The sequence below is a fragment of the Synechococcus sp. W70.1 genome (assembly GCF_047461515.1).
GTDB lineage: Bacteria > Cyanobacteriota > Cyanobacteriia > Thermostichales > Thermostichaceae > Thermostichus.
On sequence record NZ_JANSHH010000007.1, the window covers coordinates 1 to 56,338 of the forward strand.

Below are 56,338 nucleotides of genomic sequence, written 5' to 3' on the forward strand. Positions count from 1 at the left end.
ACGGCGTGGATGCGGGAGGGGGGGTTTGCCTGAGTGTGGTTGTGGGTGTTGGTGTCGGGGTGGGCGTGGGTGTCGGAGTAGGGGTAGGCGTCGGAGTCGGGGTAGGCTGGGGCTGTACGATAGCCAGGGCCTCTTCCGCTTTCAGCTCTCCTCGGATCAGCTTGGAGAGGGTATCTTGGCCCCCGGGGGTGTAGGTGATCTCGCGGGCGGCGCTGTTCAACACATTGCGGATGGGATCCCCTTTGCTGTCAACCAGCTCCACTACCATCACGTTGCGGCCAGGCTTCCAGCCCTTCAGGTAAAAAGACTCCCAGCGATCCAGCAGGCCAGACTGACCGTTGAGAGTGTAGCGGATGCGCCAGTCACGGGGTAGGTCAGCCAGCAAGCTCTCCCGCACGGGGGCATTGGCGAGCCAAAAATCGACCAGGATTGGCTCAGCTCCGTAGCTGCCGCTGGGAGAGCTGTAGGTGAGAAGAGGCAACTGCGGCTGCGGCACGTATTCTGGCGTGGGAGCTAGCACATGGAAGCTGACTTGAGCGTAGGCTTCGGAGTTTTTAAAGCTCTCGTGCCAGGGCTTGACAGCAAACACCCGCAGCGTATGGGATCCCGGTTCCAAATCCTCAAAAACAAGAGGGGCATCAGCGTCGTAGTGAGAAATGTAAGGCTGGTTGTCCAGAACCACATGCAAATGGGGACCAAGACCCAGTTGCGGATCCTTAAAAATCGGGTACCCTCGTACTGCAAAGCGAACCGTGACCTGGCGCTCTGGCAAGATCTCGCCAGGTTGTGGGCTGAGGATCTGCACCTGCGGGCGATAGTGCTGCAAGTAGGCATCCAGCTTGGCAATTTCTGTTGGCGTTGGCACCCGCTCGAGCTGAGGTGGCTGGTGCTCCTGGGGTTGCTTGGGCACAGATCCCGCACAGCCAACCAGCACCAAAGCTGCCAACAGCACCATCCACCATCTCAATCCCCATGCCTTCAAGCTGGCACTTCCCGCGTGTTCTTGCATGAGCCTCCCATTCCAACACTTGCCAAGCCGCAGACAAGCCATCCTCACATTACCAGGATGTGTCCTTTGGGGAGGATCCCTTCCCCGCCCTAGAATGGGATCGGCAGGCTTGGTCCTGTCCGGAAAAGCTTTGGGGTCATCTATGAGTTGCTTGGCAGCGACGATAGCGCTCGCGGGCTTGGATCTCACTCAGTGGCAAGCTCTCCTCAACACCCTGGCCTTTGCCATTTGTCTGGGGGCTATGCTCTTTTACTGGGGTGGGGCAGCTTTTCCCCAAGTGCCCCTTTTGGCCGAACTGGGCTTGGCAGGAATGGTGGGGGCCAACTTGACAATAGCTGCTCTGTTGACGGCCCGCTGGATCGATGCCGGCTACTTCCCTTTGAGCAATTTGTACGAGTCTTTGTTTTTCTTGGCCTGGGGGATCACCGCCTTGCACCTAGTGGCTCTCCAGTGGACTCGCCGCCGTTGGGTGGGAGTGATGACTGCCCCATTAGCGACAGGCATTGTTGCCTTTGCCGCCTTGGCCTTGCCGGAGGATATGCAGGCAGCCCAGCCGCTGGTGCCAGCTCTGCAGTCCAACTGGCTGATGATGCATGTCAGCGTCATGCTGTTGGCCTACGCAGCCCTCTTGGTGGGCTCCCTGTTGGCCATGGCCTTTCTCATCCTCACCCGTGGCCAGGAGGTACAGCTCAAGGGCAACTCCCTTGGCCTGCAATTTCGCCCGTCCCAAGCTGCAGTCCAGCCGGAGCTGATAGCCCGTGCCAGGACTGAACTTCCTCCCCAGCCGACTCCAGAAGGGATCCCTCGGCAACAACTGAGCCTGGCCGAGATCTTAGACAACACCAGCTACCGCTTCATCGGGCTGGGCTTTCCGCTGCTTACCATTGGCATTATTGCCGGGGCCGTCTGGGCCAACGAGGCCTGGGGTACCTACTGGAGCTGGGATCCCAAGGAAACCTGGGCCTTGATTACCTGGTTGGTTTTTGCTGCCTATCTACACGCCCGCATCACCAAGGGCTGGCAGGGCAGGCGTCCTGCGCTTCTAGCCAGCTTGGGTTTTGGGGTGGTTTGGGTTTGTTACCTGGGAGTGAACTTTTTGGGCAAAGGCTTACACAGCTACGGCTGGTTCTTTTAGGTCCGTCGCCCCATTGACTCTGGTGCTGGCAAGTCGTCGTGGATACCTTTGATTTGAGGAAAACGGCATGCGTCTGTTTAACTACCTAATCTTTTTCTCGGCCCTCCTGGGTGTGGCCCTCTTTGCCATGCAAAACGCCAACCCGGTAACGATTACCTTTGCCCCTGGCGTCAGCATCGAGAGCCCGCTAGTGATTGAGCTTTTGGCTTCTGCTGGGATTGGCGCTGCCTTGGCCTGGATCTATGGCCTCTGGATGCGGCTGCAATTTAGCCTCGAAGCCCGCGAGAAAAATCGGCAACTGCAAGAGAAGGAAGTGGCCATCAGCGAGCTGAAGGAAATGGTGGTGGAGCTGGAGGCCAAAGTTAAGCAACTGCCCCCCAGCAAACGAGCTGAGCCTCAGGAAGACCTCCAAGAGGTTAAGGAAGTGACCACCGAGGGATCCCCTGCCTAGACCGCCCATTAGCATAATCCCTGGATCTTTGCGGTACAATTGAGCCTCCATTTGCCTTTGCACTAGCACCTATGCAGGTTACTCAAGAAAAGCGCCCTGGTAGCCGGCTTGGCTTCAAGATCGTGGTGGAAGCTGACCGGGTTAAGCGCTCTTACGAAAAAACCCTGCGCCAACTGGAGCGGAACATCCAGATCCCGGGGTTTCGCAAGGGCAAGGCCCCTCGCAACCTGGTAGTGCGCCAGGTGGGCCGCGAGAGGGTTATTGCCAGTGCTATCGACGACCTAATCCAGGAGGCTATCCAGGAGGTTCTCCAGGAGGCTCAAGTCACCCCCATCGGCCAGTTTGAGCTGGATGAAGAGGTGAAGCAGCTTCTGGAGCGCTTTAACCCAGAAGCCGAGTTCAGCTTCTCAGGGTATGTGGAAGTGTACCCTGAGGCTCGCGTTGGCCAGTACAAAGGGCTGACGGTTACGGCAACCCGGGTTGACGTCAAGCCTGAGGAAGTCGACCGCCTCATCGAAAAGCTGCGAGATCAGCGGGCTACCCTCTTGCCTGTGGAGGATCGGCCTGCCCAGTTGGGGGACGTGGTGGTGCTGGATTTCCAAGCCCGCGACGCCGAGGGCAATCCCCTCAAGGAGCTTGCCGCCCAAGACTTGCAACTGGAGCTGAAAGAGGAAAACTTCATTCCCGGCTTTGTAGCAGGCGTTGTGGGCATGCAGCTCGACGAGACTAAGGAGATCACTGCCACCCTGCCCGAGGATTACTTTAGAAAAGAGCTGGCTGGGAAAACGGTTACCTTTACCGTCTGCCTCAAGGAGATCAAAACCAAAGAGCTGCCGGAGCTAGACGATGCCTTTGTCCAGGAAGTCAGCAACTTCCAGACGGTGGCGGAGCTGCGGGAACACCTGCAAAAGCGCCTTGAGCAAGATGCCCTAAGACAATCCGAAGAAAACCTTGAAACGGCCATCCTCAACGCCATTTTGGCAACCACCGAGGTGGATCTGCCTGATAGCCTTGTTGAGCAAGAGATAACGCAGCTGCTAGCTCAAGACCTGCAGTCGCTGCAGCAGCAAGCAAGGGTTGCCCCGGGAGAAATCCGCAAGCTCCTGGCTCAACTGCCACCTGAGACTCTCAACCAATTGAGGGAGCGCCACCGAGCTGAGGCCATCGACCGGCTGCGCCGCGCCTTTGCTCTCAGCGCCATCGTCCGGCAGGAGCAAATTGCCGTCGGCCCCACTGAATTGGAAGTGGAAATGGAAGCGGTGATGAAAGCCTACGCTCAGCAGGGCCACAAGCTGGATCGGGAGCGGACACGCCAGGTCATTTACGAAAATTTGCTTACTCGTAAGGTGATGGCCTGGTTGAAGTCTCAAACCACGGTCAACTGGGTCGATAGCGAGGGCAATCCCACCGAGGCACCCCCCCTTCCCGTCGGGGCTAAAGGCGAAGACTTCGAAGAAAAGGCTGGGTCGGTACTGGCAGCAGCCAGCCTTGAGGCTTCTACAGCCCCAGCTGAGGCTGTGGCAGAACCCCCTTCAGGAGTAGCCACAGAAACCGCCACAGTTGCCGCTCCAGAGTCGGAACCAGCCTCTGCCTCTGGGGAGAGCTTAGATCGAGAAGCCGAATCGGCCGTCCAGGACAAGCCCAAGTCGGGTAGAAAGAGCAAAAAGGTCAAGTAAAAGCGGTCAAGCTACAGGAGGCCGCGCCGCATCTGATCCCAGAGGCGGAGGTAGGACTCGGCTTCGGCCAGGCTCAAGGGCCGCCAGATCTCGGCCCGTTCCCAGGTGGAGGGGTGGAAGTCGGGCCGGCGGCGCAGCCGCAGGGAAAGTTGGTTCAAGTCCAGCGGTAACACTGAAGGGATCCCGCTTAAATTGACGAGGCGAGGGGCAAACTCGGGATTTAAGACAAAGTCAATCCAGTTGACCAGCAGGGATGGCAGCTCCGCCTGCAGCTCTTCAGGGAGAGGCTGGGCAGCCCGAGGCCGCACCCAGACATCCCACCAGACAGCAGATCCCGAGGCCGGGATCACCACCTCCAACTCGGGGTAGTTGGCCTGGGTGGCGTAGAGATCTTGCGACCAGCCCACAGCTACCCAGCTATCGGCCAGGCGCAACATGGGCAAATAGTCAGCGGAGGTATAGGCCAAAACTTGACGGTGCAGGGATCCCAGCTCCCGTCGCAACTCGGTTTCTTCCGGATCGAGGGGATCGTTGTAGGAGCGGCCCATCTTTTTTAGGGTCAGCCCAATCACCTCGCGTGGGTGATCCGGCAGCGTGATCTTGCCAGCCAACTCAGGCCGCCACAGGTCGGCCCAGTCCTGGAGGGGTTTGCTGACCCGGTCCCGGCGGTAGGCAATGGCCGTCACCCCCCAGCGCCAGGGCACACCCCAGATCTGCCCCTCCCGCAGGGCTGCTGCTTGCCAACGGGGATGCAACTGCTGCCAGCGTTCTCCCAAGAGACTGCGCGGCAAGGGATCCAGCCAGCCGGCAGCCAGAGCCCAATCCAAAGCGTCGGCCCCCAGCAGGCTGAGAGCTGGCACCGGCAGTCGTTGGCCAAAAGGCCCCCAGGAGGGCTGGGGTGGCTGAAGGCTTTGGCGCAGGTAAGCCAACAACTGGCTTCGCTCATCCACCAGCTGCAACCGAAAGCGGGCCCGAGTGCGACGGCGAAACTCGCTGACTAAGCTCTGAGGGATCCCCGGCTTGAGGGCGAGGATGAGGGGCAAATGGGCACTGGGCCCGCCACAGCCGGCCACCGCTAGCCCGGCTAGGAGGAGGAATTCACGTCGGCTTAGCTGTCTTTTGCCCACGCCAGTACCGCTCCACCAGAATCAAGGCCACCAGATCATCGTAGGCCCTGTCCGGCAGTCGCAGCCCTTTGGGCAGTAGGTGCTGCCACCACCGCGGCCGGTAAACCTCCCAGTAGCGCCGCCGGGCTTCTTCCGAGCTGTGGCGTTCGTCCACCAGGACAATCTGGTGCGGCGGAAGAAGCAGCTCCAGTTGAGACTTCCACTGCCGCGCCGTCGTCTGATCCCCCAGGATGAGCCGCTCTGCTCCAAACTGCTGCCAGAGAGCCCCCAACCTGGGCAGGGCCTCTTGGGCAGGAACCACCTCCCGGTGCAAAACTTGCCAGGCTGGCTGGGTTTGCACAACCGCAAGGCCGCACTTGTCCCGCCCTGGATCAAAACCCACTAATACCCGCTCCATCTTCTTGACCCTCACCCCTCCCTGCGCCCTCTTAGCTGAGCGGGAGCAGGGCCGTGTTGGCTGGAGGCTTGCGCCATGAGAAAACTCACCCGCAGCGGCCCTGCCGTGTAGATGTCGGCATCAGCCACCAGCTTCACATCCAGAGGGGTGGTGCTTTGGCGCAGCTGCTGCACCACTTCCAAAAACTTGACCTGGGAGAACTCTCCAACAGTGCCAGTGATGGGATCTGCAAGGAGACCTTTTTCTTGGGAGCGCTGGTTGGCCTCGTTTAGCAGCTCCAGCAGCCGCTGCTGGATTTCACTTTCGCTGAGGCCCGGCTGGATCACTCCTTGGGCCAGCACCGACCCCTTGGCGAAGAGGCGCTGGTTGGGGTAAATCTGAACCACCACAGGCACAGGCTCACCCTTGAGCCGGTTGGTGAGAGAGAGGATGCGCACCGCCCAGCTGCCGGCTTCTTGTAGCTTTTTCAAAGCTCGATCCGCATCCTCGCGGCGGATGAGGATGGCGTTTTCTAGAGGAGGTATAGGCTGGGATCCCAGCGCCAGCGCCCGCTGTTCTGCCTGCGCCAACAGTTGCTCAAACTGCTGCCGGACTGTCTCTGGCTTTGCCCCGGCAGGGGTCTGAACTACCCCTGTAGCTAAGACTTCGCCTGCCAAGATGGCAAGCTCGCCCCGCCGCAGCCGCACTGCCAACTGGCTGAGCTGGGCAATTTCCCCCTCGAGCTGGTTTTTCTGGGTCTCCAGTTGGTTTAGGGCTGCCTGCGCCGCCTCCAGGGAGCGCTCCAGTTGATCCCGATCCAACTGCAAGGTCTGCTTTTGGGACTTTAGGGTGGCGATGGTTTGCTGCGCCGATTCCACCTCCTTCTTAACCGCCGCCAGCTCTACTTGGGCCTGCTCCAGCTTAGGCTGCACCTGGGCCAGCTGCTCTTGGGTTGCCGCCAGCTTGGCTTCGGCCTCCTGCCGGGCCTGCAGGGCTGCGGCCAGTTGATCCTGAACTTCACTCAGGCGGGTTTGGGCTGCCGACTGCTGGCTGCGAAATCGATCCAGATCTAGCCGCAGGCGATCCCGCTCGGCCCTGAGGGCAGCATTCTCGGTCTCCAGCCAAGCTTTTTGGCGATTGAGGGCCTGCAGCTCTTGCCTAGCCCGAGCAATTTGGTTGGTGTAGCTAAAAAGGGCTTCTGACAGCGAGCGGTTTAGAAGCAGCAGCGTGCCCAGGGTCAGGGCTGAGATGCTCACCCCCGTAATCACGGCTACCAAAATGGCTGTGTGGCGAGGGCGGAGGTTAAACCAGGTTAGGCGCTTTTTGCCAATGCGATACCCCACCCGATCCCCAACCACGGCAATCAGGCCACTGACAAACAGCATGTAGAGGATCAGCAGTACGCCCTGCATATCCCGGGATCCCTGCCACGGAAATCTTAGCAAGGCCACCCAGAGGACTTGAGAAATTTTTGGCGCTATTTAGCAAGCGTTTTAAGCGTAGAGGAGCCGCTCCACAGCTGCCACAATATCTTCTGGCTGCACAATGGTGGCTGCTTCCAAGGTGCCGTTGTAAGGAGTGGGAATGTCTTGGGAAGCCAGGCGCACCACTGGCGCATCCAGCTCGTCGAAGAGTTCTTCCATGATACGCGCAGTCAGCTCTGCCCCAATGCCGCCAGTTTTTACATCTTCCTCCACAATGATCACTCGGTGCGTTTTGCGCACCGAAGCTGCAATGGTCTCCATATCCAGCGGCTTGAGGGAGATCAAATCAATCACCTCAGGATCAATCTCCTGCGCTACCAGGGTATCCACAGCCTTGAGCACGTGGTAGCGCATACGGGAGTAGGTGAGGAGGGTAACGTCGGATCCAGAGCGGACAACTTCCGCCTTATTCAAGGGCAAAAGGTACTCCTCCTCTGGCACCTCTCCCTTCACGTTGTAGAGAAGAACATGTTCGAAGAAGAGGACGGGGTTGTCGTCGCGGATGGCCGACTTGAGCAGACCTTTGGCGTTGTAGGGAGTGGAACAGGCAACGATCTTCAGCCCCGGCACTGCTTGAAAGTAGGCCTCCAGCCGCTGCGAGTGCTCGGCCCCCAACTGCCGGCCCACGCCGCCAGGTCCGCGGATGACAATCGGGACCTTGAAGTTGCCGCCAGACATGTAGCGCAGCATGCCGGCATTGTTGGCAATCTGGTTAAAAGCCAGCAGTAGAAAACCCATGTTCATCCCTTCCACCACCGGGCGCAAGCCGGTTATCGCTGCCCCAATGGCAAGGCCGGTGAAGCTGTTTTCGCAAATGGGGGTGTCCAGGAGGCGCATCTCCCCGTACTTGCGGTATAGGTCTTTGGTCACTTTGTAGGAGCCGCCGTAGTGGCCTACATCTTCTCCCAAAACAAACACGTTGGGATCCCGGGCCATTTCTTCGTCAAGAGCGGCACGCAAGGCGCTGTAGAGGAAAGTCTCCGGCATAGGGGCAACTGCTGCTCACTAGTCTCTACATTAAACCACCCCTTTGCCGCTGGGAGAGAACTCCGTCTATGCACCCAAACGGCAGCAACCCTTTTGCAAGCGCCCCTTGCGACTAGCTGGGGGCAAAGTGGCCTTGCCTTCCTTGTCCTGCTGGGCTTTGCGGAGGGATCCTTGGAAATTTACTTCATAAGCCAGTCCTCCAAAATCTGCTGGTAAAGTTCGGGATCCAGGCGGGGTGCGTCGTAAAGCCCTGCTTCGAGCCTTTGTCTTTGAGCCTCAAAGAGAATCACGGCTGCTGCCACCGAGACATTTAGGCTCTGCACCATGCCCAGCATGGGGATGTGGATGAGCGCGTCAGCTAGGGCCAAGGCCTGCTCAGAAACCCCCCACTTCTCCGCTCCCAAGACGATGGCGGTGGGCTTGGTGTAGTCCACCTGTCGGTAGCTGCGGGCCCCCTCCTTCAAGGCAGTGGCATAGATTTGGAAGCCTTTTTCCCGAAGGTGCTGGAAGGCCTCTTCCGTGGTGGGGTGAACCTTGAGGTAGACCCACTTGTGGCTGCCGCTGCTGGTCTCGTTGAAAGTGGGCACACCCTCCGTGGGGTTCACGGCGTGAACTCTGAGCACCCCCACAGCATCGCAGGTGCGCAGGATGGCGGAAAGATTGTGGGGTTTGTGGACGTTCTCTAGAAGCACCGTGAGATCCGGCTGCCTCCGCCTTAAAACCTCCTCCAAGCGCCTTCGCCTCTCTGGAGTGCGCTCCTTCATGGGTGCCTCCCGGAGAAACCTTCGCTTTAGCCGCTAAATCGGACTAGCACCTACCCCAGCTCTGCCGCCTGTAAGATGGCTCTTGGTCAGGGTTCCCAGGGATCGGAAAATTGCTGGCCCGCCTTGAAGTTTGCTGCTATCAGCAACCTTTCCGGCAGCCCCTGCGCACCCGCTACGGTCTCTGGTCTACCCGCGAAGGGATCCTAATCCGCCTGACAGACCTGGAGACAGGGCAGCAGGGCTACGGGGAGGTAGCCCCCATTCCTTGGCTGGGCAGTGAGACCCTCGAGGAGGCCCTGGCCTTTTGTCGGCAGTTGCCGGCTGAGCTCTCGGAGGCGCAGATCAAGGAGATCCCGGCAGCGCTGCCTGCTACCCGCTTTGGGCTGGAATGCGCCTGGCTGGCCTGTCGGGATCCTGGCTGGCTAGATAGGGATCTCTCCGGTCTTTCCTTTTGTGGGCTTTTGGGGAAAGACACCCCCTCCGGCTCCTACCCAGTTTACAAGGGCAAGGTGGGAATGGATCCCTTCGCAGCGGAGTGGAAGAAGCTAGAAAGCTGGCTGGAGCAGTTGCCTGCGGGATCCCGGCTGCGGCTAGATGCCAACGGCGGCTTGACTTTAGCAGAGGCGCGGCAGTGGCTGGATCTCTGCGACCGGATCAATCGAGAGTGGCCGGGCAAGATCGAGTTCTTCGAGCAGCCTTTGCCGCCAGAGCAGTACGCTGACTTAATCCAACTTAGCCGCGAGTTTCAAACCCCCATTGCCCTGGATGAGTCGGTGGTCGGCCTGGAGCAGTTGCAAGCTGTCCATCGCTCGGGCTGGCAAGGGATCCTGGTGGTCAAACCCTCTTTGATGGGATCGGGTCTCGCCCTTAGAGACTACCTCAGCCAACACCCGGGCTTGGATCTGGTGTTCTCCTCAGCCCTAGAAACCCCTATCGGCGCTTGGCATGGGCTAGCTTGGGCGGGATCCCTGCAAGTAAAAACCGCCTGCCCCAGGGCCGTGGGATGGGGGGTGGGGGAGCTTTTCCAGGAGGGGGATCCCCTGGACCTGCTCAAGCTCTCGCCCCACGAGCGGGCCGCTTGGATGCAAGCGGTGTGGGAGCGCCACAGCCAGCCCTAGACTGCGGCGGCTTGCTTGGCGTGTTCCTGCCGTAGGTAGGCCTGGATGAAGTGCATCAGCTCCTCCGGCTCGCCGTTCATAAACGCCTCGACGTTGGTGGTTTCGGCGTTGGTGCGGTGGTCTTTGATTAACTTGTAGGGATCGAAGGTGTAGGTGCGAATCCGACCCCCAAAGCCCTGGGTCACGATCTCGCCGCGGATCTCGGCCAACTTTTGCCGGCGCTTTTCCTCCTCGATTTCGAGGAGCTTTGCCTTGAGGATCTGGATGGCCCGCTCCTTGTTTTGCAGTTGGGAACGCTCCTCGCTGCAGCGCACGGCAATGCCGGTGGGCTTGTGGATAACCCGCACCGCCGTTTCCACCTTGTTGACGTTTTGGCCTCCTGCCCCTCCCGAACGGCAGGTCTCGAACTCCAGATCCTCCATCCGCAGCTCAAACTCGTTCTCTTCCTCGAGGATGGGCATGACCTCAACGCCGGCAAAGCTAGTCTGGCGCTTGCCGTTGGCGTTGAAGGGGCTGATGCGCTCCATGCGGTGGTTGCCCTTCTCCGCGGAAAGATACCCGTAGGCATAGGGCCCCTCAATCAACAGCGTGGCTGACTTGATGCCCGCCTCTGCCCCTTCCGAGTAGTCCGAAAGGGTAACCTTGTAGCCCTGGTTCTCTGCCCAGCGGGTGTACATCCTCAGCAGCATCGCCGCCCAGTCCTGGGCATCGGTTCCTCCGGCTCCAGCAGTGATGGTGAGGACGGCGCCGTTTTTGTCGTAGGGCCCTGAAAGCAGTTGCTGCAGCTCCCATTGGCTTAACTCTCGCTCCACCGCGGCTAGAGATCCCGCTGTCTCGGCCAAGAGCTCCGAATCGGCTTCTTCTTGCAGGAGCTCCAGGGCAGTGGCGACCTCTTCCAGGCGGGCTTTCCAGCGGTGGACCTGCTCCCAGGAGGCCTTGAGGCTGTTGAGCTGCTTTAGGTGGCGACGAGCTGCCTCTACATCGTTCCAAAATTGCGGCTGGGAGGCTTCCTGCTCCAGAATGGCGATCTGCTGTTCCAGGCAAGGCAGGTCAAAGGTAGTCCTGAGCAGTGCTCAGGCGCGCCGTGAGCGATTCTAAGCTGCGTTTCAGCTCGGCCAGTTCCATAGGCTTACGAACACTGTCTCATACTTTTGGACCCCGTCCAGAATCTCATCTTAACTTCCCGACCTCCAGAAGGAGGTAGCTATCTATCGTATTCAGACTAAATCCGAGCTTGCTCCAACAAAGCTTGCAACTCCTCCAGGGCCACCTGGGCCGACTGGGCTTGCTGGTAGAGGGATTGCACCACCTCGGCGCTGGCCTGGGCCGATTGCAGGGTGGCTTGGCTTTGGCGTTGGATGCGATCTGCCAGGCCGCGGATGCGGTTGCTGGCCTCGGTAGTGCGCCCCGCCAACTTGCGGATCTCCTGGGCAATGGCGCCAAAACCCCCGCCCCCACCGCTGCGGTTGGCCTCTACAGCCGCGTTAAAGGAGAGCAGACGAATGTAGCCCGCCACCTCTACGATCACGTCGACGATGGTGTTGATTTCTTTGAGCTCGCGGGATAGCTCCTGGTTGCTGTCGGCAATTTCCTGAAATAGGCGGCGCACCGCCTCTACCCCAGCAAAGGTGGCGGCAAAGGTGGATTTGCCCTTCTCCGAGAGCACCGAGCTGATCCCGATGATGCGAGCGTTGAGGCGGGCCAGTTCTTCCGAGCGCTGCTGGGCCTGGCGTCGCTCCCGCTCCAAAGCAATGTTCTGGCTGAGGATCTCGGCTTTCTGCCGCTCCAGATCGCGGGCATACTGGAGGCTGCGGTTTTTCTCCTGCTCCAGCTCGGCCAGGATCCGTTTCATCTCCTCCTGCTGTTCTTCGAGCTTCCGCTGGGTGGCTAGATGTACCTGGGACTGAGCCACCAACAACACCGGCACATCCAAAAGGCGATAGTCTTGGGGGCCGACTTCTACCACCACCGGGTCGTAGATAGTCTCCTGGGGCCGCCGGAAAGCCTGGCTGGCCGCCTCAATGACATCGCAGTCGCCGGGCAAAAGGAGAAAACCCTGGCCCTGGAACTCTGCTAGGGAGCTGATGGGCCGCTTCAAAAACACCTCCAGGCCATAGGGTTTGCTCAGCATCCACTCCAAAATGGCACGCCGAGTCAGCATCCCCCGCACCTGCGACTGCTCGTCCAACACGACTACCCCTGAAAGGGTGGGGTCGTCTTCCAGGCGGCGCACCACGTTCTCGCAGGGGGTGGACTCACTTACCTGAAAATCCACTAGCGCCAGATCGCGCAGTTTGGTGTGGATCGATAGGGTGGGAGTGGGCGGATTCGTCAGGGTAGTCATCCTAGGGATCCTCAGCACAGGCTCGGTAGAGACAAGTGGTCAATAGTGTGCTATGTATAGAGGAAAACAGGGACCTACCTCTCCTCGGCTTTTCTAAGGCCCAGCAAAAGGAGGGTCTAGTTACCTTTAGTTTGACTTGGGATCTGGTTTCCTGACTACAGCTCTGTCCCGGGTTATACGGAAGGAGACTCTTTTTTGTGGTTTTTACGGACGGGCAAGGAAGCTGTCCTGACCCCAGGGGCTGGAGCGATCTGAACTTAGCGAGGTTCTTGGTAGCGGTGGTAGACCTCAAGGATTTCGCTGCGACCACGGTTGAAAGCTGCCACCACTTGGGGATCGAAGTGGCTACCGCTTTGGCTTTCCACGAAGCGAAAGATATCTGACAGATCCCAAGCTTCTTTGTAGGGGCGGCGGCTAGCTAAAGCGTCGAACACGTCGGCCAAGGCCACAATCCGCCCTTCTAGCGGGATCTCTTCTCCCTTAAGGCCCCGCGGGTAGCCGCTGCCGTCGAACTTCTCGTGGTGGGTGAGGGCAATGATGGCGCTTTTTTTCATCAGCTCCGAGTCCGATTTACTGAGGATCTCGTAGCCAATCTCGGGGTGGCGGTTCATAATTAGACGCTCTTCGGGGGTGAGGGGGCCTGGCTTCCGCAAGATGGCATCCGGGATCCCGATTTTGCCCACATCGTGCAGGGGGCTGGCATAGAAGATCAGCTCTTGTTCATGGCTGGAGAGGCCCAACTGTTTGGCAATGATGCGGGAGTAGTGGCTCATCCGCTTGAGGTGAAAAGAGGTGTCCTGATCCCGGTATTCGGCAGCCTGAGCTAGACAGAAAATCGTTTCCAGGTGAGCGGCTTTCAGCTCTTCCCGCAAGCGCACATTTTGGTAGGCAACCGCCGCCTGGGAAGCCAGGGCTTCTGCCACCCGGACTTCCAGCTCAGAAAACGGCTGGCTCCAGTCAGCCACCTGGTTGGGCGCTAGGTTGGCAGGGCAATCCGGCCTGAGACGGTTCAAGAGTTGCAGGGCGCCAAGGATATTTCCTGAGGGATCCCGCATCGGCACCGTGAGCAAAGAGCGGGTGCGGTAGCCGGTCTGCTGATCGACTTGGGAGTTGAAGGCATAGGGCAAGCCCGCTGGCAAGCGATAGACGTCCGGCAGATTCAAGCTCTCCCCCGTGAGCACCACATAGCCCACAATGCTGGAAGGAGCAAGGGGCAGGCGCAGATCCTGCAGCTCCTCGTTGCGGTTGACCACGAAAAAGCGCAACTCTTCTCCCTCCCGGATGAACAGGCTAGCGCCATCACAGCAGGTTAGCTCGCGGGCTTGGGCGACAATCAGTTCCAGCAGGCGCCTTAAATCCGTTTCCGAAGAAAGGGCGATCCCCACTTGGATCAGCCGCTGACTCAGGCGCAAGGCAGCAGCAGCCTCGAATTTGGCTTCGCCAGGAGAGAGATCGAAGGCGAAAGGCCCATGGGACATAACCTGATCCTCCGGTGGGTTACAAGTGTTCTCAGGGAAGCGGGGTTAGAGCTCTGGCAGGGATCCTGCCGCTGCTCCAAGTTGGGAGGCTGGGGGTCGCCAATCCAAAGTAACTCTGCTACCCTACTTTACCTGTGGAAGCGAGAGACGCTGTGACCCAGGTCAAGACCCAGCAGCTAGATGAGGTTGCCCTCCAGCTCATCGTTGGCCTAGGCAATCCTGGCCCGCAGTATGCCAACACCCGCCACAACTGCGGCTTTATGGTAGTGGATCGGTTGGCAGAGCGCTGGGGGATCCCATTAGCTCTGGAAAAGCAGTTCCAAGGCAGCTACGGAGAAGGTTTTGCCCTGGGGGGCAAGCGGCGCCTGCTCAAGCCGGCGACTTATATGAATCGCTCTGGCGAGGCGGTGCGGGCAGTCCTGGATTGGTACAAGTTGGATCCCAGGTCGGTGCTGGTGGTCTACGATGATGCAGACTTGCCTCTGGGTCGCCTGCGACTGCGGGGATCTGGCTCCGCCGGCGGGCATAACGGCATGAAGTCTGTCATTCAGCACCTGGGCAGCGAAGCCTTCCCTCGCTTGCGCCTGGGCGTGGGCAGACCTAAGGGCAACCAAGACATGGTTGGGCATGTTTTGGGAAGGTTTGAACCTACTGAGCAGGCAGTGCTGGAGCGGGTTCTAAGGGCGGCAGTGGAGGCAGTGGAGTGTTGCTTGCAAGAAGGATTGAGGGCGGCGATGAACCGCTTCAACCCTCTGGATCTCTCTGAGCCGCTATCTGAGCGAGATCGGCAAGATCCGGCAGCTTCTCTCGACCCAGCCAAGACTGGGCCTGGGGAAGGCTGAGGCCGGGATCTTGGGCGCTACCCGAGTGAGCAAAGCCGCCTCATCGAGGACTACGTTCGGCCAGCCGCGGCAGTTCCTCGAAACCGCCTGACTGCGTCAGGAGGTCGGCTTCCCCAGAGCCACTGGCAGGAGAGGGCAAGGAACCCTCTAGGGATGCTCCCCGCAGGGGCACCCCCAGGTCTAAAAAAGTCAGCAACTCCCCTCCCTCAAATGGAGCGAAGCCGTTCTCCTCCTAAGCCGAACTTTTTACCCTCTCTAGTCGCAAGCTAAGCGGGGCTACGGCTGTTGCAAGAGGTCTTGCCGCACCGCCTCCACATACTGCAGCAGTTTTGGGGATCCCGTGCCCGCAGACCGCCACAGACTCAAGGCGCTTTCCAGATCCGCGGCGGCGCCAGCCTTGTCTTCTCCCTGGTAGGCGCGCGCCATGCCCCGGTGGTAGTACCCTTCAGCCCGCTGCGGCTGCAGCTCAATCGCCCGGCTGAAATCGGCAACGGCTAGTTGGAAATTGCAGATGCTCCCCCACATCAGGCCGCGATGAATGTAGGCATCGAAGAGATCGGCGATGTTTTGATTTTGTTCGGCTAGTTCAATGGCCAGGTTAGCTACATCAAATGCTGATTCCAAATGCCCTTGCTCGGCCCAAATGCGGGAGCGCAACAAGTGGAGTTGGGGGTTGCGATAGGCAATGCGATCCAAGGGAGACAAGGTTGCCAAAGCCTGCTCCAGCTCTCCAAAATGCTCGTGCTGAATCCTGGCCTTAAGCAAATAAGCCTCAGGCAAATAGGGATCCAAAGCAATGGCAATGTCCAGATCCCGCAGAGCCCTGAGCACTAGATGGTCAGCAGCTGTCTGCTCTGGCTCGCCCACCTGCGAATACTCCCAGAGGTACTGGGCCCGCTGGAGATAGAGCCGCGCATTTCCTGGCTCCTGCTCAATGAATGGCCCTAGCTGCAGGAGCAGTTGATGAGCCTGGGAGCGCTGCTCAAGCTCTCGTGCCCGGGCTTGCCATTGAGCCTGCCGCCGAAGCAAAGGTTCAGGACCTGGCTTGTCTTTAAATCGCGGCAACTGAGCTTCCTGCAAGAGGGGCACAGAGAGACCTTCCGTGGCCTGCCCCTTGCGCAGCGAGGCCAGCCAACCACACTCGCCGTTCAAGCACAGCCAAGACAGCAAGCCCACCAGGGCCGATCCGGAAAGCAAAAGACTGGGCCTAAGCATGGATCCCACCCCACGAAACAGCATGGAAAGAGAAGTTGCCTTTAGGCTAGTTCGCCATCGCGGCGGTGTCCAGATTTCTTGGCTACACAGGCGTGCTCCAAGGCCCGAAGGTCTTAGAGGATTTTGCCGCTAGCCAGCTCCACTAAGAGGCGGTTCTTCGCCCGGCCCTCGTCGGCAGCCTGCTCCGACAGCCATAGTGCAGCGCCCTTCGACAGCTTGAGAACGATAGGGCTGCACGGAAAAACACTCTCAATTGGTCTGAGGCGCCGGCGGCATTGAGAGAAGTCTCACAGCTTCCTGAGGTTGAGCTTGGAACATTTGGGTTAGTGCGGAAAACCTAAGTGACCAATAAAACTGGGTTTCAAGCCCCGACCTTGGGAGCGGCTTTTTGTATAATGCTCTAGATAGCAGAAAGACAATTTTTTGCATGTACTTTGTCCGCAAGCTCAAGCTGGGAGTCTCGGAACAACTACAACTTTTGAGCAGGGCGGCAGGCGAGCTGTACTCCCAGACACTCGTCAGTTTTTGGCGCGTCGTCCGCAAGAAAGGTCTTTGGTTGAAGCCTGCCACGCTCATGCGTTGGTTTCCCAGTGATCCTGAAAACAGACTTCACGCCCACAGTGCGGATGCTGTTGTCCAAAGTTTCTTTGCCTCCCTAAAGTCGTGGCGAGAACGCCGCAAAACTGATCCCAATGCTCGCCCACCTCGACGCCGACGGTACTATTACAAAATCCAATGGAAAGCTTCAGCCATCAAAGTCGTAAATGGAAAGTTGCGGTTGTCCAACGGAAAAGGCAACGAGCCTTTGGTCATTCCTTGGGCTTGGGATACGCCTGTCTGGGTAGAAATTGGCTGGGACGGCAGGCAATACGAGCTAAGGGCTTGCTACAAATTGAGTGATGCGCGCCCCAAAGAAGAGAGGAAAGAAAGCGGTGTTGCCGGTGTGGATCTGGGTGAGATTCACCTTGCCGTTGCCCATGATGGGGAGAACACCTACATCGCCAATGGCAGGCTGCTGCGTTCCAAGCGCCGCTACCAGAACAAGCTGAAATCTACTCTGTCAAGGCTGCTTGCCAGAAAGAGGCGTGGCTCAAGGCGTTACAGGAGAGTTTTAGCTTCTGGGCGAAAGCAGCTGGCGAGGTTAAATGACCAGATTCGAGATATTTTGCACAAGCAAACTACAAGACTTGTCTCGACGCTGTATGCAAGGGGCGTCCAGACCGTTGTAATTGGGGACATTCGGAATATCAGGGTGTCTGCTGATTACGGCACAAGGTTGAACCAAAAGCTCCACCAGATGTTGCATGGCCAAACTCGGCACCACATCACCTACAAGGCTGAACGACTGGGAATGAAAGTTGTGCTACTGGATGAGCGGTACAGCTCTCAAACCTGTCCTGCTTGCAACAAGAGGAACAAGCCGAGAGGCCGTGTGTATAGGTGTGGGTGTGGGTTTGAGTTTCATCGCGACGGGGTGGGAGCACTCAACCTTCGCAGAACGTATCTGGGCTTGGGCCCAGTAGTTGGGGTTATGGCATCCCCCATAGGGTTGAGGTTTCAGCCTCATGCTCTTTCGCCTACGGCGGCGCGGAGCGCTTTGTAGCTCAGCCGGTAGGAGCCATCCTGCTGTCTGAGAAAGAATCCCTGCCTTTTATGGCAGGGAGAATGTCAAGTGCCCTGTCCCACACCAAAAGAGTATGAATCCCAAGCCAAAAGCTCGTCCACAGCCAGTTATCCACCCAGATCTTGCCGAGAATAGGTAGGGTCAAACCCTCTGTCCCTCCCAAAACTAGGCCGGCTGCCAAGATCAGCCCTTCAAAAGCAAGAAAACCCAGGATGAGCATGGCTGGGATCCAAAGATAATTCCACAGCCATCGTCCGGCTCGGAGAGGGTGGGGCTGGAAGAAGAGAGGGCGGTAGCTGGCTAGCAGGACCGCTCCCACCGTGCCGATCCCCAAGACCACCCCCCAGGCAAAAGAGTCAAGCGTGCGGGGATAGTTGTGCCAGACATAGCCAAAGATTTGGTTGGCTAGCCAAATCATCGAGGCGCTAACTATTGCCCTTTGGCGAGTTAACGTGGTGCCCGCAATGATGCCAACGGTTACAAAAGGCAGCGTACAGGTATAGGCAATGTTGCTAAGGCAGCCAATGGTGGTAAATAGGCTGGGCCAAAATCGGCCACAGGCTAAGTCTTGGGCAGCCCGTAGCCAAATGGCAACTGGAATCCAGCGGCGAGGTTTGGGGATGGACTGCACAAGGGATTGCAGACTGGCCATAGGCTAATCTCCGGGAAAAAGGTGAGCTTTCAGGGGGCAGTTCTTTAGCAGATGCTCCTGGACAATTTGCCGCGCTACTGGAGGTGTAACCCGCTTGTACCAAGTGCGGTCGCCAGAGTAGAAAACCACAGAGCCTTCCTGACAGACTTCTAGACATCCGGAAGTAATGACCCGAATATCTAAATTGGCTTCTTGCAGGGCAGATTGCAGGGCTTCCACAACCGGTTGATAGTTGCGGGAAGGATAGCAGCGGCTGGAGCGGCAAACCGCCAAGTAGGGCCGCTTGAGAGGGTTATCCTCGTAAGGGATCCGCCCTTTTCCCTCGACATAAATGGCTCGCAGGCGTTCATAGAGGGAGAGCTTTTGGTAGTTGGCTTTGCTTTCGGGCAGGTAGTCTTCTCCTGGCCCTAAAAAGGGACTGGGCAAGAAGATCTGCAGCAGAGATTCCTCTGCCCCGTTCCAAAATTGAATTCCCCATTGGCGAGGCTGGCGCTGCGGATTGAGGCGGCGATAGAGGGCGGCGCGGCTCACCAATCTTTTGCGGCGCAGTTCTAGGGGGGTTCGGCCATAGGGGCCGCCCCGGTGCTCTTCTAGACACAGATGCAAATGCCAAGTTTCGGTGGCCACGGTCAAGTAGCCGTCGTAGAGCACACAGAAAGCAGGGGGACTGGTAAAGGCCGCTTCCAGCACTCCTCCCTCGGCCACACAGCCCACTTGGATCTCAGCCCAGTGCTCCTGGAAGAGCTCATAGAGCAGCGGCCCAAGACAGTCGATGTGAGCCGGGATCCCTTCGTAGAGGGTTATCCAGCCAGTGGGGGAAATCTCCTGCCAACTTTGGTTTAGAGGCGTGATCCAGGGGCTGAAAGCGGCCATAGGCTGCTCCTATTGGACTGGTGGAATGCGGGCAATCACCCCCTTTTTAAGAGGGCGCTCTGCCCAGGGCAGGACGCCATCGGGCTTTGTCAAATACAGCTTCGCTGTTTGCAAGATTGGCTCTACGTCTTGGGGATCGAGATCTCCAAACACGTAGGTCATCTTTCCAGGGGCTGCCAGGGCAATCACGCAAGCATGGCTGCAGCCGCTCATACAGGCAACTGGCTTAAGCTGCAATTGAGGATTGAGCACCTGCGATTGCAAAGCGGCTAGAAGCATTTCTCCTTTGCTAGTCCCTTCTTTTTGGCCGTTGACCCAGCGAGATCCGCAGGTGGTACAAACCCAAAGGTAATGTTTGGCCTCAGCTTGAGTCGAAATTCTGGTTGAGATCGCCATACAGTTGCTTCCAAACTAGAAGCACCCCACAAATGGTTAGCCAGAATTCAAAAACAACCTGAGATGTTGCTAAAATTGCCCCCGCAAGTTCACCCTCAACGTGCGACCAACGCCGGGATAGCCGGGGAAAACTTCATACTGCTCGTCTAGCAGGTTGTCGATCCCCATCTCTAGGCTTAGGTCCTCAGTCAACGGGATCCCTCCTCGCCAAGCTACGGTGGTGTAGCCTGGCAGGGATTCTATGTTGGTGTTGTTGGTAAAAAAGCTCCCAATGTGATGGACTAAAATTGAGCTGTGCCAGCCTTGCTCGTGGCGGTAGGTCAGGCCTAAGTTCAGGCTATCGGCTCCCACAAAGGCTAGCTGCTTGCCAACTGTAGCTGGGTCAAGGGCAGCGCGGATGATGGGATCATTGAGGGTGTAGTTGGCAAAAAGCATCCAGTTTTCCCCCAGCCGCACATCCAAAGCTGCCTCCAGGCCGGTGTATTCAACCAGCCCAATATTTTCATAGGTTCCCCGGCGCGGCCCAAGGCTGACAAAGGTGATGCCATCGCGGATGCGGTTGTGGGCAACAGTCAAGCGCAGCAGGCCAAAATCTCCCAAGGTTTGATCTAAGCCAATGTCAAAGCTTTCCCCTCGCTCTGGGCGGAGATTGGGGTTGCCATCCACTTCAAAAAAGCCGCGCAGCCGGAAGAACAATTCCGAGATCAAGGGAGTGCGAAAGCTGCTGGCATAGCTGGCCCTCAAGGTGGTGCCTTCCGCCACAGCCCAGCGGATCCCTAGAGCAGGCGAGGTAGCCGAGCCGCTGGCCAAACTGCTGAAGTCCTGGCGGATGCCTAAGTCGAGGTGGAAACGGGGATCTGGGCTGTAATCCAGGCGGGCAAACAGGGCTCCCTGGTTAACCGTATCGTCGTAGTTGGTATTGGTAGAACCCCTGGCAAACGAAAAAGTTGTATTGCGGGCTGAGATAGAGCGATAGTCTGCCCCCAAGACTCCCTCTAGGTTTTCGCCAGCTTTCCAAGCATACTGGAGCTGGGATCCCCAGCTATCGCGCAGGATGAGGTCGCGGGATCCCTGGCTTTGCGGGGCGCTGAAGCGGTAGTTGAGATCGTCCAAAAAGAGCCGAGCTTGCAGAGAGCCTGTTTCCTGAGTCCACAGCCACCTGAGATCCAGCAGCAGGTCGTTGGTGGTTTGCTCGGCATCGGGAAAAGGAAAGTCTACGCTACCGGGCAAGCGGAAGGTTTTGTTGAGGTAGAGGGCGTTTGCCGTTAGGACTTGGTCTTCGGCCAGTTGCCAGGTGAGCTTGGCCTGCAAGTTGTGGTACTCCACCGCCGAGTTTTCCCGCCTGCCTGACTTGCCTAGCCGCCGGATGGTAAAGGGAAAGTCGTTGTTGCTCTGCAGGCGACGGTAGCTGAGCACCCAGCCCAGCTCCTGCCCTTGGCCGCGGCTTTGGATCCCTTGCTCATTGAGGCCATAGCTGCCGACCGCCGCTTCCACCACCGTCTCCGTTTCTGGCTGGGGCTCCACCGTGACGATGTTGATGACGCCGCCAACAGCGTCTGAGCCGTACAGGGTAGAGCCGCCGCCGGGGGAGACTTCAATTCGCTCGACGACATCGGTGGTGATTTGCGAGAGGTCAAACCCCCCGAAAAAACCCAGATCGTTGAGGGGGCGGCCATCCAACAGCACCAGCACCTGGGCCGTTCGCGCCCCTCGCAGGAACTGAGAGCTGAGGGCTCCCAACTGGTTGCCGGCTGTGCCATCGCTGAGGATGCCGGGCAGATAGCGCAGGGCTTCCTGCACGGTTCTTGCCCCTTGCTCGCGCATCTGCTGGCGGGTGATGACATAGACGGGGCGGGAAGACTCTCGCAAGAGGTCGGGACGGCGAAACGGGGTGGTGACGGTTTGATTCAAAATCTCGGCGCTGAGGCCGGTATCCAAGACCGCTTGCGCCCAGACTGGGATCCCCAAAACCCAGCTTCCCAGCCCAAGGCTGAGGCCTAGAACTGTCTTTTTCATGTCAGCTCTTTGTTCCATGCGACCCGGAAGGGCTCTAAGCCCTGAGCTGAAGCCGCAGGCGGGCATCCTGCCATCACAGTTGCAGCACAGCGCCGGATTTGAAAGCCGTGCTAGGCATCATATCTCTCCCGCCCTGGAGTTCCCATCCTGCTGGGGGGGATCGGCGCTAGGGTCTAATCGTGAGACGGAAAAGAGCCTCGTCGGCCATTTGAAGAACTTCCTGCCCCGCTGCCATGAGCCGTTCTCGGGGCACCTCTCGGTACTTAGCAATAAACTCAGGCAAAACTTGAAACTCCACCCGCTTGCCAGTTTCTCGATGGATTACGACACTGCGCATTTTGTCTAGGGAGTCCACCTCCACCAGCTTTAAGTACACCTTGCCCAAGCGGGCCCCAGGGGCGCCGTGCAACCCATCCCCGATCCAGGCAAAGGCAATCTGCCGCGGCCACGCGTGAATCCCTACCCCCAAAACGCGACTTGGGGAGGTGGGGGGGAGGGGACTTGCCAAGCCCAGCTCCTTGAGAGCCCGCATCCCCATGCGATAACCCACCACCGCCCAGGGGCCAGCACCGCCGTGGATTTCGGTAACTCGCTGGGTGGCAGCCTCAAGGGCAGCCGGAGGATTGGCAGAGCTGCTGCTGGGGTGGGCCAGGGCAGGGATCCCGACCGCTAGCTGAATGGCCATCCACAGCAGAGGAAGCTGCTGCGGCTTGAGAACCCACCGCTTGCGCATAGGCAGACAAGAACTAAACCCCAAGGCAGTATCCTAAGCCCTGCTCCTGGGTCTTGCCTATGCAGGGGGGGAGGTTACCTGAGCAAACGGAGAGCTAGACAACCACGTTGACCAGCTTCTTCGGCACCACGACGACCTTCTTCGGCGTCGCCCCTTGGAGATACTTCTGGGCCGCTTCCGACTGCAGAGCCAGCCGCTCCTGCTCCTCCGGCGTGACATCGGCAGGGGCTTCAAAGGAGCCGCGCAGCTTGCCGTTGACCTGCACCACAATCGTGACCGTATCGGCCACCAGCACCGCCGGGTCGTAGCTGGGCCAAGACTGGCGATGCACCGAGTCGGTACCGCCTAGGGCCTGCCACAGCTCTTCGGCAATGTGGGGGGCAAAGGGCGCCAGGAGCAAGACCAGGGTGCGGATCCCTTCTGCATAAACTGGCGAGTCCGGGATCCCCGCCTCGGCTAGGGCATTGCTCAGCTTCATCAGCTCGGCAATGGCAGTGTTGAACTGGTACTCCTCCAGATCCTCACTGACTTCCTTGATGGCCGTGTGGACGGCGCGGCGCAGATCCCTTTCCGCCTTGGTCAGGGATCCCACCTCGACTTTGGCCTGCAAGGACGCCGTCCCGCCACCGCGACTGACAAAGTCGTACACCTGCCGCCAGACGCGGTTGAGAAAGCGGAACTGCCCTTCCACGTCGGCATCGTCCCATTCCAAGTCCTTTTCCGGTGGCGCCTTGAAGAGGATAAACATGCGGGCCGTGTCTGCCCCATAGTTGGCCAGCACCTCTTCCGGATCCACACCGTTGCCCTTGGATTTGGACATCGTAGCGTAGATAACTTGCAGAGGCTCGCCGGTTTCGGGATCCCGCGGATCGTTGGGATCCTTAACCAGCGCTGTGGGGATCCAGCGATCCTTGCCGGACTTGTTGGGGTTGTAGTAAGTGCGCGCCTGCACCATCCCCTGGGTTAGCAGGCGGGAGAAGGGCTCATCGAAATTCAGCAACCCCAGATCCCGCAGCACTTTGGTGAAAAAGCGGGCGTAGAGCAGGTGCAAGATGGCGTGCTCGATGCCACCCACGTACTGATCCACCGGCAGCCAGGCGTTGACCAGATCCTTGCGGAAGATCTCGCGGTCGTTGCGGGGATCGCTAAAGCGCAGGAAATACCAGGACGAGCAGATGAAGGTGTCCATGGTGTCCGTTTCCCGGCGGGCCTCTGCGCCACAGGTGGGGCATTTCACCTTCACCCACTCCTCCAGTTGGGCTAATGGGGATCCGCCTCGCCCCGTCAGCTCTACATCTTCTGGCAAGAGCACTGGCAGATCTTCTTCCGGCACCGGCACAATGCCGCAATGGGGGCAGTGGATGACCGGGATGGGGCAGCCCCAGTAGCGCTGCCGCGAGATAAGCCAGTCGCGCAGGCGGTAGTTGACCTGCCGTTCCCCTAGCCCCTGGTCCTCCAGCCAGGCGATGGCCCTTTCCACACTTTGCCCTGGGCCCTTGCCCACCGGGATTCCGTTCAAGGGGCCGGAGTTTATCAACACCCCCTCCCCTGTCCAGGCCGCCTGCAGATCTTCAGCAGTCTCCACCCCACCCTGAGGCGGCTGCACCACCAGCTTGATGGGCAGGCCAAACTTGCGGGCAAACTCAAAGTCCCGCTGGTCGTGGGCAGGCACGGCCATGATGGCCCCTGTGCCATAGCCCATCAACACGTAGTCGGCAATCCAAATGGGGATGCGCTCTTGGTTGACGGGGTTGATGGCGTAGGAGCCCGTCCAGACGCCCGTCTTTTCCCGATCCTCAGCGCTGCGCTCGATCTCGCTGCGGGCAGCGGCCTCGGCCTGGTAGGCTTTGACGGCAGCCTGCTGCTCGGGGGTGGTGAGCTTCTCCACCAAAGGATGCTCCGGCGCCAGCACCATAAAGGTGGCTCCCCAGAGGGTATCAGGCCGGGTGGTAAACACCGGCAGCTCTTCCCCTGTTTCGGTTTTGAAGAGAACTCTAGCCCCTACCGACTGGCCAATCCAGTTCTCCTGCATGGTGCGCACCCGCTCTGGCCAGCCGGAGAGCTTCTCCAGGTCAGCCAGGAGTTGGTCGGCATAGGCCGTGATCTTGAGAAACCACTGCTTGAGGAGGCGCTTTTCCACCCGAGCCCCAGATCTCCAGGATCTCCCTTCCGCATCCACCTGCTCGTTGGCCAGGACGGTCTGATCCACGGGATCCCAGTTCACCGGCGCTTCCTTTTGGTAGGCCAGGCCTGCCTTGAAAAACTGCAGGAACAGCCACTGCGTCCATTTGTAGTAGTCGGGGGCGCAGGTGGTGATCTCCCGCTCCCAGTCGTAGGAAAGCCCCAGCCGCTGCAGTTGATCCCGCATCTGGGCAATGTTCTGGTAGGTCCACTTGGCCGGCGGGATCCCCCGGTCAATGGCGGCGTTCTCTGCCGGCAAGCCAAAAGCGTCCCACCCCATGGGGTGCAGCACCGCATACCCCTGCATCCGCTTGTGGCGGGCAATGACATCCGTGATGGTGTAATTGCGCACATGCCCCATGTGCAGGCTGCCGCTGGGGTAGGGGAACATCGACAGGGCATAGAACTTGCGGCTTTCTGCTGTTAGCTCTGGCGTGCGATCCAACCCAATTTCACGCCAGTGGGCCTGCCATTTCCTTTCAATGGCCTGGGGATTGTAGCGCGCGTCCACAGCTTAGGACTCCTGGAAAACCTTTTGCTCTGGGGAGCCTAGATACCAGCATTTTGGCATGCTTTGGCCGCTCCAGAAACCTCCAGGACCCCCTAGTAGGTTTCCTCGTTCCAGCGGCTAGCTTTCTTGAGCTCCTTCTGGAAGCTGCTCCAGTCTTGGCCTGCTTGTTGGGCTACGGCAGCCATGACGCTGTTGATGCCATCTTCCATCCCCTTGAGACCACAGATGTAGACGTAGGTGTTGGGTTTTTGCAGCATCTCCCACAGCTCGGCGCCGTACTCGGCCATGCGGTTTTGCACATACATCTTTTTGCCATCGGGGGTTTGCTGCTCGCGGCTGATGGCGTAGTCGACGCGAAAGCGATCCCCATGCTCAGCTTTCCAGGCCTCCAGGTCGCCCCGATACAGCAGGCTGGAAGTGGTGGGTACCCCAAAAAACAGCCAGATCTTGCCTTGGTAGTTGGGATCCTCCTCGAGCAAATGCTTGATGAAAGCCCGAAAAGGAGCAATGCCCGTGCCAGTGGCAATTAAGATCAGGTTGGCGTTTGGATCCTCCGGCAGGAGGAACGTCTTCCCAGCCGGCCCCGTGATCATCACCTCATCCCCAGCTCGGAGATCGGTGAGGAAGCCCGAGCAGACTCCCACTCCCGGCTGGCCGGTTTCCTTATCCACGTATTCGGCCCGCTTCACGCTCAAAGAAACCGTGCGTCCCTCGCCATCGTCGCCGTAGCGGGTGGAGGCGATCGAGTAGAGGCGGGGCTTGTGGGGCTTGCCTTGGGCATCGACGCCAGGAGGAATAATGCCAACGCTCTGGCCCTCCAGGTAGCGGAAGTTGGGATCGGGCAGGCTAAGCACAATGTGCTTGGTTAGGCCAGGTGCCCCTTCCTCAACAAGGGAGTAGGTCTCCAAACATTGGCCAACTAGAGGGGCATTGGGGCGGTAGAGATTGACCACAACTTCTCGTTTTTGGGCGCTGGCAACCATGACTGGGATCTGCTCCTGGCAGTGGTAGCTACAGCAAACACCTTAGCAGGCTGCCTTTGCGGAAGGGAACCTGCCCTGTCAACTGGCGGCGTCTCCCTTGCCCATCCAGAAAAACGCCTGCACTGCCCAGGAAATGGTTTATCTTCTGCCAGCGCCAGCTTTTCCAGCCTCAGGCTCGCTTGCGGTGGAGCGTCTTGTGGTAATATGCAAAGCCATAAAGTTTTAGAAGCCTCCTTGCAGTTTTGCCCCGCCTATCCCCAAGGAGTTCCCATGGCAAGCAGTCCCGAACGCATTGTGATGATTGGTGTTGCTGGAGATTCTGGCTGTGGCAAGTCCACGTTTTTGCGGCGGCTGAGTGACTTGTTTGGCCGGGATCTCATCACCACCATTTGTCTAGATGACTACCACTCCTTGGATCGCCAACAGCGCAAGGAAAAGGGCATTACGGCGCTGGATCCCCGCGCTAACAACTTCGACCTCATGTACGAGCAGGCCAAGGCCCTCAAAAATGGCCAGAGCGTGATGAAGCCCATCTACAACCACGAGACGGGGACCATCGACCCCCCTGAGCGGGTGGATCCCAGCCCCATCATCGTCTTGGAGGGCCTTCACCCCATGTACGACGAGCGGGTGCGGGAGTTGCTGGACTTTAAGATCTATCTGGATCTGGCGCCGGAAATTAAGGTTGCCTGGAAGGTTAAGCGGGACATGGCAGAGCGGGGCCACACCTATGAGGATGTGCTGCGCTCCATCGAGGCCCGCCGCCCGGATTTCGAGGCCTACGTCGATGTGCAGAAGCGCTATGCCGATGTGGTGATTGAGGTGCTGCCCACTAAGCTTCTGCCAGAGCTGGATCCAGAGCACAAGGTGTTGCGGGTGCGCCTGATCCAGCGCGAGGGGGTGAAGTACTTTGACCACGTCTATTTATTTGACGAAGGCTCCACCATTGACTGGATCCCGTGCGGCAAGAAGCTAACCTGCTCCTATCCCGGCATTCGCCTACACTACGGCCCCTCCACCTATTTCGACCATCCGGTCTCGGTGTTGGAAATTGACGGCAGCTTCGACAAGCTGGAGGAGGTCATCTACATCGAGAACCACCTGAGCAATCTGTCGACCCGCTATTACGGCGAGCTGACAGAGCTTCTGCGCAAGCACCCCGAATATCCGGGATCCCGCAACGGCTCCGGGCTCATCCAGGTCATTGTGGGCCTAAAGCTGCGATCCCTCTACGAGAAAATCCAGGCGGAAACCAAGAAGATGGCAGTCGCTTCTTAGGGGGATCCCTTTGGCCCGGCTAAGGCAGTAGAAGGCACCGATGCAAGGGTTCCAGTTGGAAATCTGGCCGGAGGGGGCAGCTCTTTTCCGCCGGGCGGTGGAGATCTGGCAGGAGCAGGCTGCGGCGGCCATTCGTCAACGGGGTCGCTTTACGGTAGCTTTGGCAGGAGGAAACACCCCGCGAAAGTTGTATGCCGCTTTAACCCAGACGCCAGGGATCCCTTGGCAGCAAACCTGGTTGTTCTGGGGGGATGAGCGCTACGTTCCCCCGGATCACCCCGAGAGCAACTACGGCATGGTACGGCGGATCCTGCTGGAGACGGTCGGGGTTCCTGCCTCGCAGGTCTTTCCCATGCCTACCCAGGCAGGGGATCCCTTGCGGGATGCAGCGGAATACGAGGCAACCCTGCGGCGGGTTTTCGGCAACGAATGTCCTGCCTTTGATCTCATCTGGCTGGGAGTGGGGGAGGACGGCCATACGGCTTCCTTGTTCCCCGGCACAGCCGCCCTGCAGGTGCAACACCGCTGGGTAACCGTGGGGCAGAAAGGAGAGGAGCCGCGCCTGACCCTGACCTATCCTGTCCTAAACCAGGCGGCCCAGGTGGTGTTTTTGGTTGCCGGAGCTAGCAAAGCCGAGATTGTCAAAAAGGCGCTGACGACGGAGGCCCACCTGCCTTGTCAGAGCGTCAACCCTAGAGGGCGGCTGCTGTGGCTGCTGGATGCGGCAGCGGCGGCAGAGTTGCCCCTGCCGGCAGCGGGCTTGCTTGGCTAGGCCCTGACTGAGGATGGCCATTTGACTTGGATCACGGCTGTCTCCTCCTCCTTCTGAATTTCATAGGGGTAGTTGAGTTAGAGCGCTGCCCCATGTCCATTCGCCTAATTGTCGAATCAGTTCTCCAGAGTGCCTGCCTCACCCGCGAACAAGAATCCCAAATCTGCTATCTCCTCCAAGAACGGTTCTACGACGAATTGGATCTGGAGGCCCTTGACCGGCTAACCCTGGCTTTGCTGGAAGGGCAAGTCCACCTGGAGGGAGAGGAAAGCCGCGCTGCCTAGCCAGATCCTCAAGAAGCCCGATAGTTTGGCGGCCCGCCTGGCCTACCCTGCCCAGGGACGCCCTACCGCCACCGCTAGCAGCTTGCCTCCCTGAGGCCTTCTTGCCCATCTAAGCTATTGATAGCCATTCGAGAGCGCTGCCCCAAAGGAACGCGGACTGCCTGCAGTTATATGGAAAGAACTCTAGACGAAATTAACCGGCGGATTCTCCAAGGCCGGGTGCGGGTGTGGACGGCTCAGGAGGCCAAGGCCAAGCTAGCTACCCTTAGCCTTGAGGAGGCCTTCGAGCAGGTGGACGTGGTAACCACCGGTACCTTTGAGCCGATGGAGTCCTCGGGAGCGATCCTCAACCTAGGGCACACGGATCCCCCAATCAAGATTCGCCAGGCCTGGTTAAATGGTGTGCCCGCCTATGCCGGCTTTGGGGCTGTCGATCTCTACATCGGGGCGGCCCAGCCCAGTGAGCAGACTGACCAGCCCTATGGAGGGGGCCATGTCATCGCCGATCTGGTTGCCGGCAAGCGGGTGCACCTGCGGGCCATTGGCCAAGTAACCGACTGCTATCCCCGCGCCGACTACGAGACCTTGCTGACGCGGGATCAGCTTAACCAGTTCTACCTGTTCAACCCCCGCAACGCCTACCAAAACTTCATTGTCGGCGTCAATGGCGGCGATCGGCCGCTGTACACCTACTTGGGCCTGTTGGAGCCCAACCTGGGCAACGCCATCTATTCCAATCCCGGCGAGCTATGCCCCCTGCTCAATGATCCCCTCCTGCGCCGGGTGGGGATTGGCAGCCGCATCTTTCTAGGGGGCGGCATCGGCTATATAGCTTGGGAAGGTACCCAACACTTTCCGCTGCAAAAGCGGCTGCCCAACCAAACTCCCATTGGCCCCGCAGCCACCCTGGCCTTGATTGGCGACGCCAAACAGATGCAAGCCGAATGGGTGCGAGGCTGCTACTTCCGCAACTACGGCCCCAGCTTGATGTTAGGGGTTGGGATCCCCATCCCCATCCTTTCCCCCAGCGATTTGGAGCCCATTGCCATCCGGGACAAAGATTTGGTGGCGCCCGTGATTGACTTTTCTATCCCCCGGCGGGTGCGGCCCACCTTTGGCCTGGTGAGCTATGCCCAGCTCAAATCCGGCTACATTGTCCTCAATGGCCGCAAGGTGCGCACTGCCCCCCTAGTCAGCCTGCGCCGCTCGATGCAAGTTGCCGAGATTCTCAAACAGTGGATTGCCAGCGGTCAGTTTACCCTTACCCAGCCAGTGGCTCCCCTACCGCTAGATCGGGAGTTCCTCACCCAAAATCCCTATTCATGAGAGAACCTTGGCTGGCAAGGGGTTGCCTAGCTGAGAGTTGCCGCTACCATTACGCCTTAGGTGTCCCTGGGGGAAGAGGATGTTCCGGCGTATGGCTTTTGGCTGGGCGGTGTTGGGATGGCTCCTAGCCCTGCCTGTTCTTCCCGGCCACGGGTTTGGAGAGCGGCGGGTTGTGCCTGACACCCCCTTCTACTTCGATAACCACTACTTTGATCGCTACCCCGAGGCAGTGGTGGTGGGCGTGGTCAATGGCGACACGCTGGTGGCGCAGATTGAAGGGGAACAGAAATTGCGCTTGATCCGGCTGGCCGGGATCCAGGGCCTCAGCCCCCAGGAGGATCCTTTTTATCAGCAGGCGCTTGAGCTAATGCGTGAGCGCATCCTCCGCCGCACGGTCAAGCTGGAAGGGGATAAGCTGCTGCGCAACGTCGATGCCACTGGCTTGGTGGAAGCCTATGTCTGGCTGGAGGGCCAGCAGATGAACGCCATGCTGGTGCGCAACGGCTTGGCTCGCATCGCCCCCTACACCCACAACATCAAGTACGACAGCTACTTCCGCGGCCTGGAAAAAAGAGCTCGCCAAGAGCGCCTCGGCATCTGGAGCCGCCTCTAAGACCTTGGGTAGCTCTAGACTGGACTTAGCGCTAGACGTCTCTTCCTGCTTTGAGGGTCAAGCGAGATCCCAACCGCTGGCTGCGGCGACTGCCTTTGGTGGCAGGCGTTTTGGGCAGCATTCTCCTAGTCATCAACCGGCTGGCCTTTACGCCGGAGCTGCTGGCCAGTCAATCCCGCTCTGACGCTTTGGGGATCTTTCTCAGCGCCGTCTTAATCCTAACTGGCCTTTTGTGGCAGCAGGTTCAGCCCCGTCCTCCCCAGGCCGCTACCCTGCAGGGGAGTCCAGGTTGCGATTGGCATCCTGAGCTGTCTGAACGCGAAAAACTGGAGCTGGCCTGGGCCTCCCACACTCTCCTTAGCACTACCGCCGCCCGCACCGTGGTGATCTGGGTGGAGGGACGCACTCTGCTGCAGCGAGGGATCCTAGCTAGCCCTGGCCAGTTGCCCTCCCTCCAGCCCCAAGGCACTCTGCAGCAGGTGTTGAAGACGGGGCAGCCGGTTTACCTAGGGGATCTGCGATTTTTCCCCGCCCGCGCCGAGTTCGAGGGCCTGTTGCCGGCCGGATCCCAGGCGGTTCTCTGCCAGCCCATTGGCCAAAAGGGATGCCTTATCTTGGGCAGTGACAGGCCGCGCAGCTTCAGCCGCCAGGAGCAAGCCTGGATTGCTGCCATCGCCAACAAACTAGAAACCCTGTTTGCCTAACTCCCCCCCTGGAGGAGGGGTTGGGAGCAAGGGCTAGGCAGCGCTCTCCAGGCTCACCTGAAACACCTCGCTAAAGGCCTTCTCGACCTTGTAGCCGGAGTCGATGGTTTCCAGAGGATCCTTGCGCAGGCGGTGGCGCAAGCACAAGCTAATCACCCGGCGAATGTCGGCAACAGTAACTTCCGTACGCCCTTCTAGAGCCGCTAGGGCCTTGGCCGCCCGGTTGGTGACGATATCTCCCCGCAGCCCGTCGACTTCCAAGGCCGCACACACGCCGGAGATCTTCAAGCGCAATTCGGGATCAATCCCCACCTGCGGCAACAGGTGTTGGGCTTTTTCAATGCGCTCCCGCAGGCGCTGCTGGGCATCGGCGTATTTGGCTAAGAAAGCCTGGGGATCGGCGTCGAACTGGCTGCGCTCTTCCACAATCTGCACTCGCAGGGCCGGATCCCGCACCGTTTCGATGCGGACAAACATGCCGAAGCGATCCAGAAGCTGGGGGCGCAGCTCCCCTTCCTCGGGGTTGCCGGATCCCACAAGCACAAAGCGGGCTGGGTGGCGAATGGAGATCCCCTCCCGCTCGACGGTGTTCCAGCCGGAGGCCGCCGCATCCAGCAGCACGTCCACCAGGTGGTCGTCCAGGAGGTTGACCTCGTCCACGTAGAGGATGCCGCGGTTGGCCTTGGCCAGAAGCCCCGGCTCAAAGGCCTTCACCCCCTGGGAGAGAGCCCGCTCGATATCCAGAGTACCGCAGACCCGGTCTTCGGTGGCCCCCAGGGGCAAGTCCACCATCGGCACCTGGATCCAGGTGGTTTCCAGGGTTTCTCCTGCCTGCAGGCGCTCCCACACCTGATCGCTCATCAGATCCCGCTGCCGCGGATGGCTGTTGAAGGGATCCCCTTTGACGACCTCAATTTTGGGAAGGAGATCGGCCAAGGCGCGGATGGTGGTGGATTTGCCCGTGCCCCGATCCCCCATGATCAGCACGCCGCCGATGCGGGGATCGATAACGTTGAGGAGCAGGGCCAGCTTCATTTCTTCCTGGCCAACAATGGCCGTGAAAGGGAAAACCGGGCGACGTTCCAAGTTCATAAAGCCACAACCAGCAATCCACCCTCATTATCCCCCTTCTGGGCTGTTCAAGGCCCCAGCAGGAACCTTAGGGCCACTTTTTGGTCAAAAGAAGTAGGCGCCGGCGACAACTGGCGGTGGCTTGCCTGGGGTAGCTTGAAGCGGGTTGCAGACAAAAGCTACACCTAGGAGAAGATCCCAGCGACACCGGCAACGCAGTGATTGGGTGGGGAGATAGTAGCGGTGTTTGGTCAAGCAGGTCGGAAAGGAGGAGCGGCACTCTCGCTGGCAAGCGTGGCCCAGAAAGGGCTGGTGGGCTTGATCTGGGTTTGTACCTGGATCCCGCTGGTGGGTGTTTCCCTGGCTGTAGCCCAAACCCCTGCCACTCCCCTAGCTCTAAGCGATGAACAGGTTACCAAGTATGCCCGCATCGTCTTGGAGATGGAGCCCCACCGGCAGGAAGCCCAGCAGCGCTCTCAGGCTACCGAGGATCCGGCCACCAAGGATCAAATCCGGCGGGAGTTCATTCGCACCGCCACCGAGATCATCACCCGCCATGGCATGACCGTGCCGGAATATAACCGCATCACCTTGTGGATTCGCTCTGAAGAAGGAAAAGAGCTCAAACAACGCATCGAGGCGGAAATCCTGCGCCTGCAAAGCAGGGACTCCCATCGCAAGCCCTAGCCTTCTAGATGACCCCACGGCTTAAGGTAGAGGCTTCTGCGCCGCGCCTTTCGGTGACGGGGGGCAGAGGATGGGGATAGGCTGGAAGCGGATAGAGAGCGGGGGAAGAAGGATGAGCGGACCCATGTCGCAGCTAGGAGGGGCGACGGTTGAGCGCATGCGGTCTCGCTTGCGCTTGACGCGCCGCTTTGGGTTCTGGTTTCAGGGGGTTCTGGGGGCAACGGCCCTGCTGCTGTGGCTTGGTTTTTTAATTGGCCAGAATACCGTCTATCGAGATGACTCGCTGGGGGCCACTATCGCCTTCTGGTTTACTCTGCTGACTTTACTCACTCTAGCAGCCGGCCTCTTCCTCAACTGGCGCTACTTGCTGCACGCAGAGCGCCGCTCAGCTTCCGCTACTGCCTCAGGCCAATTCGATTTGCCCAAGCAATTGCAGTTGGTTACCTACGTCAGCCTCATTGGAGCGTTCCTGGCTTTGATTGGCATGGAAGCCCAAGTCGGCGAGCTATTGGCACGCATTTTCGCCCGCACCCAGGCCAACCAGGTAACAGGAGTACTGCTCTTGGCTGCCAATATCAACGTCACCTTCGCCCACTTTGTCTGCTTGGCAGGAGTGCTCTGGATTACCGGTGTCCTTGACCGCGACCTCTGACTCCTCTAGAAGAGCTACTAGCCTGGGGCAGGGCATTCTGCAAAGACAACTAACCCCTCCGCGAGTGCAAGAGGGGCAAGCCGGAGCTACCGATTCCAGCCGACTGGGACGTTACTTAAAGCCCACCGCCGCCTGCCAGACAAAGGCAAGCAGGAAAAACAGAACGGGGATGATCGGCAAAATATCGACCAGTGGGTCGAACAGTTCATAGCCTTCTGGCAAAGCAGCCAGGAGCATCGTTACAGGCATGACACCAAACCTCACCAGGAAGGAAGTGGGACTAGAGAAACGAGTTCGTTAGGGATTTTCCTATTGGCTCCAGATCTTGGCTGGGTCGCAGTTTTCCTGAACCGCTCTGAAAGACTTATTCAACCCCGGGCAAAAGCAGACTTTCGCTCGGCGTTGAGGCTTTCTTCCTGCTTCCACGACCCGTAGCTAGTAGTAGAGTTCACCTCTACTACCCCGCCAGAGGGATCTCCACAGGCGCGACTTCCCCGCAAGCTGCAGGTAGTTGCTCCTTGCCCACCTAAGGCACACCGGCTAAAGACGGAGCCAACTTTAGCCTAGGCAAAACGCCTACTCAAGAAGATGTACCTGCTAGCCTACTAGCTCAGCCCATCTACGTCAAGGCAGAAGGTTAGTTAGGTCCGGTGAATCAAGGACTAGAGGAGAACCCTGAGGGCAGGAGTGCTTTCAAGAAGCTGCGTCGCCACCTTACTGGCAGAGCCATAACTAGGCTAGCACAAGGCGACTTGTCCTCGGTCGCAGCAGCAGTGCAGAGCGCTTGGCAAGAAGGCCAGGGCTTGCGTTGCCATGCAACCTAGAGAACCCCCATGTTGGAGAGGCCCAAGATTACTCCTACCCCCAGCAGATGACCAAAGCTGGCAACTCCCAGGACTTCTGGCCAGGTCATCCCCAACACCGGTCCAGTTTCTGAAGCCACCCCCGAAGAGGACTTGAAGCTCAGGTATGCCAGTCCCGTGCAGAGCAGAATGATCACCGCGCTTAGGGGAGACCAGGGGCTGGTGTGAGCGGTTATAGCTAGCGGCGCAACAAGGGGCAGCATGGTTTTCCTCCTTGGCTTAGGTTAACCGCCCCCTAGATTACCCCTGTTTTGCAAGGCTTAAAGGGATCCCCCCGCGATCTTCACATGAATTGCAACAGAGGCCGCAACAAAACCTCACAACAGTTCTTGCCGGGATCCCTGTCGGCGGCAGTTGGGGTTGGCGGGAAAATCAGGCCTGACGGGACAAGCTGAGCAGTTCTGTGCCGTATACTAACGAAAGTTAACAAAGTTTATCCCTGACGCTTGCTGGGGTTTGGCGGGTTGCCTTAAACCATCCCCACCGTCTGCGCTGTGCACACTCAAGGATGGCTGCCGATGACTGCTGCTGTGACTCCGCAACCGGACTCCAGGCCCTTTACCTTACCCCGTGAGCTGCTGGGGCCGCCGCCAGAATTTTGGAATCCCACCCTATTGATGTTTCTAGGGTCCGTGGCGCTGTCAGCCGCCTGCTTTTGTGGGTATGCCTTTTGGCATTGGCCCCGCTGGTTGGTGTTCTGGCTAAACTTTGTCGCCCTCTATGTGCTGGGCACGGTAATCCACGATGCCTCCCATGGCTCAGCCCACCGCAACCGCTTTTTGAACGAGGCTATGGGGCATGGATCTGCTCTGTTGCAGGGCTTTGTCTACCCTGTCTTTAAGCGGGTGCATATGCAACACCATGCCCACGTCAACCATCCTGAGAACGATCCGGATCACTACGTCTCCACGGGGGGGCCGCTGTGGCTTATTGCGCCGCGCTTTTTCTACCACGAGGTGTTTTTCTTCAAGCGGCAGCTCTGGCGCAAAGGCCGCTGGGACCTGCTGGAGTGGGCTTTGAGTCGGCTAGTAGTGGTCTTGACCTTTGCCTTGGCCTTCCACTTCGGCTACACCGACTACCTCCTGAACTACTGGCTGCCCCCTGCTTTTATCATGGGGCTTCTACTGGGCTTGTTTTTCGACTACCTGCCCCATCGCCCCTTTCAATCTCAGGAGCGGTGGTACAACGCCAGGGTCTACCCTAGCCGGCTAGCCAACATCCTCCTGTTGGGACAGAACTACCATCTCATCCACCACCTCTGGCCTTCGGTTCCCTGGTACAAGTATCAGGCGGCCTACTGGGTGGCTAAGCCAGAGCTGGACGCTCGCAACTGCCACCAAACCCTGGGCATTTGGCGAAAGGGTGAGTTTTGGAGCTTTCTTTACGACGCCCTAATTGGCCTGCACTGGCACAAGCCTGCCCCTGCGGCTGCCCAGGCCAAGTCACTAGGAGCGTCATCCTCTGCGGATCCTCAGCAGGGCGAAGAGGCCGATTGAGAGGGTCTTGCCCACGCCCGGATCCCTCAGTTGCTGCTGTTTGTCGAGGCAGCTAGCTTGCTGCAGGACGCCAGCCAAGCCGTTGTGGGCGCAGGTGCGCGGGTCCAGGGTCCGGCGGCACTGCTATCGCGAAGGCAAGCCAGCATGGGCTCGATCCCGCTAGAGGGAGATCTTGGCATAGGCCTGGCCAGCCTCTCGGCGCAGCTCTTGGGCCCGTCGAAACAGCTCTTGCCCGGTGTGCAGGTGGCGGTCGTCGAAGTTAAGCGGAAAATGGCTCAGCTCCTCCAGAGCATCTTCCAGGTGGTTGAGGGCGTAGTAGAGGCAGGAAGCCACTTTCCCCAAGCTGCTGGGGTTGGGAAGACGGCGAAAGATCTGCTGAGCTTGGGCCAATTTCTGCGCGCATTCCTCTAGGTATAGGCCAAAGGCCGCCAGCAACTCGGGATCGAAGGGATCGGCGGACAGAGCGTTTAGCTGGGGTTTTAGGGAAGCCAATAGAGATCCCAAGACTCGGTTCAGGGGGGTGTAAACCTGCCGAATCCAGTCTTCGCGGAGGAGGGCTTCTTGGCTGACCGTCGGCGGCGGGGAGGCTTTCGGCTGAGAGCGGCGCCAGGTCTGGCTGGCAAGCAGTTGCCGGTCGTATTCGCGGCGGGCTTGGGGATCCCGGAGCACAGCGTAAGCGGCGTTGATCTGGCGGATCCGCTCAGCAGCGGCCTGATCCTTTTTGGCTAGCAGACTATCGGGGTGGTAGTACTTGACCAAGCGGCGGTAGGCACGCTTGATCTCGGCTGCCGTCGCCTGCATGGAGACTCCCAAAACCTCGTAGTGGGAAACCGCTTCCAATCCGCTCCCCATCGTCTTCCGCTAGCAAACCTTCACATTCTACGCTGGAGCCTACAATAAAGGTGAGCTCTCCCGTGTTGCCCCATGTCTTCCTCCTCTCCGGGATCCCCCCATCCCCTCAGCGCTCTCTTGGGGGCCACCTTTGCTGCCGGCCTAGGCTACGGTTTCCTGCAATTGCTGCTCTCAATGCTGGCCAAGCTGCCGCCTGTTGATCTAGACAGCGGATCCCTGGCACGGGGAGTCGGCATTTTGGTGCGCTACCTGTTGGTGGGCTCCGTTTCTCTAGTTGCCTTCATGTTTGTCATGGTAGGCTTGGGGCTGGCGGCCTACTCGGTGCAACTGCTGAGGGAGCGGCTGACCTCTTCCCGGCACCGGTCTAGCCTCTAGCTGGAGCGCGCTGGCCAGGGTGCGTCCTTCCCGCGTGTAGAGCTGCCAGTAGTTCCAGTAGTTGCCGAACACCGCCTTGACATAGCCGCGGGTTTCGGCAAAGGGGATCTGCTCCACAAACTCGTCGGGATCCTCAAAGCCAAATTGGCTCAGCCACTTGGCGACGTTGCCGGGACCGCCGTTGTAGCTGGCCAGGGCCAGCAGGGTGTTGTCTTGATAGGCCCGGTGGGTGTAGTCGAAGTACCAGGATCCCAGGCGAAGGTTGTCGGCAGGGTTGGTGAGGCTGTACTGGGCTAGGCCAATTTTTTGGGCAATCCAGCGGCCGGTGGCAGGCATCACCTGCATCAAGCCCAGCGCTCCTGAGGCCGAGACGATCTCCGGCTCAAAGCGGGATTCCTGGCGAATCAAGGCCGCCACCATCAGGGGATTGAGGTTAAACTGTTGCGCCCAGTGGGCCAGGCCAGGCTGGGCATGGGGATCCCTCTCCCACCTGTTCTCGGGGCTGGCGTAGTAGTGCAGCGGGTAGAGGGCCTGCCAGAAGTCTTGCCGTTGCCTTAAACTCTCCAGCAGCGGATCCGCCTCGGTGCTAAAGCGCAGGGCAGCCACCTGGTTGATGCCCCGCAGGTGCTCGCCGGCGTTGTTGCGCAAAATGCCACTTGCAAAGCGCTCGGCCACACTCATCTGGCCCGCATCCCGTTTCTGCAAAGCCATTTCCCCCTGCCAGCGCTCCCAGGCCATTTGGCTAGCGCCGAGCAAATGCAGGGCCTGGGTGGCCTCGGAAACAGCAGGCAGAGGTTGGCGAACCGGCTGGAAATCCACTTCAACCCTTTGGCGCCCGCTGGAGAAATCTCCTACTGGCCAGCCCAGTTGCGCCGCCGCCCGCCAGCCGTAGTAGGTGCGAGGAAATCGCTGCAGCACCTGCTGATAGGTTTGCCGCGCCGCCGCCATGTCCCCCAGTCGTTCCCGCCATTTGCCTGCCCAGTAAAGTAGTTGCGCCCCCATTTCCGTATCCCGCTGGGCCAAGCCAATCTGCTGGGCCACAGCAATAGCTGCCCTCAGGTTGCCCGCCTGCGCCTGGCGCCAAGCCACTGTCCAGGCGGCGTTGGCTGCTGCTTCGCTGGCCGGGAAGCGCTCCCAAAGAGCCTGCCGCACCGCTTGGGCCAACTGGGGGCTGTTGTTGCGCTCATGAAGCTGGCTGAGGCTGAGGAGAGCCTCTGGGGCCTCTGGATCCGAGCCGGATCCCACCTGGCGAAGTAACTGGATTGCCGTCGGCAGGTCGCTCAGCTCGGCCAGGCGACGCCGGGTGAGGGAGGCCTCTGCAGCGTTGGGAAATTGCGCCAGTAGCGCCTGGTAGGCGGCCCTGGCCTGGGGGAGCTCTCGCGAGATCTGGTGGCTGCGGCCCCAGCGGTAGAGGTTCTGGGGGGTGGCAGGGGCGTACCTGTAGGCGCGGGCGGCTTTGCCGTACTCCCGTTGCTCCCAGTAGGCATCGGCCAGGATCTGCCAGTCGGAGGCCGTAAGGGATCCCTCTTGGGCTTGCCGCCAGCGATCCAGGAGGGGGGTTAACCCAGGGGTTTGCGGGTGATGTTGGGCCAAATCCCGCAGCAGGTCATAGCGGTTGGGATCCTGCTCCAGCAAGTGCTTGAGGGCGCGAGCAGTCAAGGGGTGGGTGGGAAATTGCTGCCGCAGTTGCTCCACCTGGCCCATTCCCCAAAGAGCATAGGCGGCTACAGGACTGTGGGGGTACTCCTGCAAAATCTTGGGCCACCAGACCCTCTGAGCAGTTTCTCGATCCCCCAGCTTTTCGTAGGCCTGGGCCCTGAGCTTCCAAATCTCATCGGTTAGAACGGGTAGCTTCTCTTCCAAGCCTTGCAAGTCCTCCAGGGCCGCTTGGGCTTGGCCGGCCTGCAAGGCTTTGTAGGCGCGCAAAAAGGCCGCGCCAGCAGTCGAGCTCAGGGGTGCTGGAGGCACTGCCGCCATCTCGACAGGTTCTGCCCAGGTGTAAAAGCCCCAAAGGGCACCGCTCAGCGCTCCGCCTGCTGCCAAAGCGCCAACAACCCATCGCCGCCAGCGTCCTCGGTTGCTCCTCGGGATCCCCATGCCTTTACGATACTCAACGGCAAAGTCTCGAGCTCCTTACCGGCTGGGAGCCGGTCCTCAAGGGGAAGGGCTCCAGTTTTCGATTGCAACTGGCTCGATGGGCTCTGCCAGGGGAAACCCCAGGATCTGGGCATAGAAGTAAAGCTCTGCCTCCAGGGCCCGTTTGAGGTTGGCTGCCTGGCGAAAGCCGTGCTGCTCTCCAGCAAAAGGCACGTAGGCCACTGGGATCCCTTTGGCCTGCAGGGCAGCCACCATCCTCTCCGCCTGGTTGGGAGGGACGATAGCGTCTTCCAGGCCCTGAAAGAAGATAACCGGGCAATTGAGGTCCTCTAGGTGGTAGATGGGAGAGCGTTCGCGGTAGAGATCCTGCCGCTCCGGGTAAGGACCGATGAGGCTGTCGAGGTAGTGCGACTCGAACTTGTGGGTCTCTTTGGCCAAAGCTTCCAGGTCGCTGATGCCATAGTAGCTAGCGCCGGCCTTAAAGACGTTGTGAAACGTCAAAGCCGCCAGGGTGGTATAGCCGCCAGCGCTGCCGCCGCGAATGAGCAATCGCTCCCCGTCCACCCGGCCTTGTTGGGCCAGAAACTTGGCCCCGGCGATGCAATCTTCCACGTCCACCACGCCCCATTGGCCCTTGAGGGCCTCCCGATAGGCCCGTCCATAGCCGCTGCTGCCGCGGTAGTTGACATCCAAAACGGCAATCCCGCGACTGGTCCAGTACTGGATCCCGAGATCGAGTACAGCTGCCGTTGCCCCTGTGGGCCCACCGTGGCTCTTGACCAAAAGAGGCGGCTTCTCGCCGGCAGGGGCCACGAAGTCGCGGTTCTTGGGAGGATAGAAGAGGCCGTAGGCCACTGCCCCGCCTGAGGTGGGAAAGGCGATGGGCTCGGGGATCGACAAATACTCTGGATCGACTGCCACATGGCTGGAGCGGGCCACCACCTCCAACTGTCCAGACGGCAAATGCAAGCAGACTAGGGCAGGGGCTTCGCTAGGGGAGGCGGCCAGAAAGGCAGCTTTTTCGCCGCTAACTTGGAGGTTGTGCAGCTCGGTGTAGGACAAGGGGATCTCCTGAAGCTCTCCTGAACGGGGATCCAAAAGCGCCAGGTGGCAGAGCCCCTCTTGGCGATAGATGGCCAGGATCCGCCCGTCCTCACAAAAGCCGTAAGTGCTCAAGCCAAACACCCACTGGGGTTCTCCAAACTCGGCTTCCATAGGGCAGAGGGGAAGGGGGCCCTGGGGATCCCAGCGGTAGAGGTTCCACCAGCCGCTGCGGTCAGAAACCAAGTAAAGCTCCCCCTGCGGCGACCACTGGGGCTGGAAGATGGACTCAGCCGGGCCGCCGGCCAGTTTCTGGGGCTCTCCCAAACTGCCGTCGGGGGCAACCTCAGCCCGCCACAGCTCCGTGCCGTCCCAGGGCATCTGGGGGTGATCCCAGGTCAGCCACACCAGGGCTTGACCGTCTGGGCTGAGCCGCGGGCTGGCGTAGAAATCGTGGCCCCCGGCTAAAACCTGCTGAGCTCCGCTTTCAAGGTCAATGGCAACCAGCGTGTTTTCTGGCTCTCCCTGGCGGCTATGATCCTCGCGCACACAGAGAATGCGCCGGTGCCTCCTGTCCACCACCCCGTCGGCATAGCGGTAGGGGCCAGCTTCGGTGAGGGGCCGGATCTCCTCCCCTGGGGACAGGTAGTACAGCCGTTGATCGGCAAAGTTGCAGAAATACACCACTCCCTCAGAGACCCAGTAGGCGCCGCCACCGTACTCGTGGACTCGCGTGCGCACGTTAAAAGGCTCCGGTGTCAGCTCCTCCACCTTTCCGTTAGCCAAGCGCCGCCTCAGGACGTTGCGTCCTTTTTCCTGGGGCCGGCCCTCGATCCAGTAGAGATCCTGCCCTTCCCAGACCGGTTGTCCCAGGCGCAGGGATCCGGCTACCACCAAATCCGCGCTAATCGGGGACCGCCAGGATCCATAGCCAGCCTGTTGCACCATTTCTGCTCTGATCCAGGTCGATGCTTTCTTTTTCTACCATCCCGCCAGAGAGAAGGATCTCCACAGCCGTGACTTCCCCCCGAGCTGCAGGTACCTAGCCCTCAGCGTCGCCTAGGCAAAATGCCTGCCAGAAAAGACGCACCGGCAAGCGTACTAGCCAAGCTAGTCCAGGTCAAAGCAGGATGCTCGTTGTGCCCCAAAGCACCGTTTGCGCTACGCGAACGCAAGGGATCCCTGCAAAAGGGGGTATTCTACTGCTCCCGCAGGCAGAAATCTGTCAGGATCGAGCAAGAGAGAATCTCACACCTGTGGCTGCTCCCATTCACGTTACCGCCGAGCCCTGGCTGCACACCTACAGCGAGATTATCGACGTGCGCTCGCCAGCAGAGTATGCTGAAGACCATTGGCCAGGGGCCATTAACCTGCCTGTGCTCGACGATGCGGAACGGGCGGAGGTGGGCACGCTCTACAAGCAGGTGGATCCCTTCACAGCCCGCAAGCGGGGGGCCAGCCTGGTGGCCCAGAACATCGCCCGTCACCTGCAAACCCACTTTGCTGACAAGGACCGGGACTACCACCCCCTGATCTACTGCTGGCGGGGAGGACAGCGTTCGGCCAGCTTGGCCTTGGTGTTGTCCCAGGTGGGCTGGCAAGTAACTGTCTTGCAAGGCGGATACAAAACCTACCGCGCCTGGGTGCGTCGGCAACTGCAGACCTTGCCCCAGCAATTTACCTACCGAGTGCTCTGTGGGCCAACGGGGAGCGGCAAAACCTTGTTGCTCCACTATCTCCATCAGCAGGGGGCCCAAGTCCTGGATCTGGAAGAGCTGGCCTGCCATCGGGGATCCCTTCTGGGGGCCGAGTGGGGGAAGCCCCAGCCCAGCCAGAAGAGCTTTGAAAGCCAGTTGGTCCAGGTCTTCCTCAAGTGGGATCCCGCTAAGCCAGTTTGGGTGGAGGCAGAGAGTGCCAAAGTGGGCCAACTCCACCTGCCCCCTGCCCTTTGGCAAGCCCTCACCCAAGCCGACTGCATCGAGGTGCAGTTGCCCCTAGAAGAGCGCGTGAAGGGGTTGATTGCCCACTATCCCCACTGGATAGCCCATCCCCAGGCGCTCAAGGAGAAGTTGCTGCCCCTAAAAGCCCGCTATGGCCGAGCGCGTCTGCAGCGCTGGTTTGAGCTCATCGACGCCCAAGACTGGCCGCAGTTTGTCCGGGAGCTGCTGCTGCAGCACTACGACCCCACCTACCAGCACGGCCTACAGCGGAACTTCAATCGTATTCGGGCTCGGCTTGAGCTGCCTGACCTCTCCGAGACCACCCTTAAGAAGGCTGCCACCTACCTCCTCGAGGGGCAGTTTGAGGTTGGCCTGACGGGGATCCCTGCACTTCAATCTCCCAGCCCGCCTCTAGCCTGGATATTAAGATAAGCAAATCAGCACCCAAAAATTGTCTGGGCCTGAGCCTCAAGGGAGGCTTGCAGTTGGTGCAGAAGTCTCCAGGGGTGCCCCTCTAGGTTTAGCAGGAGTGCATGTGAGGAAAGTTGGGCAGCTCCAGTCAGCGCAGCGACGCAACTTGGGCGTCCTGTTTGTAGCCGGCTGGCTCTTTTGGGCTAGTTTGTCCTCGCTGCTACCCACCCTGCCCCTCTATGTCCGGGATGCCGGCGGCACTAGCCAACAGGTGGGCTTGGTGATGGGATCCTTCTCCGTTGGGCTGCTAGCCTTTCGGCCTTGGTTGGGGCGCCTGGCAGATGGCTACAGCCGTCAGATTGTGCTTCTTATCGGCATGGGGGCAGCAGCAGTGGCTCCCTTGGGGTATTGGCTTTCGGACTGGATCCCATGGGTAGCGCTGGTGCGGGCCTTCCATGGAATTAGCATTGCTGCTTTCGCCACTGCCTACGTGGCTCTGGTCGCGGATCTTGCCCCCGAGGAAAGACGCGGCGAGATCCTAAGCTTCATGAGTTTGGTCAATCCTCTGGGTATTGCCATTGGCCCCGCTTTGGGGGGCTTTTTGCAGGAACTGGCTGGCTATGGGCCCCTATTTTTCTTCGCCGCTTTGCTGGGAGGGGTGGGCTTTCTCTGTACCTGCGCCGTCCAAGAGCAGCGGCGGGAACAAGGGGGATCCCTGGCCTGCAAGGGGGCCTTCTGGAGCCTTTTGCTTCACCCGAAGGTGTGCTCCCTCACGGGAGTGATGCTGCTGGTGGGGTTGGCCTTCGGCACCCACACAACTTTTGTGTCTCTGTTAATGCAGGAGGCTGGAGTTCCCTTGAATCCAGGTCTTTTCTACACGGCCGTGGCCTTTGCCAGCTTTGGCGTGCGCCTGCTCACGGGTCCCGCTTCCGATTGCTACGGGCGGGGGCCATTTATCGCTCTTAGCTTGGCCACCTATGCGCTGGTTATGGGAGTGCTGCTTGTAGCCAACAGCGCTTGGGCCTTTCTGGCTGCTGGGATTGGGGTGGGATCGAGCTTTGGCACCCTGATCCCGCTCATCTCCGCCCTTGTAGCCGACCGCTCTGAGCCAGCAGAGCGCGGGCGCCTGTTTAGCCTGGTGATGTGTGGGTTTGACTTGGGCGTGGGCCTGGCAGGGCCCATTCTCGGCACCCTGGCGGTTGGGTCTAGCTATCGAATCCCGTTTGGCTACGCCGCTCTCCTGGCCTTTGCCTCCTGGGTCTGTTTTGTCTGCTTCTGCAACGGCAAGCTGGTCTCCTCCCTGCGCTTTGCTTTAGGTTGGGAGCCGGATCGCTACAGGTGGCAAGACAAGTCCCCTCAGCGAGATCCCGCTAACTTTCCCCGTCTCTTGCCCTATCCTAAGCTGAGGTGGCTGGAGAAACCCTAGCTAGATGAAAGCACGGCGTTGGCTTGCCTTCCTTGGATCCCTGCTGCTGGGCCTCTGGGGGGGAGAGGTGGAAGGCGCTTGGGCGGTAACGGTGCGGGTTCAGTTGGCTGATACCACCAGTCCTTTGGTGGTGGGGGTTTCTCTGCCTGCCCGGCTGACCAATGGTCGCGGAGAGGTGTTGGCAGATCTACCGCCCCTACGGGGGTTTTGGGCCCGCCCCAGCCGCCGGGGAGTACACCTGCACGAGGCTGTGAGCCCAGTGCTGTTCATCGAGCCGCCGGAGGGGGGTCTTGTGGCAGTCAACGGCCGCTGGTATTCCGGCAAGGTGCTCTTGATGGGCTACAACCGCGTGCAAGCCATCAATTACGTTCACCTCGAGGACTATGTGGCCAGTGTAGTGGAAGCTGAAATGGGAGCCCGCTTCTTGCCGGAGGCCCTGAAGGCGCAGGCGGTAGCTGCTCGCACTTATGTCCTCTACCACCGCAATTCCCGGCGCTGGTTTGATGTGTTTAGCGACACCCGCTCCCAGGTGTACCGCGGCCTCTCGCAGCGCTCGGCAGCCGCCCTAGAGGCAACACGGGCTACCCGCGGCGTGGTCTTGGTGTATGGAGGAAAGTTTGTCAATGCCATGTACAGCGCCAGTGCCGGAAGCCGAACTGTGGGAGTGGACGGGATCCCTTACCTGCAGAGCCTGCCGGACTTTAGTCCCTACCCCAAGTTTGGCCATGGCATTGGCATGAGCCAGTGGGGTGCCCAGGAATTGGCCCGCCGGGGCTGGAGCTACCGCCAAATTTTGGCCTACTACTACCCAGGCGTTAGACTTGCCCGCTTGCCAGACTAAGACGTTCCTTGAGGTCTTTTGAGGGAAGGGGGGAAATGCCGCAGAATAGGGATGGCTATCCCCGCTTAAGTTTGCTTGCGCACCTCACCATGAACGAAACGACTTCCTACGATCCAGCCACAGCGGCCCCTGCTGGGGATCCTGCTGCTCCCAAAACTGCCGCGGGCTCTGAAAAGGGATCCCTTGGCCGCCGTCTCCGCCAATTGCTGGGCATGAGGGGGGCGGAGGTAGAGTCTCGCTCCATCTGGCAAGTCCACCTGCAACTGATGAAGCCGGTTACCTGGATCCCGTTGATGTGGGGCTTGATCCCGGGAGCGGCTTCCTCTGGCCACTTCACCTGGACTTGGGAGAACGTGGCGCTAGTCTTGGCGGGCATGGTCCTAGCCGGCCCTCTGATGGCAGGTTACACGCAAACTCTGAACGAGTACTATGACCGCGACATCGACGCCATCAACGAGCCCTACCGCCCCATCCCTTCCGGGGCCATTTCCCTGCGGCGGGTGGTCATCCAAATCTGGGTGCTGCTGATCCTGGGACTGGCGCTGGCCTATGCCCTCGACTGGTATACTGGCCACCCCTTCCCGGTGATTACCAGCATTGCCCTGGGGGGAGCCTTGCTGGCCTACATCTACTCGGCGCCGCCCCTGAAGCTGAAGCGCAACGGCTGGCTGGGCAACTACGCCCTGGGCGCTAGTTACATCGCCCTGCCCTGGTGGACGGGCCACGCTCTATTTGGTGAGCTGAACTGGACGGTCTGCAGCCTAACCCTCCTCTACAGCTTGGCGGGCCTGGGGATTGCCGTGGTCAATGATTTCAAGAGCATGGAAGGAGATCGGCAGTTTGGCCTGGCCTCGCTGCCGGTGATGTTTGGCGCCATGGGGGCAGCCTGGATCGCGGCGCTAATGATCGACCTGTTTCAGCTTGGCATGGCCGCGTTTTTGCTGGGAGCTGGTCTAAAGCTCTACGCCGCGGTTTTGGTGCTGCTCATTCTCCCCCAGATCACCTTCCAAGACATGTACCTGCTGCGGGATCCGCTGAAGAACGACGTGAAATACCAGGCCAGTGCTCAGCCTTTTTTGGTGTTGGGCATGCTGGTGGTGGGGCTGGCGTTGGGCCGCTCAGGGCTATGGTAGTCAAGCTAAGGTGCCCATTCTGGCAACCGAGGTGACGGTTTCTGCCCTAGATTGCCCCCGCTGTCTGGGCCAAGATCAAGCCAGGGATCCCGCTGGGATGAACAGTGGGATGGCCTCGGGCCAAAGGAGGTGTTCGATGAAGCTGTTTCTTCCCCTCCAACTTAGCCTGAGCCTGGCTTTGCTCTTGTGGGCTGACGCTCCTGCCCAGGCGCAGCAGATTGTCATCGACGAGCGTGGGATTGTTGTCGAACCCAGCCCAGGTGGCCTGCTCATTCCCAACCAGCCGCTTTTTGCTCCGATCCCACCCGGGAGAGTTCCTTTTTCCATCGATGCAGAGGGCCAAGTGGTCTCTGCCCCTGGCTATCGCTGCAGTGCCGCTACCGCTGCCGACAACTCTCCCATCCTCTGCCGATCCCAGTTCAACCCCAGCGATGTGGTGGTGTACGAGCGGGATGGCCGCCCCAACACCCTCTTTGCCGACAACCTCGTGATCCGGCCCACCGGCAGCGGCCTGCGGATTCTGCCCAACCCTGGGCCGGGGCAGTCCTCTGGCAGTGGCCTGCGCATTATCCTCAACTAAGAGGCGAGGAGCGGCCAGCCCGTCTTGCTTCCAGTTCCTGCAGGATCTGCCGATGGCGCTGCCGGGTAATGGGGTAAAGCCACACTAGACAAATGCCGCCAATCAAAGCCACTGCCGGCAGGGGGCCGATGGCGAGGCGGATGGCCAGCAAGGCTGATTCGGGCTGGGAAGGCAGAGGCTCTCCAGCTACCGAAGGGATAAAGCCAGCCCAATCTAGAACTTGCCCCAGGAAAAACAGCCCCAGCCCCAGGCCTACCTTTTGCAGGAACACCATCAAGGCATAGAAGATCCCTTCCCGCCGCTCCCCGGTTTGCAGCTCGTCCAGGTCAATGACATCTGGCAACATCGACCAAGGTCCGAGGTAGGCCGTGGCTGAAACTCCTGCTCCTGCCAACAACGCCAGCGCAATCATGAGCTGCTCCTGGCCGGGCTGTAGGAAGAACAGGCCTGCCTGCGCGATCAACCAGAACCCCGCCCCGATCAGGTACATGGCGCGCTTGCCTAGCCGGGCGCTCAGTCGCGTCCAGGCAAACAGGGTCAGCACGGCAACGCTCTGAACCGCCAGCACCACCAGGGAAATCCACACCTCGGGCAAGTCCATCCAGAAAACGATGAAGTAGGGGATGATGGTGGCCGTAAACTGAAATGCCAGCCAGGAACACAGGTAGATGCCGCTTACAAATAGATAGGGGCGGTTGCTGAGGGCCACCCCCAACTGCTGGAGCAAAGGCAGCGGATCCCGCCAGGACTGATGCCGTTCCCGCACCCCCCAAAAGCAAAGCACTAGAGGCAGAGTGGAGATTACCCCAAAACAGCTCCCTGCCAGCAAATGCCCACTAGCTCGATCCGGCAGCAGGTTAACCAAGAGGGGAAAAGTGGCCACCGCAACCATGCTGCCCCCCACCGAGAAAGCAAAGCGGAATTGGTTAAGCTGGGTGCGCTCGTCGTAATCCTGGGTCAGCTCCGCCGTCAGGGAGGCATAGGGGATGTTGGCAGCCGAGTAGAAGGCGTTAAACAGCAGCGACACCGCCAGGTAGTAGGCAAACAGAAGCCCAGTTCGACCGGGAAAAGGGATCCACCACTGCGCTACAAAGGTTAGGCCAAAAGGGATGGCTGAAAACAGGAGCCAGGGGCGGCGGCGACCCCAACGGCTGCGAGTGCGGTCGCTGAGGAGGCCGATAATGGGATCGTTGATGGCATCCCAAAAGCGGGTGAGGGCGGAGATGCTGCCGGCCAAGCCTGCTGCCATGCCGACGGTGTTGGTGAGAAAGGGCAGCAGGAAAAAAATGAGGATACTGGCCGTCATGCCCGTGCCCAGATCCCCCACCCCGTAGGCCAGCTTTGTCTGCAGGCTGAGTTGTTGTCTGGTCATCATCCCCCCTGGAATGCCAGGATTCCAGTGTAGGGGGTATGGGGATCCCTTTAAAGCTCAGGGTCTTCTCCCAGCTCTCGGAGCCGCTGGGCCAGTCGTTCGGCCCGGGAGCGTTCTAGGTCTGCCCGCTGCCGCTCCATTTCTGCCCGTTCCCGTTCCCTTTCTGCTCTTTGCCGTTCTAACTCTGCCCGTTGCCGCTCTAACTCCGCTGCCGTGGGCAACAATTGCCCTGCTCTGTCGTACCAGCGCACCCAAAAGCGTTCTCGCCCCTCGTAGGATCCCCACCACCGACCGATGCTCAAGTCCAAATCGGGCAACAGAATTGGGGGATGTTCCCCAGCGCCTGAGCCGGGGAGCAGCTCATAGTGTCCGCCTTGGAGCTGATAAACGTTCAACTCACTGGTCTCTAGCTCGAAGGTGACGTAGTAAGGGATCCGCAGCCGCCTTTCATAGAGCTGGAACTTGGCTTGCCCGGGTTTTTCTTCCCCCAGGTCGTTGCAAATGATCTCCAAGATGAGGACAGGCAAGATATTCCCTTCATCCCAAACCACATAGCTTTTGCGGGCAGTGCCATCCCGCCAACGAGGAACCCCTAGCACTAGAAACAAATCTGGAACAACGACCTGCCGGGGTAGGGCGTAGTAAAGGCCCATATTGCAAGCCACAAAAAAGTCTTGCCGGTCTGACCAGTGCAGCAGCAGTGGTTCCCGCAGCAGGGGGTATTGGCGGCCTTGATCCTCGTTGTCCAAGGGAGTGTCGTCTGTGTCGGGCAGGTCGTGCTGGGTGGGCCAGCGATAAGGGGTAACGGTCATGGTCAGGGGGAAGCAGTACACCTCCACTCTAGCAATGGGTCAGGCCTGCATCTGGCTCATCGCCTCCAGATCCAGTACCTTGGCCACTTCTTCCGGGCCCATCAAGTTGCGCTCCAACAGGATCTGGCGGATGGGCTTCCCGGTTTCCAGGGAGATCTTGGCCACCTCTGCCGCCTGCAAGTAGCCAATGTAGGGATTGAGGGCAGTCACCAAAGCCAGGGTTCCCTCGGCATAGCTGCGACAGCGATCTGCCTGGGCCTTGATGCCGCGGACGCAGCGCTCAGTAAAGACGCGCAGGCTGTTGTTGAGGATCTGCAAGCTATGCAGGAGGTTATAGGCAATCAGCGGCATCATCACGTTGAGCTCAAATTGCCCTGCCTGAGCTGCCAAGGTGATGGCGGTGTCTAGCCCGATTACCTGAAAGCAGACCATGTTCAGCATCTCAGCTATCACCGGGTTGTACTTGCCAGGCATGATGGAGGAGCCAGGCTGCACGGGTGGCAGTTGGATCTCTTTGAGGCCAGTTTTGGGGCCAGAGTCCATCAGGCGTAGGTCGTTGGCCACTTTGATGCCGTCTTGGGCCAGGTTGCGCAGGGATCCCGACAGGTGCACAAAGGGAGCCATGCTCTGCATAGCCGCCATGGGATGGGGAGCCGGTGTGAGGGGCAACTGGGTGTACTCTGCCAGCCGCTGCACCACCTTCTGCCGGTACTGGGGGTGGGTGTTGAGGCCGGTGCCCACGGCGCTTCCCCCTAGCCCCAAGCTGCACAGGGCTTGGCTGGCCTCCTCGATCCACTGACGATGTTGGGCAAAGATGGCTGCGTAGGCGCCGAAGCTGTCTCCCAGGCGCACCGGCACGGCATCCTGCAAATGGGTGCGGCCCGCCTTGAGGATGTCGCGAAACTCCTGGGCCTTTTGCTCCAGCGCCGCCACCAGGTTGTCCAGCGTGCCCAAAAGATCCCGCCGCACCCGCAGCAGGGCTGCCAGGCGAATGGCGGTGGGAATGACATCGTTGGTGGATTGGCCGTAGTTGACATGGTCGTTGGGGCTGACCCGCTCGTACTTGCCCTTGGGCTCCCCTAGGATCTCCAAAGCCCGGTTGGCCAGCACCTCGTTGACGTTCATGTGGTGGGAGGTGCCTGCCCCGGCCTGGTACACATCCACCACAAACTGATCCCGCAGGGATCCCTGCAGGATCTCATCGGCTGCTTGAACAATGGCCCTGGCCACCTCCACTGGAATGCAGCCCAGCTCGCCGTTGACCTCCGCCGCCGCCTTTTTAATCAGCACGCAGGCTTCCACGTACTCTGGCAGCGGCTTGAGGCCGCTGATGGGAAAATTCTCCAGGGCGCGGGCCGTTTGAATGCCGTAGTACACCGACTGGGGCAGTTGCCACTCCCCCATCGAGTCTCGTTCGCTGCGCACCTGTGAAGGCATGGCCATTTGGCTGGCTTAGCTGGCGGGGTTGGATCCCTTTTCCTGCAAAGCAGCCAACTGCTGGCTGAGGCGCTCGTTGTTTTCCGCCAAGACCAGCACCATGGCTGCACAGGCCAAGTGAACTGCCGCCCGAAACTCTGCCGAAGTCTTATACTGGGCCAACGCCTCGCTGTCGCCTTCGCGGGGGCTAAGGATCAGTTGGACGGACTTTTGAGCCAGCTCTTTCAGTTCTCGTTCCGTTAAACCCAGTTGCACCGCTTTTGCCCTCCCTGTAAACTAGAAGGCTAACTTTGCCCCACCCTCTTTGCCAGCAGGGCTGCCACCTGGCTATCCTACCGCAGTTGTTACCCCAATCCAGCAGTATTTTTCCCGTGGGCAAGCCCAAAGCTTCTAGAAAGAAACAGGAAATACCGGCTAGTATAAGTGCAGAAGCTTCTGCCCTTCTGGCCAATAACAGGGTTTTTTGCCCATTGGCCGGCAGCGGCGCAAAGTAAACTAAATTCTGTTGTTCGTTCAGAGAGAGGAGAACTTGTCCGTCGAACGTCCACTTGACCCCTCTTCCCCCAAGCAGCGCGCAGAGCTGCCCGCTATCAACGAGCGGATTCGCTTCCCCAAAATCCGTCTCATCGATACCGATGGCACCCAGCTGGGGATCATGAGTCCTCAGGAAGCGCTGCGCATAGCAGAGGAAAAGGATCTGGACTTGGTCTTGGTGAGTGACAAAGCGGATCCTCCTGTCTGCCGCATTATGGACTACGGCAAGTTCAAGTTTGAGAAAGAGAAAAAAGAACGGGAGGCCCGCAAGAAACAACACACTGCCGAGATCAAGGAAGTGAAGTTTCGCTACAACATCGGCGAGCACGACTACCACGTGCGCCTGCGGAGTGCCCAACAGTTCCTGGGGGAGGGAGACAAGGTGAAGGCTACGGTAATGTTCCGTGGCCGCGAGGCACAGCACGCCGAGCTGGGGGAAGAGTTACTGCACCGCTTGTTCAGAGACTTACAAGAGGTGGCGGAAATGCAGCAGCCTCCCCAGAAGGAGGGTCGGAACATTACGATGATCCTTGCTCCTAAACCTGCTCCTAAAAAATCAACCTAAGGAGGGATCTTGCCCATGCCCCTTGCTGTTGGGGATCCTGCCCCGGAGTTTACCCTGCCGGATGCCGAGGGTAGGCCGATTAGCCTCAGCCAACTGCGGGGCCAGCGGGTGGTGCTCTACTTCTACCCACGGGACAACACTCCCGGCTGCACCAAAGAAGCCTGCGGCTTTCGGGACACCTATGCCGACTATCGAGCCCACGGGATTCAGATCCTGGGGGTGAGCCCCGACGATGCCCGCTCCCACCAAAAGTTTGCCCAGAAGCTGCAACTGCCCTTTCCGTTGTTGGTGGATGAGGGGGCTAAGGTGGCCACTGCCTACGGGGTCTACGGCCCGAAAAAGTTCATGGGCAAAGTCTACAACGGCGTCCACCGCACCACCTTCGTTATCGACCCGGAGGGGAAGATCGAGGCCGTTATCACTAAGGTCAAGGTGGAAACCCACGCGGCAGAACTGCTCAAGCAGCTAACCGGCTCCTAGCCTTTGGAGCTCAGCAGAGTTTTTGCTGGTGGATCCCGCCCCAAGCAAGGAAAGCGATTCCCCTTGGGCTAGACTGTGTCCCGGCGCACCCGCACCACCAAGTCAATCCACGACAGCTACCAGATCCTAGGCTTGGCTGGACAAGGACAGTATGGGCGAGTCTTCTGCGCCCGGCCCCGCCAAGGAGGGAAGCTGGTGGCTCTCAAGGAGCTGCCGCTGGAGCGCTTTCCCACCCCTAACCTACTGCGGGAGCTGCGCTATCTGCTGACGTTAAACCACCCCAACATCACCCGCTGTTACGCCCTGGAACATGCCCGCGAGGGGCGCTATCTGGTGTTGGAGTACTGCGAGGGAGGTACCCTGCGGGAGCTGATCAACCAGGTGGAGCAGGGGCTGTGGCTGCCCGTCAAGCTGGTTTTGGGCTTTGTGGATCAGATCCTGGCTGGCCTAGACCATGCCCATGGGCAGGGAGTCATTCACTGCGATGTAAAGCCCGAGAACATTTTGCTTAAGCCCACGCCCCAGGGCTGGCAACTGAAGTTGACCGATTTTGGCATTGCCCGCCAGCCGCAGCCAGTTCCTCGGGAGAGCGCTGCTACCGGCTCACCGGCCTACATGGCTCCCGAGCGGTTCTACGGTCAGTTTAGCCCTGCCTCGGATCTCTATGCGGTGGGAATCATCCTGCTGGAGCTGTTGACGGGCCGGCGGCCCTTTTCCGGATCTCCCCCCCAGTTGATGCACGCCCACCTCAACCAGCGGTTTGTCTGTCCGGAGGGGATCCCGGCGCCTTTGCAGGAGGTGCTAGAGGTGGCTTTGCGCAAGCTGCCCCTGCGGCGGTTCCGCACAGCAGCGCAGATGCGTTCGGCCCTGGCGGCGGTTGCCCAGAAGTGGCAAGAGCCAGCTGCCTGTTGGGTTGGCCCGCGCCTGCTGCGCCAGTCCCCCCCCGGGGTTCAGGTTTGGGATCTGCCAGCCAACGGCGGCTTGCAGAAGTTTTATGTCTGTGAGGATCCCAGCGGCTGCCGTTCCCCCCTGCTGCTGCGAGTTACCCCCCAGAGCTTAGAGTGGCTGGAACTCCAGACCCTTGCCCTGGGGGCGCCGCCGCTGGCCTGTTTTCCCTTGGCCGAGCCCCTGCAGGAGGTGGTGTTCCTGGGGACTTTTCCAGAAGCCCTGGCTGTTTCCAAAAGTAGCCTTCTGCACCTCAGTCCCACCCGCATCCGCACCCTCCTGAGTTTTGAGGAGAGGTGGCAAGCCACCTGGCTAGAGGAGCGCCAGGAGCTCATCTGGGCCACTGCCAAGGAAATTGGGGCAGTGCAATGGCTGCCAACTGGGCCAACTGCAGCTCAACCTTTTCCCGAGTTCCACTGCTACTTCCGCTGGCCTTGGCAGGTGCCAACGGGATCCCTGCCCCGTTTACTGGCCCTCTCGGAGCAGCTGGTGCTGCTAGTAGGGCGGGGACGGCAATGGGTGGACATGAGCGTGTTGCCCTATCCAGGAGTTGGGCAGACGGGAGTGCAGCCGCTTTGCTATCGCCTGCCGCTAGATCCCCGAGGGGAGGTGCTCAGCTTGGGAGAACGGCTGCTATTCGCCCCTAGCGAGGGCGAGAGACAGGGCGGCTGCCCCCACCTTGGCGTAGTCCAGCTCAACCCGCTGCGCCTGCGCCGCTGGTTTTTAAAAGGGTGGCCTGTCCAGATAGCCAAGGCCCCTTGGGGCGTGCTGCTGCTGTGTCAGGAGGGGGAGGGGTTCTTGTCCCTCTGGCTGTACAGCAAGGGGGGGGACCCCTTGGCCCAGGTGGCCGTGCCCGCCGCCTCCAGAGTGTTGCAGGTGGGAAAAAAGGGACGGGTCTGGCTGCAGGTGCCCAAGGCCGGGGAGCTGCAGGGCTTTGAGCTATGGCAATTGGATTTCAACCAGTTGCCAGGGGAGGGCCATGCTGCCCGAGTAATCCCCTTGGACTAACTTGGTCCAGGGAAAGTCCTTAAAATCGTACTCTAACCTGGCCTCGGCGTGGCCAGCTGCCGCCCTTTGGGATTCCAGTGGATCTTTGCCCTGCTTTCTGGTAGTGGTTGCGGAGGAAGCTTTGCCATGAGTCAGCATTTGCCTGAACCCTCCCCCAGCGGGTTGCTGGAGCAGCTGCGGCGCAGGGAGGGAGGGTGGTTGGACTGGGCCAAGGCCTGCCAAAGCTTGCAGCACCAGAAAATGACCCCCCAGGCCATCTTTGAGGCAACGGGGCTTGAGCCTGCCCAACAAAACCAGATGGTTGTTGCCGCCCAAGTCTACGAGGGAATGGCCAAGGCAGGCGCCAGCGCGGCCCTCTTGGAGCACTTTGCCCAGCGAGGTAGCGACATCCTCTACGAGCTGCGCATCCTCTCCCCCAAGGATCGCATCCGGGTAGCGGAGCTGGTGGTCAGCCGCAACCTAGGTGCCGGGGAGGCCCACGAGATTGCTCGGGCTGTGAAAAGCTATGCCCAACTGCGGCAGCTTCCGGAAGGGTTTACGGATCACCCCGGCGACGCAGTGGCCTATCAAGCCTGGAAGACTGCCCAGCAAAGCCGCGATCTGCAGGAGCGGACACGGGCCATTGGCCGGGCTCTCCAGTATGTCCACAGCGAAACCGCCCGCCGCCAGATCGAGCAGCTCCTGACGACGCTGGCTCTCGGCTCCCGGCGCAAGCTCTTGCCCAGGCTGTCGGTATTTCGCCCGGAAGAGGAGTTGCCTCGCTTGTTGCCCGTGGCCGGATCCCTGCCGCTAGCCACCGCCACTTGGGAAGGGATCCCTCCTGCTGCACCGCAGGGGCCTTTTGGCTGGGTCAGCAGTGCGGCTGGACAGATGTGGATAGCTTTGCCCGCTTGGCCAGCCCTTCAGAGGGCCGCTGATCCCGTGGCCCTGCAGGTGGAAAATCAACTCCTGGGATCCCTCTTGGACCAGCCGGTGGCCGCTGAGGAGGAGCGGGATCCCGTCCTGCTAGTGGTCGATCGCGCCGTTCGCACCTGGGAAGGGAGAGCGGGGGTTTTTCTAGTGGATCGGGAGGGATGGCTCTCCCTGGAGTGGATCGACGAGGACTTGCCCCCCTCTCCCCTCTTGGGTCAAGTGCTAATGGCCATACGCCCGCCCCGCATCTTCGATGAGGAGGTGGCCCAAGATCCCTGGCAGCTAGAGGAGTAAGCAGCGGCTCTTTTCACGCGGCCGCTAAGAGGGGCCCTTCAAGGGCCGGTGTAAAGCCACAGGGGCAAGCCAGAAGTACTGACCTCAAAGTGCAACCGTTCCAGGGCCTCTGCGACGGGCAGGAAGCGGGCCCACCCCCTGCGCCGGGGCAGCAGATCGTAGAACTTGGCCTCTGGTGGCAGCCCTGCGAGTTCAGCCGCCCAGAGGCGAGCATCTTCTTCCGTTCCCAAGCGATCAACTACTCCCAAGTGCAGCGCTTGCTCGCCACTGAAAATGCGGCCATCGGCAAAGGTTTTGACCACACTCACGCTCAGCCGTCGCGCCGCTGCAACGGTGTGCACGAACTGGTTGTAGGTGATGTCGATCAGCTCCTGGAGGATGTTGCGCTCTTCGGGAGTCAGCTCGCGATCAAAGGAGAGGATATCTTTGTAGGGGCCGGACTTAATTACCTTAAAGGAGATCCCAATTTTGTCTAGCAGCTTTTCAAGGTTGTTGCCGCGAATGATAACACCAATGCTGCCAGTGATGGTGCCAGGGTTGCTGACAATTTTTTCCGCTCCCATGGCAATGTAAACTCCCCCCGAGGCTGCGATGTTGCCAAAGCTAGCCACAATGGGGATACCTTTTCGATCCCGCAGGCGCACAAGGGCGCTGTAGATTTCCTGCGAGTCCGCCACCGTCCCGCCAGGGCTGTCGATGCGCAGCACCACGGCAGGGATCTGTTTTTCTTCCACCTCTTTCAAGGCTTTGAGAACCCGCTCCCGGGTTTTGCTATCGATAACTCCCGCCACCTCAATGCGGCCAATTTGCCGACGTAAACCACCCGAGAACCATTGCTTCAGCATAGTAAAGAACGGCACAAAAATAAGCCCATATCTCCTATCATGGTAAGGTGCTTGGTGGCTGGGTCAACCAACTGGATTAGACATTGCCATACACCGGGATCGCTGCCCCTCTGAGATCGCGGGCTGCTTCCGAGACCAAAAAGGCAATCACCTGCCCAATCGACTCCGGCTTCACCCACAGCTCTGCCTGCTCAGATCCCATGGCGGCGCGATTGGCGGGGGTGTCAATAATGCTGGGCAGGATGACGTTGGCGGTGATGTCGGTGCCTCTGGTCTCGGCGGCAATGGTGCGGGTGAGGGCCACTACCCCGGCTTTGGAGGCACAGTAGGCCGCCAGCTGAGATCCCGGTTCTACTGCCCCTCGGGAGGCTATCGTTACGATTCGTCCATAACCCTGTTGCCACATCTTGCGCAGGCTGTGCTTGCAGGCCAAAAAAGTGGTGGTGAGATTGAGGTCGAAGTCGCGCCGCCAAGCTTCTAGGCTGTACTCGTGGGTGGGGCCCATGGCAAAGCCACCCACCAGGTGCACCAAGCCATCGACGCGGGGCAGATCGTCAATGAGCCGGGCCACAGCCGCTTCGTTCAGCAAGTCCACCTGCACAAAGCGCACCCGATCCAGGCTATTGGCTGGCAGGCGCTGCCGCAAAGCAGCCAGCTCCTCTTCTTGGCGGTAGGTCAAGGTCAACGCTGCCCCTGTGTCCAGGAGCACAGGGGTTA

54 protein-coding genes (1 of these 54 cut by a window edge) are annotated in these 56,338 nt (G+C 59.7%); 25 read left to right on the forward strand and 29 right to left on the reverse strand.

From position 1 onward, the window contains the following. On the reverse strand, positions 1-955 hold a 955-nt coding region (locus NW808_RS01330), incomplete at its 3' end, for a hypothetical protein (RefSeq protein ID WP_414420022.1). Positions 956-1,187: 232 nt separating this feature from the next. Here NW808_RS01330 and ccsB point away from each other — a divergent pair. The 3 genes from ccsB (at position 1,188) to tig (ending at position 4,271) form a co-directional block, all read left to right on the forward strand. Beyond that, on the forward strand, positions 1,188-2,144 hold the full coding sequence (gene ccsB, locus NW808_RS01335) for a c-type cytochrome biogenesis protein CcsB (RefSeq protein WP_414405062.1): 957 nt from the start codon (positions 1,188-1,190) through the stop codon (positions 2,142-2,144). 67 nt (positions 2,145-2,211) lie between these two features. Next, a complete protein-coding gene (locus tag NW808_RS01340) occupies positions 2,212-2,595 on the forward strand; it encodes a LapA family protein (protein WP_414396221.1) in 384 nt (127 codons plus the stop codon). A gap of 71 nt (positions 2,596-2,666) precedes the next feature. Further along, positions 2,667-4,271 carry a trigger factor gene (gene tig, locus NW808_RS01345; RefSeq protein WP_414420023.1) on the forward strand — a complete coding sequence of 535 codons (1,605 nt, stop codon included), beginning with the start codon at positions 2,667-2,669 and terminating at the stop codon, positions 4,269-4,271. Positions 4,272-4,282: 11 nt separating this feature from the next. Here tig and NW808_RS01350 read toward each other — a convergent pair whose 3' ends face one another. From NW808_RS01350 to trmH, 5 genes are all read right to left on the reverse strand, one after another. Then, complete coding sequence (locus NW808_RS01350; RefSeq protein WP_414420024.1) at positions 4,283-5,398, reverse strand: extracellular solute-binding protein; 1,116 nt, start codon at positions 5,396-5,398, stop codon at positions 4,283-4,285. Further along, entirely contained in the window at positions 5,370-5,795 is a 426-nt protein-coding gene (locus tag NW808_RS01355; RefSeq protein WP_414409996.1) for a resolvase, read from the reverse strand. Before NW808_RS01355 ends, NW808_RS01350 begins: the two co-directional genes overlap by 29 nt. Positions 5,796-5,806: 11 nt before the next feature. Further along, entirely contained in the window at positions 5,807-7,186 is a 1,380-nt protein-coding gene (locus NW808_RS01360; protein ID WP_414420025.1) for a DUF3084 domain-containing protein, read from the reverse strand. Between the two features lie 81 nt (positions 7,187-7,267). After that, positions 7,268-8,245, reverse strand: a complete 978-nt coding sequence (locus NW808_RS01365; protein ID WP_414409998.1) for an alpha-ketoacid dehydrogenase subunit beta — start codon at positions 8,243-8,245, stop codon at positions 7,268-7,270. 179 nt (positions 8,246-8,424) lie between these two features. Further along, complete coding sequence (gene trmH, locus NW808_RS01370; protein WP_414409999.1) at positions 8,425-9,009, reverse strand: tRNA (guanosine(18)-2'-O)-methyltransferase TrmH; 585 nt, start codon at positions 9,007-9,009, stop codon at positions 8,425-8,427. 110 nt (positions 9,010-9,119) lie between these two features. Between trmH and NW808_RS01375 the strand changes: the two genes are divergently transcribed. Beyond that, positions 9,120-10,127, forward strand: a complete 1,008-nt coding sequence (locus tag NW808_RS01375) for an o-succinylbenzoate synthase (protein ID WP_414420026.1) — start codon at positions 9,120-9,122, stop codon at positions 10,125-10,127. Here NW808_RS01375 and prfB read toward each other — a convergent pair. The 3 genes from prfB to NW808_RS01390 form a co-directional block, all read right to left on the reverse strand. After that, positions 10,124-11,252, reverse strand: a protein-coding gene (gene prfB, locus NW808_RS01380) for a peptide chain release factor 2 (RefSeq protein ID WP_414420027.1) whose coding sequence is annotated in 2 segments (ribosomal slippage) — positions 10,124-11,179 and positions 11,181-11,252 — 1,128 coding nt in all. Because the reading frame shifts where the segments join, the coding sequence is not laid out codon by codon here. The two genes, NW808_RS01375 and prfB, sit on opposite strands and share 4 nt — an antisense overlap. 97 nt (positions 11,253-11,349) lie before the next feature. Then, complete coding sequence (locus tag NW808_RS01385; protein WP_414420028.1) at positions 11,350-12,471, reverse strand: methyl-accepting chemotaxis protein; 1,122 nt, start codon at positions 12,469-12,471, stop codon at positions 11,350-11,352. Positions 12,472-12,728: 257 nt separating this feature from the next. Then, positions 12,729-13,949, reverse strand: coding sequence for an HD domain-containing phosphohydrolase (locus NW808_RS01390; protein WP_414420029.1), 1,221 nt, complete (start codon positions 13,947-13,949; stop codon positions 12,729-12,731). A gap of 152 nt (positions 13,950-14,101) precedes the next feature. On the opposite strand from NW808_RS01390, the gene pth reads away from it, so the two are divergent. Continuing rightward, positions 14,102-14,791 carry an aminoacyl-tRNA hydrolase gene (gene pth, locus NW808_RS01395; protein ID WP_414404993.1) on the forward strand — a complete coding sequence of 230 codons (690 nt, stop codon included), beginning with the start codon at positions 14,102-14,104 and terminating at the stop codon, positions 14,789-14,791. 276 nt (positions 14,792-15,067) lie between these two features. Here pth and NW808_RS01400 read toward each other — a convergent pair whose 3' ends face one another. Beyond that, the gene (locus tag NW808_RS01400; protein WP_414420030.1) at positions 15,068-16,030 is read right to left on the reverse strand and encodes a hypothetical protein; all 963 of its coding nucleotides are present in this window, start codon (positions 16,028-16,030) and stop codon (positions 15,068-15,070) included. A gap of 403 nt (positions 16,031-16,433) precedes the next feature. On the opposite strand from NW808_RS01400, the gene NW808_RS01405 reads away from it, so the two are divergent. Continuing rightward, the gene (locus NW808_RS01405; RefSeq protein WP_414420031.1) at positions 16,434-17,609 is read left to right on the forward strand and encodes an RNA-guided endonuclease InsQ/TnpB family protein; all 1,176 of its coding nucleotides are present in this window, start codon (positions 16,434-16,436) and stop codon (positions 17,607-17,609) included. A gap of 1 nt (position 17,610) precedes the next feature. Here NW808_RS01405 and NW808_RS01410 read toward each other — a convergent pair whose 3' ends face one another. The 7 genes from NW808_RS01410 to NW808_RS01440 all read right to left on the reverse strand — a co-directional run bounded on the left by NW808_RS01410 (position 17,611) and on the right by NW808_RS01440 (position 25,975). Then, entirely contained in the window at positions 17,611-18,282 is a 672-nt protein-coding gene (locus tag NW808_RS01410; protein WP_414420032.1) for a hypothetical protein, read from the reverse strand. A gap of 3 nt (positions 18,283-18,285) precedes the next feature. Then, positions 18,286-19,155 carry a (2Fe-2S) ferredoxin domain-containing protein gene (locus NW808_RS01415; RefSeq protein ID WP_414420033.1) on the reverse strand — a complete coding sequence of 290 codons (870 nt, stop codon included), beginning with the start codon at positions 19,153-19,155 and terminating at the stop codon, positions 18,286-18,288. Between the two features lie 9 nt (positions 19,156-19,164). Beyond that, positions 19,165-19,551 carry a DUF1636 domain-containing protein gene (locus tag NW808_RS01420; RefSeq protein WP_414420034.1) on the reverse strand — a complete coding sequence of 129 codons (387 nt, stop codon included), beginning with the start codon at positions 19,549-19,551 and terminating at the stop codon, positions 19,165-19,167. A gap of 69 nt (positions 19,552-19,620) precedes the next feature. Next, positions 19,621-21,567, reverse strand: a complete 1,947-nt coding sequence (locus tag NW808_RS01425) for a TonB-dependent receptor plug domain-containing protein (protein WP_414420035.1) — start codon at positions 21,565-21,567, stop codon at positions 19,621-19,623. 166 nt (positions 21,568-21,733) lie between these two features. After that, positions 21,734-22,300 (reverse strand): FmdE family protein, encoded by a 567-nt coding sequence (locus NW808_RS01430; RefSeq protein WP_414420036.1) that lies wholly within the window; start codon positions 22,298-22,300, stop codon positions 21,734-21,736. Between the two features lie 94 nt (positions 22,301-22,394). Beyond that, on the reverse strand, positions 22,395-24,992 hold the full coding sequence (leuS, locus tag NW808_RS01435) for a leucine--tRNA ligase (RefSeq protein WP_414420037.1): 2,598 nt from the start codon (positions 24,990-24,992) through the stop codon (positions 22,395-22,397). A 92-nt stretch (positions 24,993-25,084) separates the two neighbouring features. Then, positions 25,085-25,975: a ferredoxin--NADP(+) reductase gene (locus NW808_RS01440; protein WP_414410013.1), complete on the reverse strand. Its 891-nt coding sequence runs from the start codon at positions 25,973-25,975 to the stop codon at positions 25,085-25,087. A gap of 270 nt (positions 25,976-26,245) precedes the next feature. Here NW808_RS01440 and NW808_RS01445 point away from each other — a divergent pair, with 270 nt between their 5' ends. From NW808_RS01445 to NW808_RS01470, 6 genes are all read left to right on the forward strand, one after another. Then, positions 26,246-27,253 carry a phosphoribulokinase gene (locus NW808_RS01445; protein WP_414396180.1) on the forward strand — a complete coding sequence of 336 codons (1,008 nt, stop codon included), beginning with the start codon at positions 26,246-26,248 and terminating at the stop codon, positions 27,251-27,253. Positions 27,254-27,293: 40 nt separating this feature from the next. After that, the gene (gene pgl / locus NW808_RS01450; RefSeq protein WP_414420038.1) at positions 27,294-28,025 is read left to right on the forward strand and encodes a 6-phosphogluconolactonase; all 732 of its coding nucleotides are present in this window, start codon (positions 27,294-27,296) and stop codon (positions 28,023-28,025) included. 92 nt (positions 28,026-28,117) lie between these two features. Next, positions 28,118-28,309 (forward strand): hypothetical protein, encoded by a 192-nt coding sequence (locus tag NW808_RS01455; protein WP_414405001.1) that lies wholly within the window; start codon positions 28,118-28,120, stop codon positions 28,307-28,309. Between the two features lie 171 nt (positions 28,310-28,480). Further along, positions 28,481-29,635, forward strand: coding sequence for a homocysteine biosynthesis protein (locus NW808_RS01460; protein WP_414420039.1), 1,155 nt, complete (start codon positions 28,481-28,483; stop codon positions 29,633-29,635). A 79-nt stretch (positions 29,636-29,714) separates the two neighbouring features. After that, positions 29,715-30,248, forward strand: a complete 534-nt coding sequence (locus NW808_RS01465; protein WP_414420040.1) for a thermonuclease family protein — start codon at positions 29,715-29,717, stop codon at positions 30,246-30,248. Positions 30,249-30,298: 50 nt separating this feature from the next. Next, complete coding sequence (locus tag NW808_RS01470) at positions 30,299-30,952, forward strand: cofactor assembly of complex C subunit B (RefSeq protein ID WP_414420041.1); 654 nt, start codon at positions 30,299-30,301, stop codon at positions 30,950-30,952. A 33-nt stretch (positions 30,953-30,985) separates the two neighbouring features. Here NW808_RS01470 and bchI read toward each other — a convergent pair whose 3' ends face one another. Continuing rightward, positions 30,986-32,044, reverse strand: coding sequence for a magnesium chelatase ATPase subunit I (gene bchI / locus NW808_RS01475; RefSeq protein WP_414396168.1), 1,059 nt, complete (start codon positions 32,042-32,044; stop codon positions 30,986-30,988). Between the two features lie 273 nt (positions 32,045-32,317). Here bchI and NW808_RS01480 point away from each other — a divergent pair, with 273 nt between their 5' ends. Together NW808_RS01480 and NW808_RS01485 are read left to right on the forward strand one after the other, a co-directional pair. Next, entirely contained in the window at positions 32,318-32,710 is a 393-nt protein-coding gene (locus NW808_RS01480; RefSeq protein ID WP_414396166.1) for a DUF4168 domain-containing protein, read from the forward strand. Positions 32,711-32,822: 112 nt separating this feature from the next. After that, on the forward strand, positions 32,823-33,362 hold the full coding sequence (locus NW808_RS01485; protein WP_414405007.1) for a DUF3611 family protein: 540 nt from the start codon (positions 32,823-32,825) through the stop codon (positions 33,360-33,362). Positions 33,363-33,473: 111 nt separating this feature from the next. On the opposite strand, the gene NW808_RS01490 is transcribed toward NW808_RS01485, so the two are convergent. Next, a complete protein-coding gene (locus NW808_RS01490; RefSeq protein ID WP_414396163.1) occupies positions 33,474-33,611 on the reverse strand; it encodes a photosystem II reaction center protein K in 138 nt (45 codons plus the stop codon). A gap of 571 nt (positions 33,612-34,182) precedes the next feature. After that, positions 34,183-34,428, reverse strand: a complete 246-nt coding sequence (gene psaK / locus NW808_RS01495) for a photosystem I reaction center subunit PsaK (protein ID WP_414410019.1) — start codon at positions 34,426-34,428, stop codon at positions 34,183-34,185. A 315-nt stretch (positions 34,429-34,743) separates the two neighbouring features. Between psaK and NW808_RS01500 the strand changes: the two genes are divergently transcribed. Next, positions 34,744-35,721 carry a fatty acid desaturase gene (locus tag NW808_RS01500; protein WP_414410020.1) on the forward strand — a complete coding sequence of 326 codons (978 nt, stop codon included), beginning with the start codon at positions 34,744-34,746 and terminating at the stop codon, positions 35,719-35,721. A 159-nt stretch (positions 35,722-35,880) separates the two neighbouring features. On the opposite strand, the gene NW808_RS01505 is transcribed toward NW808_RS01500, so the two are convergent. Then, positions 35,881-36,573: a J domain-containing protein gene (locus NW808_RS01505; RefSeq protein ID WP_414420042.1), complete on the reverse strand. Its 693-nt coding sequence runs from the start codon at positions 36,571-36,573 to the stop codon at positions 35,881-35,883. A 72-nt stretch (positions 36,574-36,645) separates the two neighbouring features. On the opposite strand from NW808_RS01505, the gene NW808_RS01510 reads away from it, so the two are divergent. Continuing rightward, entirely contained in the window at positions 36,646-36,948 is a 303-nt protein-coding gene (locus NW808_RS01510) for a DUF3082 domain-containing protein (protein ID WP_414396155.1), read from the forward strand. Here NW808_RS01510 and NW808_RS01515 read toward each other — a convergent pair. Next, entirely contained in the window at positions 36,844-39,045 is a 2,202-nt protein-coding gene (locus NW808_RS01515) for a transglycosylase SLT domain-containing protein (RefSeq protein ID WP_414420043.1), read from the reverse strand. The two genes, NW808_RS01510 and NW808_RS01515, sit on opposite strands and share 105 nt — an antisense overlap. A 57-nt stretch (positions 39,046-39,102) precedes the next feature. Next, complete coding sequence (locus NW808_RS01520) at positions 39,103-41,034, reverse strand: S9 family peptidase (protein ID WP_414420044.1); 1,932 nt, start codon at positions 41,032-41,034, stop codon at positions 39,103-39,105. A 308-nt stretch (positions 41,035-41,342) separates the two neighbouring features. Here NW808_RS01520 and mnmH point away from each other — a divergent pair, with 308 nt between their 5' ends. From mnmH to NW808_RS01545, 5 genes are all read left to right on the forward strand, one after another. Next, complete coding sequence (gene mnmH, locus NW808_RS01525) at positions 41,343-42,458, forward strand: tRNA 2-selenouridine(34) synthase MnmH (protein ID WP_414420045.1); 1,116 nt, start codon at positions 41,343-41,345, stop codon at positions 42,456-42,458. Between the two features lie 103 nt (positions 42,459-42,561). After that, positions 42,562-43,863, forward strand: a complete 1,302-nt coding sequence (locus NW808_RS01530) for an MFS transporter (RefSeq protein WP_414420046.1) — start codon at positions 42,562-42,564, stop codon at positions 43,861-43,863. Between the two features lie 4 nt (positions 43,864-43,867). Further along, a complete protein-coding gene (locus NW808_RS01535; protein ID WP_414396145.1) occupies positions 43,868-44,704 on the forward strand; it encodes a SpoIID/LytB domain-containing protein in 837 nt (278 codons plus the stop codon). A 35-nt stretch (positions 44,705-44,739) separates the two neighbouring features. Continuing rightward, positions 44,740-45,837: a chlorophyll synthase ChlG gene (chlG, locus tag NW808_RS01540; protein ID WP_414420047.1), complete on the forward strand. Its 1,098-nt coding sequence runs from the start codon at positions 44,740-44,742 to the stop codon at positions 45,835-45,837. 136 nt (positions 45,838-45,973) lie between these two features. Further along, positions 45,974-46,417 (forward strand): hypothetical protein, encoded by a 444-nt coding sequence (locus NW808_RS01545; protein WP_414420048.1) that lies wholly within the window; start codon positions 45,974-45,976, stop codon positions 46,415-46,417. Here NW808_RS01545 and NW808_RS01550 read toward each other — a convergent pair. The 4 genes from NW808_RS01550 to NW808_RS01565 are packed head-to-tail and all read right to left on the reverse strand — an operon-like array spanning position 46,410 to position 50,293. Beyond that, a complete protein-coding gene (locus NW808_RS01550; protein WP_414411982.1) occupies positions 46,410-47,789 on the reverse strand; it encodes an MFS transporter in 1,380 nt (459 codons plus the stop codon). The two genes, NW808_RS01545 and NW808_RS01550, sit on opposite strands and share 8 nt — an antisense overlap. Before the next feature lie 50 nt (positions 47,790-47,839). Next, positions 47,840-48,601 (reverse strand): Uma2 family endonuclease, encoded by a 762-nt coding sequence (locus NW808_RS01555; protein ID WP_414420049.1) that lies wholly within the window; start codon positions 48,599-48,601, stop codon positions 47,840-47,842. Between the two features lie 39 nt (positions 48,602-48,640). Further along, complete coding sequence (locus NW808_RS01560; protein WP_414420050.1) at positions 48,641-50,044, reverse strand: aspartate ammonia-lyase; 1,404 nt, start codon at positions 50,042-50,044, stop codon at positions 48,641-48,643. Between the two features lie 9 nt (positions 50,045-50,053). Beyond that, on the reverse strand, positions 50,054-50,293 hold the full coding sequence (locus NW808_RS01565; protein ID WP_414396133.1) for a hypothetical protein: 240 nt from the start codon (positions 50,291-50,293) through the stop codon (positions 50,054-50,056). Positions 50,294-50,567: 274 nt separating this feature from the next. On the opposite strand from NW808_RS01565, the gene infC reads away from it, so the two are divergent. The 4 genes from infC to raf1 all read left to right on the forward strand — a co-directional run bounded on the left by infC (position 50,568) and on the right by raf1 (position 54,776). Next, a complete protein-coding gene (gene infC / locus NW808_RS01570) occupies positions 50,568-51,137 on the forward strand; it encodes a translation initiation factor IF-3 (RefSeq protein WP_414405020.1) in 570 nt (189 codons plus the stop codon). Between the two features lie 15 nt (positions 51,138-51,152). After that, the gene (gene bcp, locus NW808_RS01575) at positions 51,153-51,617 is read left to right on the forward strand and encodes a thioredoxin-dependent thiol peroxidase (protein ID WP_414396129.1); all 465 of its coding nucleotides are present in this window, start codon (positions 51,153-51,155) and stop codon (positions 51,615-51,617) included. Positions 51,618-51,692: 75 nt separating this feature from the next. Further along, a complete protein-coding gene (locus NW808_RS01580; RefSeq protein ID WP_414420051.1) occupies positions 51,693-53,570 on the forward strand; it encodes a serine/threonine-protein kinase in 1,878 nt (625 codons plus the stop codon). Between the two features lie 126 nt (positions 53,571-53,696). Further along, a complete protein-coding gene (gene raf1, locus NW808_RS01585; protein ID WP_414420052.1) occupies positions 53,697-54,776 on the forward strand; it encodes a RuBisCO accumulation factor 1 in 1,080 nt (359 codons plus the stop codon). 38 nt (positions 54,777-54,814) lie between these two features. On the opposite strand, the gene sppA is transcribed toward raf1, so the two are convergent. Beyond that, positions 54,815-55,621 carry a signal peptide peptidase SppA gene (gene sppA, locus NW808_RS01590; protein WP_414420053.1) on the reverse strand — a complete coding sequence of 269 codons (807 nt, stop codon included), beginning with the start codon at positions 55,619-55,621 and terminating at the stop codon, positions 54,815-54,817. Positions 55,622-55,697: 76 nt separating this feature from the next. After that, positions 55,698-56,338 carry the 3' portion of a 3-oxoacyl-ACP reductase FabG gene (gene fabG / locus NW808_RS01595; protein WP_414396123.1) on the reverse strand. Its footprint extends 64 nt past the window's final position, so only the last 641 of its 705 coding nucleotides appear in the window; its start codon lies off the right edge, out of view; the stop codon is at positions 55,698-55,700.

What these genes read in the sequence shown, in the direction of transcription:
- NW808_RS01340 (WP_414396221.1), top strand. Translation starts at nt 2,212, where the DNA reads ATGCGTCTGTTTAACTACCTAATCTTTTTCTCGGCCCTCCTGGGTGTG.
- tig (WP_414420023.1), top strand. Translation starts at nt 2,667, where the DNA reads ATGCAGGTTACTCAAGAAAAGCGCCCTGGTAGCCGGCTTGGCTTCAAG.
- NW808_RS01355 (WP_414409996.1), bottom strand. Translation starts at nt 5,795, where the DNA reads ATGGAGCGGGTATTAGTGGGTTTTGATCCAGGGCGGGACAAGTGCGGC.
- NW808_RS01360 (WP_414420025.1), bottom strand. Translation starts at nt 7,186, where the DNA reads ATGCAGGGCGTACTGCTGATCCTCTACATGCTGTTTGTCAGTGGCCTG.
- NW808_RS01365 (WP_414409998.1), bottom strand. Translation starts at nt 8,245, where the DNA reads ATGCCGGAGACTTTCCTCTACAGCGCCTTGCGTGCCGCTCTTGACGAA.
- trmH (WP_414409999.1), bottom strand. Translation starts at nt 9,009, where the DNA reads ATGAAGGAGCGCACTCCAGAGAGGCGAAGGCGCTTGGAGGAGGTTTTA.
- NW808_RS01385 (WP_414420028.1), bottom strand. Translation starts at nt 12,471, where the DNA reads ATGACTACCCTGACGAATCCGCCCACTCCCACCCTATCGATCCACACC.
- NW808_RS01390 (WP_414420029.1), bottom strand. Translation starts at nt 13,949, where the DNA reads ATGTCCCATGGGCCTTTCGCCTTCGATCTCTCTCCTGGCGAAGCCAAA.
- NW808_RS01400 (WP_414420030.1), bottom strand. Translation starts at nt 16,030, where the DNA reads ATGCTGTTTCGTGGGGTGGGATCCATGCTTAGGCCCAGTCTTTTGCTT.
- NW808_RS01405 (WP_414420031.1), top strand. Translation starts at nt 16,434, where the DNA reads ATGTACTTTGTCCGCAAGCTCAAGCTGGGAGTCTCGGAACAACTACAA.
- NW808_RS01410 (WP_414420032.1), bottom strand. Translation starts at nt 18,282, where the DNA reads ATGGCCAGTCTGCAATCCCTTGTGCAGTCCATCCCCAAACCTCGCCGC.
- NW808_RS01415 (WP_414420033.1), bottom strand. Translation starts at nt 19,155, where the DNA reads ATGGCCGCTTTCAGCCCCTGGATCACGCCTCTAAACCAAAGTTGGCAG.
- NW808_RS01420 (WP_414420034.1), bottom strand. Translation starts at nt 19,551, where the DNA reads ATGGCGATCTCAACCAGAATTTCGACTCAAGCTGAGGCCAAACATTAC.
- NW808_RS01425 (WP_414420035.1), bottom strand. Translation starts at nt 21,567, where the DNA reads ATGAAAAAGACAGTTCTAGGCCTCAGCCTTGGGCTGGGAAGCTGGGTT.
- NW808_RS01430 (WP_414420036.1), bottom strand. Translation starts at nt 22,300, where the DNA reads ATGCGCAAGCGGTGGGTTCTCAAGCCGCAGCAGCTTCCTCTGCTGTGG.
- NW808_RS01440 (WP_414410013.1), bottom strand. Translation starts at nt 25,975, where the DNA reads ATGGTTGCCAGCGCCCAAAAACGAGAAGTTGTGGTCAATCTCTACCGC.
- NW808_RS01445 (WP_414396180.1), top strand. Translation starts at nt 26,246, where the DNA reads ATGGCAAGCAGTCCCGAACGCATTGTGATGATTGGTGTTGCTGGAGAT.
- pgl (WP_414420038.1), top strand. Translation starts at nt 27,294, where the DNA reads ATGCAAGGGTTCCAGTTGGAAATCTGGCCGGAGGGGGCAGCTCTTTTC.
- NW808_RS01455 (WP_414405001.1), top strand. Translation starts at nt 28,118, where the DNA reads ATGTCCATTCGCCTAATTGTCGAATCAGTTCTCCAGAGTGCCTGCCTC.
- NW808_RS01460 (WP_414420039.1), top strand. Translation starts at nt 28,481, where the DNA reads ATGGAAAGAACTCTAGACGAAATTAACCGGCGGATTCTCCAAGGCCGG.
- NW808_RS01465 (WP_414420040.1), top strand. Translation starts at nt 29,715, where the DNA reads ATGTTCCGGCGTATGGCTTTTGGCTGGGCGGTGTTGGGATGGCTCCTA.
- bchI (WP_414396168.1), bottom strand. Translation starts at nt 32,044, where the DNA reads ATGAACTTGGAACGTCGCCCGGTTTTCCCTTTCACGGCCATTGTTGGC.
- NW808_RS01485 (WP_414405007.1), top strand. Translation starts at nt 32,823, where the DNA reads ATGAGCGGACCCATGTCGCAGCTAGGAGGGGCGACGGTTGAGCGCATG.
- NW808_RS01490 (WP_414396163.1), bottom strand. Translation starts at nt 33,611, where the DNA reads ATGCCTGTAACGATGCTCCTGGCTGCTTTGCCAGAAGGCTATGAACTG.
- psaK (WP_414410019.1), bottom strand. Translation starts at nt 34,428, where the DNA reads ATGCTGCCCCTTGTTGCGCCGCTAGCTATAACCGCTCACACCAGCCCC.
- NW808_RS01500 (WP_414410020.1), top strand. Translation starts at nt 34,744, where the DNA reads ATGACTGCTGCTGTGACTCCGCAACCGGACTCCAGGCCCTTTACCTTA.
- NW808_RS01505 (WP_414420042.1), bottom strand. Translation starts at nt 36,573, where the DNA reads ATGGGGAGCGGATTGGAAGCGGTTTCCCACTACGAGGTTTTGGGAGTC.
- NW808_RS01510 (WP_414396155.1), top strand. Translation starts at nt 36,646, where the DNA reads ATGTCTTCCTCCTCTCCGGGATCCCCCCATCCCCTCAGCGCTCTCTTG.
- NW808_RS01515 (WP_414420043.1), bottom strand. Translation starts at nt 39,045, where the DNA reads ATGGGGATCCCGAGGAGCAACCGAGGACGCTGGCGGCGATGGGTTGTT.
- NW808_RS01520 (WP_414420044.1), bottom strand. Translation starts at nt 41,034, where the DNA reads ATGGTGCAACAGGCTGGCTATGGATCCTGGCGGTCCCCGATTAGCGCG.
- NW808_RS01535 (WP_414396145.1), top strand. Translation starts at nt 43,868, where the DNA reads ATGAAAGCACGGCGTTGGCTTGCCTTCCTTGGATCCCTGCTGCTGGGC.
- chlG (WP_414420047.1), top strand. Translation starts at nt 44,740, where the DNA reads ATGCCGCAGAATAGGGATGGCTATCCCCGCTTAAGTTTGCTTGCGCAC.
- NW808_RS01545 (WP_414420048.1), top strand. Translation starts at nt 45,974, where the DNA reads ATGAAGCTGTTTCTTCCCCTCCAACTTAGCCTGAGCCTGGCTTTGCTC.
- NW808_RS01550 (WP_414411982.1), bottom strand. Translation starts at nt 47,789, where the DNA reads ATGACCAGACAACAACTCAGCCTGCAGACAAAGCTGGCCTACGGGGTG.
- NW808_RS01555 (WP_414420049.1), bottom strand. Translation starts at nt 48,601, where the DNA reads ATGACCGTTACCCCTTATCGCTGGCCCACCCAGCACGACCTGCCCGAC.
- NW808_RS01560 (WP_414420050.1), bottom strand. Translation starts at nt 50,044, where the DNA reads ATGGCCATGCCTTCACAGGTGCGCAGCGAACGAGACTCGATGGGGGAG.
- bcp (WP_414396129.1), top strand. Translation starts at nt 51,153, where the DNA reads ATGCCCCTTGCTGTTGGGGATCCTGCCCCGGAGTTTACCCTGCCGGAT.
- raf1 (WP_414420052.1), top strand. Translation starts at nt 53,697, where the DNA reads ATGAGTCAGCATTTGCCTGAACCCTCCCCCAGCGGGTTGCTGGAGCAG.
- sppA (WP_414420053.1), bottom strand. Translation starts at nt 55,621, where the DNA reads ATGCTGAAGCAATGGTTCTCGGGTGGTTTACGTCGGCAAATTGGCCGC.